Origin of the sequence: Actinacidiphila sp. DG2A-62 (assembly GCF_035825295.1) — a bacterium.
GTDB lineage: Bacteria > Actinomycetota > Actinomycetes > Streptomycetales > Streptomycetaceae > Actinacidiphila.
Map to the genome: position 1 here is coordinate 1,590,001 of NZ_JAYMGI010000002.1, position 55,412 is coordinate 1,645,412.

The 55,412-nt window shown below is 74.2% G+C and carries 52 protein-coding genes, 6 pseudogenes and 1 riboswitch (2 of these 59 only partly in view); of the genes and pseudogenes, 26 read left to right on the forward strand and 32 right to left on the reverse strand.

Annotation, left to right across the window (positions count from 1 at the left end; translation table 11 throughout):
• Together tyrS and VSR01_RS07080 are read right to left on the reverse strand one after the other, a co-directional pair.
• Window positions 1-748, reverse strand: partial view of a tyrosine--tRNA ligase gene (gene tyrS, locus VSR01_RS07075; RefSeq protein WP_326448417.1) — the 5' portion only. It extends 527 nt beyond the left edge of the window; the window shows 748 of its 1,275 coding nt (coding positions 1-748); the start codon lies at window positions 746-748; the stop codon falls past the left edge of the window.
• Window positions 749-802: 54 nt separating this feature from the next.
• On the reverse strand, window positions 803-1,462 hold the full coding sequence (locus VSR01_RS07080) for a DNA-3-methyladenine glycosylase (protein ID WP_326448418.1): 660 nt from the start codon (window positions 1,460-1,462) through the stop codon (window positions 803-805).
• 164 nt (window positions 1,463-1,626) lie between these two features.
• Here VSR01_RS07080 and VSR01_RS07085 point away from each other — a divergent pair, with 164 nt between their 5' ends.
• The 3 genes from VSR01_RS07085 (at window position 1,627) to VSR01_RS07095 (ending at window position 3,739) form a co-directional block, all read left to right on the forward strand.
• Window positions 1,627-2,424: a sporulation protein gene (locus tag VSR01_RS07085; protein WP_326448419.1), complete on the forward strand. Its 798-nt coding sequence runs from the start codon at window positions 1,627-1,629 to the stop codon at window positions 2,422-2,424.
• A gap of 77 nt (window positions 2,425-2,501) precedes the next feature.
• On the forward strand, window positions 2,502-3,041 hold the full coding sequence (locus VSR01_RS07090) for a YbhB/YbcL family Raf kinase inhibitor-like protein (protein WP_326448420.1): 540 nt from the start codon (window positions 2,502-2,504) through the stop codon (window positions 3,039-3,041).
• A 194-nt stretch (window positions 3,042-3,235) separates the two neighbouring features.
• Complete coding sequence (locus VSR01_RS07095; protein WP_326448421.1) at window positions 3,236-3,739, forward strand: HNH endonuclease; 504 nt, start codon at window positions 3,236-3,238, stop codon at window positions 3,737-3,739.
• A gap of 3 nt (window positions 3,740-3,742) precedes the next feature.
• Here the strand turns inward: VSR01_RS07095 and VSR01_RS07100 are convergent, their stop codons facing one another.
• From VSR01_RS07100 to VSR01_RS07115, 4 genes are all read right to left on the reverse strand, one after another.
• The gene (locus VSR01_RS07100) at window positions 3,743-4,510 is read right to left on the reverse strand and encodes a sulfite exporter TauE/SafE family protein (protein ID WP_326448422.1); all 768 of its coding nucleotides are present in this window, start codon (window positions 4,508-4,510) and stop codon (window positions 3,743-3,745) included.
• A 103-nt stretch (window positions 4,511-4,613) separates the two neighbouring features.
• Window positions 4,614-5,576: an SPFH domain-containing protein gene (locus tag VSR01_RS07105; protein WP_326448423.1), complete on the reverse strand. Its 963-nt coding sequence runs from the start codon at window positions 5,574-5,576 to the stop codon at window positions 4,614-4,616.
• Window positions 5,577-5,703: 127 nt separating this feature from the next.
• The gene (locus tag VSR01_RS07110) at window positions 5,704-6,126 is read right to left on the reverse strand and encodes an NfeD family protein (RefSeq protein ID WP_326448424.1); all 423 of its coding nucleotides are present in this window, start codon (window positions 6,124-6,126) and stop codon (window positions 5,704-5,706) included.
• 136 nt (window positions 6,127-6,262) lie between these two features.
• The gene (locus VSR01_RS07115; protein WP_326448425.1) at window positions 6,263-7,054 is read right to left on the reverse strand and encodes an ABC transporter ATP-binding protein; all 792 of its coding nucleotides are present in this window, start codon (window positions 7,052-7,054) and stop codon (window positions 6,263-6,265) included.
• Window positions 7,055-7,169: 115 nt separating this feature from the next.
• Between VSR01_RS07115 and VSR01_RS07120 the strand changes: the two genes are divergently transcribed.
• Window positions 7,170-7,958, forward strand: a complete 789-nt coding sequence (locus VSR01_RS07120; protein ID WP_326448426.1) for a hypothetical protein — start codon at window positions 7,170-7,172, stop codon at window positions 7,956-7,958.
• A 63-nt stretch (window positions 7,959-8,021) separates the two neighbouring features.
• Here the strand turns inward: VSR01_RS07120 and VSR01_RS07125 are convergent, their stop codons facing one another.
• A complete protein-coding gene (locus VSR01_RS07125; RefSeq protein ID WP_326448427.1) occupies window positions 8,022-8,669 on the reverse strand; it encodes a response regulator transcription factor in 648 nt (215 codons plus the stop codon).
• The gene (locus VSR01_RS07130; protein WP_326448428.1) at window positions 8,662-9,867 is read right to left on the reverse strand and encodes a GAF domain-containing sensor histidine kinase; all 1,206 of its coding nucleotides are present in this window, start codon (window positions 9,865-9,867) and stop codon (window positions 8,662-8,664) included. Before VSR01_RS07130 ends, VSR01_RS07125 begins: the two co-directional genes overlap by 8 nt.
• Before the next feature lie 225 nt (window positions 9,868-10,092).
• Here VSR01_RS07130 and VSR01_RS07135 point away from each other — a divergent pair, with 225 nt between their 5' ends.
• The 3 genes and pseudogenes from VSR01_RS07135 (at window position 10,093) to VSR01_RS07150 (ending at window position 13,198) form a co-directional block, all read left to right on the forward strand.
• A complete protein-coding gene (locus tag VSR01_RS07135; RefSeq protein WP_326453530.1) occupies window positions 10,093-10,803 on the forward strand; it encodes an SDR family NAD(P)-dependent oxidoreductase in 711 nt (236 codons plus the stop codon).
• Between the two features lie 31 nt (window positions 10,804-10,834).
• Window positions 10,835-12,042, forward strand: a pseudogene (locus VSR01_RS07145) (S-adenosylmethionine:tRNA ribosyltransferase-isomerase).
• Window positions 12,043-12,352: 310 nt separating this feature from the next.
• Entirely contained in the window at window positions 12,353-13,198 is an 846-nt protein-coding gene (locus VSR01_RS07150) for a transglycosylase SLT domain-containing protein (RefSeq protein ID WP_326448429.1), read from the forward strand.
• A 95-nt stretch (window positions 13,199-13,293) separates the two neighbouring features.
• On the opposite strand, the gene VSR01_RS07155 is transcribed toward VSR01_RS07150, so the two are convergent.
• Window positions 13,294-15,972, reverse strand: coding sequence for an FHA domain-containing protein (locus VSR01_RS07155; protein WP_326448430.1), 2,679 nt, complete (start codon window positions 15,970-15,972; stop codon window positions 13,294-13,296).
• A gap of 226 nt (window positions 15,973-16,198) precedes the next feature.
• Between VSR01_RS07155 and serB the strand changes: the two genes are divergently transcribed.
• The gene (serB, locus tag VSR01_RS07160; protein WP_326448431.1) at window positions 16,199-17,464 is read left to right on the forward strand and encodes a phosphoserine phosphatase SerB; all 1,266 of its coding nucleotides are present in this window, start codon (window positions 16,199-16,201) and stop codon (window positions 17,462-17,464) included.
• A gap of 124 nt (window positions 17,465-17,588) precedes the next feature.
• Here the strand turns inward: serB and VSR01_RS07165 are convergent, their stop codons facing one another.
• From VSR01_RS07165 to VSR01_RS07180, 4 genes are all read right to left on the reverse strand, one after another.
• Window positions 17,589-18,110: a SixA phosphatase family protein gene (locus VSR01_RS07165; RefSeq protein ID WP_326448432.1), complete on the reverse strand. Its 522-nt coding sequence runs from the start codon at window positions 18,108-18,110 to the stop codon at window positions 17,589-17,591.
• A gap of 155 nt (window positions 18,111-18,265) precedes the next feature.
• Window positions 18,266-18,520: a hypothetical protein gene (locus VSR01_RS07170; protein ID WP_326448433.1), complete on the reverse strand. Its 255-nt coding sequence runs from the start codon at window positions 18,518-18,520 to the stop codon at window positions 18,266-18,268.
• A gap of 238 nt (window positions 18,521-18,758) precedes the next feature.
• Window positions 18,759-18,881 carry an SGM_5486 family transporter-associated protein gene (locus VSR01_RS07175; protein WP_326448434.1) on the reverse strand — a complete coding sequence of 41 codons (123 nt, stop codon included), beginning with the start codon at window positions 18,879-18,881 and terminating at the stop codon, window positions 18,759-18,761.
• Window positions 18,882-18,938: 57 nt separating this feature from the next.
• Window positions 18,939-20,333 carry a CynX/NimT family MFS transporter gene (locus tag VSR01_RS07180; RefSeq protein ID WP_326448435.1) on the reverse strand — a complete coding sequence of 465 codons (1,395 nt, stop codon included), beginning with the start codon at window positions 20,331-20,333 and terminating at the stop codon, window positions 18,939-18,941.
• 28 nt (window positions 20,334-20,361) lie between these two features.
• Here VSR01_RS07180 and VSR01_RS07185 point away from each other — a divergent pair, with 28 nt between their 5' ends.
• On the forward strand, window positions 20,362-21,042 hold the full coding sequence (locus tag VSR01_RS07185) for a FadR/GntR family transcriptional regulator (protein WP_326453531.1): 681 nt from the start codon (window positions 20,362-20,364) through the stop codon (window positions 21,040-21,042).
• 142 nt (window positions 21,043-21,184) lie between these two features.
• Here the strand turns inward: VSR01_RS07185 and fabI are convergent.
• The 3 genes and pseudogenes from fabI to VSR01_RS07200 form a co-directional block, all read right to left on the reverse strand.
• A pseudogene (fabI, locus tag VSR01_RS07190) lies at window positions 21,185-21,953 on the reverse strand (enoyl-ACP reductase FabI).
• A gap of 5 nt (window positions 21,954-21,958) precedes the next feature.
• Window positions 21,959-22,678, reverse strand: coding sequence for a 3-oxoacyl-[acyl-carrier-protein] reductase (gene fabG / locus VSR01_RS07195; protein WP_326448436.1), 720 nt, complete (start codon window positions 22,676-22,678; stop codon window positions 21,959-21,961).
• A gap of 155 nt (window positions 22,679-22,833) precedes the next feature.
• Entirely contained in the window at window positions 22,834-23,727 is an 894-nt protein-coding gene (locus VSR01_RS07200; protein ID WP_326448437.1) for a lytic polysaccharide monooxygenase auxiliary activity family 9 protein, read from the reverse strand.
• Window positions 23,728-23,943: 216 nt separating this feature from the next.
• Here VSR01_RS07200 and VSR01_RS07205 point away from each other — a divergent pair, with 216 nt between their 5' ends.
• Window positions 23,944-25,488: a TldD/PmbA family protein gene (locus VSR01_RS07205; protein WP_326448438.1), complete on the forward strand. Its 1,545-nt coding sequence runs from the start codon at window positions 23,944-23,946 to the stop codon at window positions 25,486-25,488.
• 76 nt (window positions 25,489-25,564) lie between these two features.
• Here VSR01_RS07205 and VSR01_RS07210 read toward each other — a convergent pair whose 3' ends face one another.
• Entirely contained in the window at window positions 25,565-26,224 is a 660-nt protein-coding gene (locus tag VSR01_RS07210; RefSeq protein WP_326448439.1) for a hypothetical protein, read from the reverse strand.
• A gap of 81 nt (window positions 26,225-26,305) precedes the next feature.
• Between VSR01_RS07210 and VSR01_RS07215 the strand changes: the two genes are divergently transcribed.
• The 3 genes from VSR01_RS07215 to VSR01_RS07225 all read left to right on the forward strand — a co-directional run bounded on the left by VSR01_RS07215 (window position 26,306) and on the right by VSR01_RS07225 (window position 28,648).
• Window positions 26,306-26,467 carry a hypothetical protein gene (locus VSR01_RS07215; RefSeq protein WP_326448440.1) on the forward strand — a complete coding sequence of 54 codons (162 nt, stop codon included), beginning with the start codon at window positions 26,306-26,308 and terminating at the stop codon, window positions 26,465-26,467.
• A gap of 119 nt (window positions 26,468-26,586) precedes the next feature.
• Complete coding sequence (locus tag VSR01_RS07220) at window positions 26,587-27,978, forward strand: metallopeptidase TldD-related protein (protein ID WP_326448441.1); 1,392 nt, start codon at window positions 26,587-26,589, stop codon at window positions 27,976-27,978.
• A gap of 112 nt (window positions 27,979-28,090) precedes the next feature.
• A complete protein-coding gene (locus tag VSR01_RS07225) occupies window positions 28,091-28,648 on the forward strand; it encodes an RNA 2'-phosphotransferase (RefSeq protein WP_326453532.1) in 558 nt (185 codons plus the stop codon).
• 9 nt (window positions 28,649-28,657) lie between these two features.
• Here VSR01_RS07225 and VSR01_RS07230 read toward each other — a convergent pair whose 3' ends face one another.
• Complete coding sequence (locus tag VSR01_RS07230; RefSeq protein ID WP_326448442.1) at window positions 28,658-28,969, reverse strand: GlsB/YeaQ/YmgE family stress response membrane protein; 312 nt, start codon at window positions 28,967-28,969, stop codon at window positions 28,658-28,660.
• Window positions 28,970-29,274: 305 nt separating this feature from the next.
• Here VSR01_RS07230 and VSR01_RS07235 point away from each other — a divergent pair, with 305 nt between their 5' ends.
• Together VSR01_RS07235 and VSR01_RS07240 are read left to right on the forward strand one after the other, a co-directional pair.
• Window positions 29,275-29,631 (forward strand): DUF3099 domain-containing protein, encoded by a 357-nt coding sequence (locus VSR01_RS07235; RefSeq protein ID WP_326448443.1) that lies wholly within the window; start codon window positions 29,275-29,277, stop codon window positions 29,629-29,631.
• A 197-nt stretch (window positions 29,632-29,828) separates the two neighbouring features.
• Window positions 29,829-30,044, forward strand: a pseudogene (locus VSR01_RS07240) (hypothetical protein); the annotation flags it as partial.
• 117 nt (window positions 30,045-30,161) lie between these two features.
• Here VSR01_RS07240 and moaA read toward each other — a convergent pair.
• Window positions 30,162-31,160, reverse strand: coding sequence for a GTP 3',8-cyclase MoaA (gene moaA / locus VSR01_RS07245; RefSeq protein ID WP_326448444.1), 999 nt, complete (start codon window positions 31,158-31,160; stop codon window positions 30,162-30,164).
• A 270-nt stretch (window positions 31,161-31,430) separates the two neighbouring features.
• Window positions 31,431-31,523, reverse strand: a pseudogene (locus VSR01_RS37670) (sterol desaturase family protein); the annotation flags it as partial.
• A gap of 142 nt (window positions 31,524-31,665) precedes the next feature.
• On the opposite strand from VSR01_RS37670, the gene VSR01_RS07250 reads away from it, so the two are divergent.
• The 4 genes from VSR01_RS07250 to VSR01_RS07265 all read left to right on the forward strand — a co-directional run bounded on the left by VSR01_RS07250 (window position 31,666) and on the right by VSR01_RS07265 (window position 36,111).
• Entirely contained in the window at window positions 31,666-32,700 is a 1,035-nt protein-coding gene (locus VSR01_RS07250; RefSeq protein WP_326448445.1) for a DEDDh family exonuclease, read from the forward strand.
• A gap of 168 nt (window positions 32,701-32,868) precedes the next feature.
• Entirely contained in the window at window positions 32,869-33,120 is a 252-nt protein-coding gene (locus VSR01_RS07255) for a hypothetical protein (RefSeq protein ID WP_326448446.1), read from the forward strand.
• A 174-nt stretch (window positions 33,121-33,294) separates the two neighbouring features.
• Window positions 33,295-34,206, forward strand: a complete 912-nt coding sequence (locus VSR01_RS07260; protein ID WP_326448447.1) for an SURF1 family cytochrome oxidase biogenesis protein — start codon at window positions 33,295-33,297, stop codon at window positions 34,204-34,206.
• 108 nt (window positions 34,207-34,314) lie between these two features.
• On the forward strand, window positions 34,315-36,111 hold the full coding sequence (locus VSR01_RS07265; protein ID WP_326448448.1) for a glycoside hydrolase family 15 protein: 1,797 nt from the start codon (window positions 34,315-34,317) through the stop codon (window positions 36,109-36,111).
• A gap of 67 nt (window positions 36,112-36,178) precedes the next feature.
• Here VSR01_RS07265 and amaP read toward each other — a convergent pair whose 3' ends face one another.
• From amaP to VSR01_RS07290, 5 genes are read right to left on the reverse strand one after another with little or no spacing between them, the layout of a single operon-like run.
• On the reverse strand, window positions 36,179-36,775 hold the full coding sequence (amaP, locus tag VSR01_RS07270) for an alkaline shock response membrane anchor protein AmaP (protein WP_326448449.1): 597 nt from the start codon (window positions 36,773-36,775) through the stop codon (window positions 36,179-36,181).
• 10 nt (window positions 36,776-36,785) lie between these two features.
• Window positions 36,786-37,424 (reverse strand): DUF6286 domain-containing protein, encoded by a 639-nt coding sequence (locus VSR01_RS07275; protein ID WP_442785409.1) that lies wholly within the window; start codon window positions 37,422-37,424, stop codon window positions 36,786-36,788.
• Window positions 37,421-37,798: an Asp23/Gls24 family envelope stress response protein gene (locus tag VSR01_RS07280; RefSeq protein ID WP_326448450.1), complete on the reverse strand. Its 378-nt coding sequence runs from the start codon at window positions 37,796-37,798 to the stop codon at window positions 37,421-37,423. Before VSR01_RS07280 ends, VSR01_RS07275 begins: the two co-directional genes overlap by 4 nt.
• Entirely contained in the window at window positions 37,798-37,992 is a 195-nt protein-coding gene (locus VSR01_RS07285) for a hypothetical protein (RefSeq protein ID WP_326448451.1), read from the reverse strand. Before VSR01_RS07285 ends, VSR01_RS07280 begins: the two co-directional genes overlap by 1 nt.
• 43 nt (window positions 37,993-38,035) lie before the next feature.
• Window positions 38,036-38,539 (reverse strand): Asp23/Gls24 family envelope stress response protein, encoded by a 504-nt coding sequence (locus VSR01_RS07290; protein ID WP_326448452.1) that lies wholly within the window; start codon window positions 38,537-38,539, stop codon window positions 38,036-38,038.
• Window positions 38,540-38,678: 139 nt separating this feature from the next.
• Between VSR01_RS07290 and VSR01_RS07295 the strand changes: the two genes are divergently transcribed.
• Both VSR01_RS07295 and VSR01_RS07300 read left to right on the forward strand, forming a co-directional pair.
• Window positions 38,679-39,134 (forward strand): hypothetical protein, encoded by a 456-nt coding sequence (locus tag VSR01_RS07295; RefSeq protein WP_326448453.1) that lies wholly within the window; start codon window positions 38,679-38,681, stop codon window positions 39,132-39,134.
• A gap of 37 nt (window positions 39,135-39,171) precedes the next feature.
• Window positions 39,172-39,417 carry a hypothetical protein gene (locus VSR01_RS07300; RefSeq protein ID WP_326448454.1) on the forward strand — a complete coding sequence of 82 codons (246 nt, stop codon included), beginning with the start codon at window positions 39,172-39,174 and terminating at the stop codon, window positions 39,415-39,417.
• A 405-nt stretch (window positions 39,418-39,822) separates the two neighbouring features.
• Here the strand turns inward: VSR01_RS07300 and VSR01_RS07305 are convergent, their stop codons facing one another.
• The 7 genes and pseudogenes from VSR01_RS07305 to VSR01_RS07335 all read right to left on the reverse strand — a co-directional run.
• Window positions 39,823-40,617, reverse strand: coding sequence for an enoyl-CoA hydratase/isomerase family protein (locus VSR01_RS07305; RefSeq protein ID WP_326448455.1), 795 nt, complete (start codon window positions 40,615-40,617; stop codon window positions 39,823-39,825).
• Between the two features lie 79 nt (window positions 40,618-40,696).
• Window positions 40,697-40,918: a helix-turn-helix domain-containing protein gene (locus VSR01_RS07310; RefSeq protein WP_326448456.1), complete on the reverse strand. Its 222-nt coding sequence runs from the start codon at window positions 40,916-40,918 to the stop codon at window positions 40,697-40,699.
• A 450-nt stretch (window positions 40,919-41,368) separates the two neighbouring features.
• A complete protein-coding gene (locus VSR01_RS07315) occupies window positions 41,369-42,967 on the reverse strand; it encodes an ABC-F family ATP-binding cassette domain-containing protein (protein ID WP_326448457.1) in 1,599 nt (532 codons plus the stop codon).
• A gap of 744 nt (window positions 42,968-43,711) precedes the next feature.
• A complete protein-coding gene (locus VSR01_RS07320) occupies window positions 43,712-44,065 on the reverse strand; it encodes a hypothetical protein (RefSeq protein WP_326448458.1) in 354 nt (117 codons plus the stop codon).
• Window positions 43,966-45,207 (reverse strand): hypothetical protein, encoded by a 1,242-nt coding sequence (locus VSR01_RS07325; RefSeq protein ID WP_326448459.1) that lies wholly within the window; start codon window positions 45,205-45,207, stop codon window positions 43,966-43,968. Before VSR01_RS07325 ends, VSR01_RS07320 begins: the two co-directional genes overlap by 100 nt.
• A gap of 65 nt (window positions 45,208-45,272) precedes the next feature.
• Complete coding sequence (locus tag VSR01_RS07330; RefSeq protein WP_326448460.1) at window positions 45,273-46,394, reverse strand: alpha/beta hydrolase family protein; 1,122 nt, start codon at window positions 46,392-46,394, stop codon at window positions 45,273-45,275.
• Between the two features lie 365 nt (window positions 46,395-46,759).
• Window positions 46,760-47,425 (reverse strand): annotated as a pseudogene (locus tag VSR01_RS07335) (class II aldolase/adducin family protein); the annotation flags it as partial.
• A 99-nt stretch (window positions 47,426-47,524) separates the two neighbouring features.
• Here VSR01_RS07335 and VSR01_RS07340 point away from each other — a divergent pair.
• From VSR01_RS07340 to cobN, 5 genes and pseudogenes are all read left to right on the forward strand, one after another.
• Window positions 47,525-48,721 (forward strand): inorganic phosphate transporter, encoded by a 1,197-nt coding sequence (locus VSR01_RS07340; protein WP_326448461.1) that lies wholly within the window; start codon window positions 47,525-47,527, stop codon window positions 48,719-48,721.
• Window positions 48,722-48,737: 16 nt separating this feature from the next.
• Entirely contained in the window at window positions 48,738-48,941 is a 204-nt protein-coding gene (locus tag VSR01_RS07345; RefSeq protein ID WP_326448462.1) for a hypothetical protein, read from the forward strand.
• Window positions 48,942-49,178: 237 nt separating this feature from the next.
• Window positions 49,179-49,307, forward strand: a riboswitch (cobalamin riboswitch).
• Window positions 49,308-49,472: 165 nt separating this feature from the next.
• Entirely contained in the window at window positions 49,473-50,429 is a 957-nt protein-coding gene (locus VSR01_RS07350) for a cobalamin biosynthesis protein (protein ID WP_326448463.1), read from the forward strand.
• 86 nt (window positions 50,430-50,515) lie between these two features.
• Entirely contained in the window at window positions 50,516-52,045 is a 1,530-nt protein-coding gene (locus VSR01_RS07355) for a cobyric acid synthase (protein WP_326453534.1), read from the forward strand.
• A pseudogene (cobN, locus tag VSR01_RS07360) lies at window positions 52,042-55,412 on the forward strand (cobaltochelatase subunit CobN) (it continues 404 nt past the right edge of the window). The gene VSR01_RS07355 and the pseudogene cobN overlap by 4 nt, the downstream one beginning before the upstream one ends.

Genomic DNA, 55,412 nt, shown 5'->3' on the forward strand with positions numbered 1-55,412 from the left:
GCTCGGGGTCGAGCCAGACCGCGCCGCCCTCGGTCTTGCCGAACTTGGTGCCGTCGGCCTTGGTGAGCAGGTTCTGCGTCAGGGCGTGGGCGGGCCCGTGCGGCTGGTTGCCGGCGATCCGGCGGATCAGGTCCAGGCCGGCGGTGATGTTGCCCCACTGGTCGCTGCCGCCGATCTGCAGGGTGCAGCCGTAGGCGCGGTACAGCTCCAGGAAGTCCAGCGACTGGAGGATCACGTAGCTGAACTCGGTGTAGCTCATGCCCTCGCCGTCGAGGCGGCTCTTGACCGTCTCGCGGGCCAGCATGGTGTTGACGCTGAAGTGCTTGCCGTAGTCGCGCAGCAGTGCGAGGGCGGACAGCCCCTCGGTCCACTCGTAGTTGTTGGCCATCACCGCCTGGGTGGGGCCGGGGGTGTCGAAGTCGAGGAAGGCGGCGAGCTGGCCGCGCAGCGCGGCGACCCAGGACCGGACGGTCTCGACGTCGTTGAGCACCCGCTCGGCGCTGGGCTTCGGGTCGCCGATGAGTCCGGTGGCGCCGCCGACGAGGGCGATCGGCCGGTGGCCGGCGAGCTGGAAGCGGCGGAGCGCCAGGATCTGGGTGAGGTGGCCGACGTGGAGGCTCTGCGCGGTCGGGTCGAAGCCGCAATAAAGGGTGAGGGGACCGTCCGCGAGCGCCTTGCGCAGGGCTTGCTCGTCGGTGGTCTGGGCGAGTACGCCCCGCCACCGCAGCTCGTCGACGATGTCCGTCACGGTGTCCGTGTCTCCTTGGATCGGCTCTCTGCCTGTGGTCAAGCGTGTCCGAGACTACGGGGTCGGGCCAGTCCTTTTCACCGCGCGCTTGCGCGGGGCGTGCGCGCGGTAGGGGCTGACGGTGGGGTCGCCGTCGATCCAGTAGCGCCAGGGGTGGGTGGCGCCGTCGCCGCCGACGCCGGTCCTGGGTCCGGTGCGGATCAGGGCGGGCGGGGGCGGGGTGCCGGTGAGGACGCGGAAGGGGCCGTCGCCGGAGCAGGCGTCGGAGCCGTTGAGGTCCCGTCCGACGGACAGGGCGGTGGCCAGGCGGGCGGGGCCCTGGGCCAGGTCGCTGTCCTTGCGGGAGGTGGGGCGGTGGGCGCGGGCCAGTTCGGCGCCCTGGACGATCTCGCCGGCCCGCAGCAGGATTCCGGCGGCGCGGCCTTCGGGGCCGCAGACCAGGTTGAGGCAGTGCCACATGCCGTAGGTGAAGTAGACGTAGGCGTGGCCGGGTGGGCCGAACATGACGGCGTTGCGGTCGGTGCGGCCGCGGTAGGCGTGTGAGCCGGGGTCGTTGGGGCCGTCGTACGCCTCGACCTCGGTCAGGCGCAGTTCGATCGGGCCGTGCGGGGTGCTGCGGACCAGGACGCGGCCGAGCAGGTCGGGGGCGATCTCCAGGACGGGCCGGTCGAAGAAGGCGCGGGCGAGCGGGGTCCGTTCTGATGTGCTGATCACGTCGCAGGAGCGTAGCCCAGCCGGCGGGGGCGGGGCGGGGCCGGTGGAACCGTTCGGCGGCCGACGGCGTTCGTAGTCTTCAACGTCGTCGATGTGGTCGGCGTCGTCCGAGACGTCGTCCGAGTGGTCGACGTCGTCGACCGACTGCTGCGGAGGGTGGACGGATGGGGTTCAAGAAGCTGCTGGCAAGCCTGGGCGCCGGCGGGGCTTCGGTGGAGACCGAGCTGCTGGCGGCCGATGTGGTGCCGGGCGGCACGGTGCAGGGGTCGGTGCGGGTCCAGGGCGGCTCGGTCGAGCAGCGGATCGAGGGGCTGTCCGTGGGCCTGCAGGCGCGGGTCGAGGTGGACCGCACGGACGCGCAGGGCAGGGAGACGGAGTACCACCAGAACATCGAGTTCCACCGGGAGCGGATCGGCGGGGAGTTCGTGATCGCTCCGGGGGCGGTGCACGACGTGCCGTTCACGATGGAGGTGCCGTGGGAGACTCCGGTGACGATGTTCATGGGCCGCACGCTGACCGGGATGCGGGTGGGGGTGACGACGGAGCTGGCCATCGCCCGTGCGGTGGACAAGGGCGACCTCGATCCGGTGAACGTGCACCCGCTGCCGGCACAGGAGGCGCTGCTGGACGCGTTCGGGCAGTTGGGCTTCGCGTTCAAGAGCGCGGACCTGGAGAAGGGGCGGCTGCACCACACGCGTCAGCGGCTGCCGTTCTACCAGGAGATCGAGTTCCGGCCGCCGAGCCGGTACCGCGGGCTGTCGGAGGTGGAGCTGACCTTCGTGGCGGACGGCCGGGAGATGGACGTGGTGCTGGAGATGGACAAGAAGCCGGGGCTGTTCAGCGCGGGCAGCGACACCCACCGCTCGTTCACGATGGACCTGGACGCGTTCGAGCAGACCGACTGGGCGCAGTACCTCCACCAGTGGCTGGCCGAGGTGGGGGCCAAGCGGAACTGGTTCTAGGGTCCTAGGCTCGGCTGTGTCAGTTCAGTGCAGCGTCAGTGCAGCGTCAGTGCAGCGATCAGGATCGAGGTACCGAGGTGTCCGAGCAAGCGCGGCGGCCGCTCCCCCATGACTTCCATCCGCCGGTGGCGGCGTTCACGGTGGTCAGCGACGACGTGTCGGAAGGTGCGCCGCTGAAGGAGGACCAGGTGTTCGACGGGGGGAATCTCTCGCCGCATCTGCGGTGGGAGGGGTTCCCGGAGGGCACGAAGAGTTTCGCGGTGTCGTGCTACGACCCGGACGCGCCGACCGGCAGCGGGTTCTGGCACTGGACCGTGTTCGACATCCCTGCGTCGGTGACCGAGCTGCCGCGCGGCGCGGGGTCCGGGGACTTCGCCGGGCTGCCGCAGGGCGCGGTGCAGGTGCGCAACGACTACGGGACGCGGGAGTTCGGCGGGGCCGCGCCGCCGCCCGGGGACGGACCGCACCGCTACGTGTTCACGGTGTACGCGGTGGACCAGGAGAAGCTGGAGGCCGACGCGGACTCCTCGCCTGCGGTGGTCGGCTTCAACCTGCGCTTCCACGCGATCGGGCGGGCCCAGCTGATCGGCACGTACGAGAACCCCGCGGCGGGCTGAGCCCCGCCTTCTTCCACCCGCCCGCCCGTCCGTCCGTCCGCCCCACCGTCCGTCCGCCCGTCCCTCCGCTCCGCTTCCCTGTTCCCCCGCGCCCCTTCCACGGGTGAAATTGCGTTGTCGGCCGAAAGTGGCCGGGGGCACAGTGGTGCTGCTTCGCCCGAGGGGGGCGGACCGGGCTCGGGAGGTGGGCGGACGTGCGGGACACGCTGGTGTTGAATGCGAGTTTCGAGCCACTGTCGACGGTGTCGCTGCGGCGTGCGGTGGTCCTGGTGATGCAGGACAAGGCCGTGGTCGAACAGGCGCACCCCGGGCTGCGGGTGCGCGCGGCCGATGTGGACGTCCCGCTGCCGCAGGTGATCAGGCTGTGCCGGTACGTGCGGGTGCCGTTCCGACAACGGGCGCCGTGGTCGCGGCGCGGGGTGCTGGTCCGTGACCGGCACCGGTGCGCCTACTGCGGGCGCCGGGCGACGACCGTGGACCATGTGCAGCCGCGGTCGCGCGGCGGCGGCGACACCTGGCTGAACACGGTGGCCGCGTGCGCGGAGGACAACCAGCGCAAGGCGGACCGTACGCCGGAGCAGGCGGGGATGCGGCTGCTGGTGCGGCCGTTCGAGCCGACGCCGGCGGACGCGCTGCTGCTGGCGCTGGGCGTGCGGGACCGGGAGGCGCTGCCGGAGTGGCTGGCGCTGCCCGCGTGATCCTCAGCGCAGGATCAGCTGCACGATGGCGACGACGCCGACCACCACGATGAGCGCGCGCAGCGCGGTGGGCGGCAGGCGGCGGCCGACCCGGGCTCCGATGACGCCGCCGAGGGTGGCGCCGGCGGCGATGAGCCCGACGGCCGCCCAGTCCATGTGGGCGACGATGATGAAGAGCACCGCGGCGACGCCGTTGACGAGGGCGGCCAGTACGTTCTTCAGGCCGTTGAGGCGTTGCAGGGTGTCGTCGAGCAGCAGGCCCATCAGGGACAGGTAGATGACGCCCTGGGCCGCGCCGAAGTAGCCGCCGTAGACGCTGGCGAGGGCGAGGCCGGCGGTCAGGAGGGCGCCGCCGTGCAGGGGCGCGGTGGTGCCCTCGCGTTCCCTGCGGGCCTGGAGGGCGCGGGACAGGCGGGGTTGGAGCACGACCAGGACGAGGGCGACGGCGACCAGGGCGGGCACGATCGCGTCGAAGGCCTTGGACGGCAGGGTGACCAGCAGGATCGCGCCGGTCGCGCCGCCGGCCAGGCAGGCCGCGCCGAACCGGAGCACCCGGGGCCGCTGTCCGGCGAGTTCCCGGCGGTAGCCGATCGCGCCGGTCACCGAGCCGGGGACCAGGCCGAGGGTGTTGGAGACGTTGGCGGTGACGGGCGGCAGGCCGACGGCGAGCAGGACCGGGAACGTGATCAGCGTTCCCGAGCCCACGATCGTGTTGATGGTGCCCGCGCCGGCGCTGGCCGCGAAGACGGCCAGGGCTTGTGCTGGGGACATAGCGCTGGATCATGTCACAGCCGCGCGGGCGGCTGGGCGGCGGTCCTCGGCGAACCGGACTCCGCTGCTCGCCGCACCGGAGTCGGTCCGTGTCGCTGGGGCGTCAGTCCTTGTCGAAGTGCGGGGACTCGCGCCGCGGCGCCGGGGTAGTCGCGGGGGCCGCGCCGCCGTTGCCGCCGCCACCGCCGCCGGGCATGCCCGGTATGTTCACGATGCCGCCGAGGCCCTTGAGTGCGTCGTTCAGCTCGCTGGGAATGATCCACAGCTTGTTGGCGTCGCCCTCGGCGATCTTGGGGAGCATCTGCAGATACTGGTAGGCGAGCAGCTTCTGGTCCGGGTCGCCGGCGTGGATGGACTCGAAGACCGTGCGGATCGCCTGGGCCTCGCCCTCGGCGCGCAGCGCGGCGGCCTTGGCCTCGCCCTCGGCACGCAGGATCTGGGACTGCTTCTCGCCCTCGGCGGTGAGGATCTGGGACTGCCGGACGCCTTCGGCGGTGAGGATCGCGGCGCGCTTGTCGCGGTCGGCGCGCATCTGCTTCTCCATCGAGTCCTGGATGGAGGTGGGCGGCTCGATGGCCTTCAGCTCGACGCGGTTGACGCGGATGCCCCACTTGCCGGTGGCCTCGTCGAGGACGCCGCGCAGCGCCGCGTTGATCTCCTCGCGGGAGGTCAGGGTGCGTTCCAGGTCCATGCCGCCGATGATGTTGCGCAGTGTGGTGACGGTGAGCTGCTCGATCGCCTGGATGTAGGAGGCGACTTCGTACGTGGCGGCGCGGGCGTCGGTCACCTGGTAGTAGATGACGGTGTCGATGTTGACGACCAGGTTGTCCTGGGTGATGACCGGCTGCGGCGGGAACGGCACGACCTGTTCGCGCAGGTCGATGCGGTTGCGGATGGTGTCGATGAACGGGACGACGATGTTGAGCCCTGCGCTGAGGGTCCGGGTGTAGCGGCCGAAGCGCTCCACGATGGCGGCGCTGGCCTGGGGGATCACCTGGACCGTCTTGATCAGCGCGATGAAGACGAGCACCACCAGGATGATCAGGACGATGATGATGGGCTGCATGGCCGCTCCCGCGCCGGTTGGTTCCGGAAGTGTCACGTACTACGACATGATCAATTGTCGCAGACAGTAGGCGCGCCGCGGGCGGGTTCGGCGAATTCCCCGCTCCGGGCGGCCGGTTGGCTGCGCCCTACATCACCACGGCGGTGGCTCCGTCGATCTCCACCACGTCCACCTGCTGTCCGGGGTCGAAGGTCCGGTCGCTGTCCAGGGACCGCGCCGACCACACCTCGCCGCCCAGCTTGATCCGGCCGCCCGAGCCGCCGTCGACCCGTTCCAGCACCACGGCCTGCTTGCCCTTGAGGGCTTCGACGCCGCTGCGCTGCTCGGGACGCTGGCGGTTGCGGTACGCCAGGGGGCGCACGAAGACCAGCAGTGCGACCGAGACCACCACGAAGGTGACGACCTGCGCGACGATGCCGCCGCCCATGCCGGCCGCGGCCGCCCCGGCCACGGCGCCGACGGCGAACATCCCGAATTCGGGCATCGCCGTGATCACCAGGGGTATCCCGAGTCCCACCGCCGCCACCAGCCACCACACCCATGCGTCCACGGGGTCAATCGTAGGGCTGCGGAGGGCAGTTGTGGCAGTACGCAGGTGATTTCCCGCCCGGAACCGGCGCGGAAACGACCCGGAGCCGACCCGGGACCCGCCCGGAACCGGCGCGGAACCGGCCCGGCACCGGCGCTCAGGACAGCGGCAGGCCCGCGGCCGTCCAGCGGTCGCCGCGGCGCTCGACGACCAGCGGCAGGCCGAAGCACACGGACAGGTTGCGGGAGGTCAGTTCGAGGTCGATGGGGCCGGCGGCGACGACCTTGCCCTGGCGGATCATCAGGACGTGGGTGAAGCCGGGGGCGATCTCCTCGACGTGGTGGGTGACCATGATCATCGAGGGGGCGATCGGGTCGCGGGCGAGCCGGCCCAGGCGCCGCACCAGGTCCTCGCGTCCGCCCAGGTCCAGGCCGGCCGCGGGCTCGTCCAGCAGCAGCAGTTCGGGGTCGGACATCATCGCGCGGGCGATCAGGGTCCGCTTGCGCTCGCCCTCGGAGAGGGTGCCGAACTTGCGGTCGAGGAACTCGTTCATGCCGAGCCGGTCCAGGAAGGCCCGCGCGCGGTCCTCGTCGACCTTCTCGTAGTCCTCGCGCCAGGTGGCGGTCATGCCGTACGCGGCGGTGAGCACGGTCTGCAGGACGGTCTGGCGGCGCGGCATCTTGTCGGCCATCGCGGCGCCGGCCATGCCGATCCGCGGGCGCAGGTCGAAGACGTCGACGCCGCCGAGCTTCTCGCCCAGGATCTGCACGGTGCCGGTGGTCGGGAAGAGGTAGCTGGAGGCGACGTTGAGCAGGGTGGTCTTGCCGGCGCCGTTCGGGCCGAGGATGACCCACCGCTCCCCCTCGGCCACCGACCACGAGACCTGCTCGACCAGAGCCCGTCCGTCGCGGACCACCGATACGTCCACCAGCTCCAGTACATCGCTCATGAGCGCGTTGTCTCCCCTTGCAGTCGTGTCGCGGTGTCGCGCGTCTCGGTCGGTGGCAGTCCCCGGGGAAAACTTACGCCACCGCGCGACCGGTCCAGTCCATAGGCTGGGGGGCATGCTTGATGAACCACGCTCAGGACGGCTGACGGCATGGGGAAATGCCCTGCTTGCCGGACTTGCCGCACCGGACGACGTCGCGCAGCGGATCACGGCCGAGGACGCCGTGCACCGGATCTCCGGCCTGCCGGGCGAGCACGCCCCGGTCGGGCTGACGCTGGGTCTCGGACGACTGCGGGCGCTGGGGGCGACCGGCCTGCGGCTGGCGCTGCCGGTGGCCGGGCACCCGCTGGGGCTGAGCGGTCCGCCGGAGTTCAACGAGCGGGCGATGGCCGCCGGCGAGGCGGTGGTCGCCGTGGGCGGCGTGGCGCTGGGGCTGGTGCCCGAGGTGCACGAGGCCGGGCCGGCCGGGGACCTGCACGTGGACGTGGAGTGGCAGTGCCTGCCGGTGCGGGACGCGCCGCCGGCCGATGTGCCGTCGCTGGGCGAGGCGGAGCGCGAGCTGGCCGAGGCGCTGCGCGACGCGACGGAGGCGCTGTCGCGGCTGGACGTGGCGGGCGCGGGCCCGACCGCGCAGGCGGCGCTGGAGGCGTACCGGGCGCGGGCCGAGCGGGGCCGCGAGGTGCTCGCGCCGGGCTATCCGCCGCGCGCGGTGCGGGTGCTGGAGCTGGCCCAGCGGGTGGCGGCGCTGGTCGGCATCGCGGGCGACGGCCACGGCGGCGCGGTCAGCGCGTCGCAGATCGCCGCGCGCGCCGAGCTGCTGCGCCCGGTCGAGCGCACCGCGCGCCGCGCGCAGGTGGCCGCGTACAACGCGTACGTGGAGGAGGCGGAGCGGCGACGGCCGTAGCGACCGCCCGGGGGCCGTACGGAGCGGCGGGCGCGCCGAGCGGCGGGCGCCGGGGTGTCGTGCTCAGCCCGCCGCGTCGTGGCGGACCGCCCAGAGCGCGGCCTGGGTGCGGTCGGCGAGGTCGAGCTTCATGAGGATGTTGGAGACGTGGGTCTTGACCGTCTTCTCCGAGAGCACCAGCGCCCGCGCGATCTCGCGGTTGGAGCGGCCGTCGGCGATGAGCGCGAGCACCTCCCGCTCGCGCTCGGTCAGCGAGCCCGCCCTGCCGCCGGGCGACGGCGCGCCCTGGTCCTGGGAGAGCAGCGCCCCGGCGACCTCGGGCTGGAGCAGCACATGGCCGGCGTGCACGGAGCGGATCGCGTCGGCGAGGGCGACGGGGTCGACGTCCTTGTAGACGTCGCCGGCCGCGCCGGCGCGCAGTGCGGGCACGACGGTGCGCTGCTCGGTGAAGCTGGTCACGATGAGCACGCGGGCCGGGTTCTGCGCGTCGCGCAGCAGCCGCAGCGCCTCGATGCCGTCGGTGCCGGGCATCTTGACGTCCATCAGGATCACGTCGGGGCGCAGCTCCTGCGCGCGCTCGACGCCCTCCGCGCCGTCCGCCGCCTCGCCGACGACCTCGATGTCGCCCTGCACCTCTAGGAAGGTGCGCAGGCCCCGGCGCACCACCTGGTGGTCGTCGACCAGCAGCACGCGGATCACGTGGTCAGCCACCGGGCACCTCCAGCTCGATGACGGCGCCCTTGCCGGGCTCCGATTGGACGGTCAGCGTGCCGCCGACGCCGGCGGCGCGGTCCCGCATGGAGACCAGTCCGAGGTGCCGTCCGGCCTGGCGCACGGCGTCGGGGTCGAAGCCGCGGCCGTCGTCGCGGACCCGCAGCAGTACGCCCTTGCCGGTGCCGTCGCCGCTGTCCCGGCCGCCCTCCAGGGTGACCGCGACGGTGGCCGCGTGGGCGTGGCGCAGCGCGTTGTGCATGGCCTCCTGGGCGACCCGCAGCACCGCCTCCTCCTGGGCGGCGGGCAGGGCGCGCACCCGGGAGGCGCGGAAGGTGACGCTGGCGGAGTGCACCCGGTCGAGCACGTCGGCCTGGGTGCGCAGCGCGGCGACCAGGCCGTCCTCGTCCAGGGCGGCGGGTCGCAGCTCGACCACGACGGCGCGCAGCTCGTCCGCGGCCTCCGCGGCGAGCGCGGCGACCTGCCGGATCTCCTCCTTGGCGCGGCCCGACGCGTGGTCGACCAGCGCGGCGGCGGCCTGGGCGGTCAGCCGCAGCGAGAAGAGCTTCTGCGAGACGGCGTCGTGCAGTTCGTGGGCGATCCGGGCGCGCTCGCCGGCCAGCGTCAGCTCGCGGCTGCGCTCGTACAGGCGGGCGTTGGTGAGGGCGATCGCGGCGTGGTCGGCGAGGATGCGCAGCAGGCGCTCGTCCTCCTGGGTGAAGCCGCAGCCCTTGCGGGCGTCCTCGCCGACGTCCTCGCCGGGGTCCTGCCGTGGGCCTGCGCACTCCTTGTTCGCGAGGAAGACCGCGCCGAGGATCTCCTCGCCGTCCATGACGGGCATGCCGATGAAGTCCGTCATCACCGGGTGGGCGCGCGGCCAGCCGGCGAAGCTCTCGAAGTCGCGGACGTCGGCGAGCCGGACCGGCTCGGCCTCGCGCAGCATCGCGGCGAGCACGCCGTGCTGGCGGGGCAGCGGTCCGATGGCCTTCCACTGCTCGTCGCTGACGCCGTCCACCACGAACTGCGCGAAGCCGCCGTGGTCGTCCGGCACGCCGAGCGCGGCGTACTGCGCGCCGAGCAGCTCGCGGGCGGAGGACACGATGGTCTGCAGGACCTCGCGCACCTCCAGCCGGCGGTTCATCGCCAGCAGCGCGGCGCTGACCGCTTCGATTCCGCCTCCGGGCGGCCGGGTGGACATGCTCCTTACGGTACCCGCCGCAGGTGACAGGCCGTATGCGGCGGCGGACGTACCGTCCTGGTCCGTACGGCCTAGGCCGGGCGCGGCGGCGGGACCGGCCCCGGACGTAGGGCCAAGTGCCCGCGCGGGCTGCGGCGAGCGGCCGAGGCGGCGGCCACGGCGCCGTTCCTACGGTGGGCCCAGGTGGTCCGGTACCGAACCGGGCCGGTCGAGGAGGGCCTGATCATGACGGTGGCGATCATCACCGGGGCGTCGCGGGGGCTCGGCCGGGCGCTGGCCGCCGCGCTCGCCGGGCGCGGCTGGGACCTGGTGCTCGACGCACGCGACGCGGCGGCGCTGCGGGCGGCGGTGGCCGGGCTGGAGCGCGGTGCGCCGGGCGTCCGTGTGAAAGGGGTGCCGGGCAGCGTGACCGACGCCGCGCACCGGGAGGCGCTGCTGGCCGCCGCGCGGGCGCTGGGCGGGGTGGACCTGCTGGTGAACAACGCCAGCGCGCTGGGCGCGGAGCCGCTGGTCCCGCTGGCCGAGCTGCCGGTGGAGGGCCTGCGCGCGGCGCTGGAGACGAATGTGACCGCGCCCTTCGCGCTGCTGCGCGCGGCCCTGCCGGAGCTGCGGGCGGCCGGCGGCGCGGTGCTGAACATCAGCTCGGACGCGGCGGTGGAGGCGTACCCCACGTGGGGAGGGTACGGCGCGAGCAAGGCCGCGCTCGACCACCTGTCGGCGGTGCTGGCCGAGGAGGAGCCGGGCGTACGGGTGTGGTGGGTGGACCCGGGCGACCTGCGCACCGAGCTGTACGCGGCGGCGGTCCCGGACGACGCGGACTTCGACGACCGCGCGGCGCCGGAGGACGTCGCGCCGGCGTTCCTGCGGCTGCTGGACGAGCACACGCCGAGCGGGCGCTACGTCGCGCAGACGCTGACGCGGGCGGGTGCGCGGTGAGCGCGGCGACGGCGCAGGTGGTGTGCCCGACGTGCGACGAGGAGGCGGGCCGGCTGGAGGCCCGGGGGCGGGACGCGCCCGGCGGCGGCCTGGACGACCTGCGGCTGCCGCCCGAGCTGCTGGCGGCGGCGCCCGCCCCGCGCCGGGACGCGGTACGGCTGCTGGTCGGCCGGCAGGGCGGAGACGGCGGGGGCCGCGGCGGACGGCGCGGCATCGGGGACGGCGGGGCCGGCGCGGCGGGGGCGAGGGGGCGGCGGTCTCCCACCACTCCTTCACCGAGCTGCCCGCGCTGCTGCGCGCCGGGGACGTCCTGGTGGTGAACACCTCGCGGACGCTGCCCGCCGCGGTGGACGGGCGGCTGGCCGGCGAGGAGGTGGTGCTGCACTTCTCCACCCGGGTGCCGCCGTCCGCGGGGGAACGGCGACCGACGGCCGGTGGGTGGTCGAGGTCAGGACGCCCGACGGGCGCGGCACGACGCTGCGCAGGCCCGGCGGCCCGGCCGGCGGCGCCGTCGAGGTGCCGGGCGGCGCGCTGGTGCTGGAGCGCCCGCTGGACCGGCGCGGCGACCGGCTGTGGGTGGCCCGGCCCGAGGGCGTGGACCCGTATGCGCTGATGGCCGCGCACGGCCGGCCGATCCGCTACGACTACACCGCGGGCGACCAGCCGCTGGCGGCGTACCAGACGGTGTTCGCCGAGGCCGCCCGGACCGCCGCGGGGGCGGAACCGGGCGCGGGCGCGGGTCACGGGCCCGGTTCCGCCGAGATGCCGAGCGCCAGGCCGTTCACCGCGGCCATGGTGGCGGCGCTGGTCAGCCGGGGCGTGCAGATCGCGCCGATCACCCTGCACACCGGCGTCGCCTCGGCCGAGGCGCACGAGCCGCCGTACCCCGAGCCGTACGAGGTGCCGGCGGCGACGGCCTGGCAGGTGAACGCGGTCAGGGCGGCCGGGGGCCGGGTGATCGCGGTGGGCACCACCGCCGTACGGGCCCTGGAGTCGGCCGTCGACGGGGGCGGCGCGGTGCGGGCGGCGCGCGGCTGGACGGAGCTGGTGGTCACCCCGGAGCGCGGGGTGCGCGTCGTGGACGGGCTGCTGACCGGGCTGCACGAGCCCCGGGCGTCCCATCTGCTGATGCTGCGGGCGCTGTCGGGCGACCGGCTGCTGCGCGAGGTGTACGTCGAGGCGCTGCGCCGGCGCTACCTCTGGCACGAGTTCGGCGACGTGAATCTGCTGTTGCCCTGAAAAGCCCTAGAAAACAGGGCAATCGGGACACAGTGATATCTGAATAAGCATCACATAAAGCACCCCTTCCGTCACCATCGGCGATGGAAGGGGTGCTCTCGGATGCCCTCGCGTGTGACCTCACCTATAGGACGCAGGTCACATACTAAGCAGCTTAGTGAATTCGCCGCCCGCACCCCTCGGCGAAAACAGCGGATATCCCGGCGACCTGCGGCCGAACTACGAGGAAAGGTCGTAGGGGAGCTCGTTGACCCCCGATTTCGGACCCTCTAAGAATTCTCCAGTCCGCAATCGGAAGAGGTAAATCCGCATGCAGCTCCCCACGATCCCCAAGATCGGCCGACTGTCCAAGAAGCACAAGATCACGGCGGCCGGAGCCGCCGCCGCGGCCGCTGTTGTTCTGACGGTCACCGGTCTGCAGGCGACCGGTGGAGGGTCCTCCGCGGCCGCCGTCGGCGACCCGACCGGCTACTCGGCGGCCACCGGCGACAAGGTGAAGAACGGCGACGGCGGCGCGAAGTCCGACTCGGGCTCGCAGCACGTGATCGCCGACCAGGCCGCCGCCCAGAAGAAGGCCGCGGCCCAGAAGGCGGCCGCCGACGCCGCCGCGAAGAAGAAGGCCGCGGCCGAGGCCGCCAGGAAGAAGGCCGCCGCGGACGCCGCGGCGCGCAAGAAGGCGGCCGAGCGGGCCGCGGCGAGGAAGCGGGCCGCGGCCGAGGCCGCCCGGCGCGCCGCCGCGAAGGCCGCCGCCAACCGCTCCGAGCAGCGGGCCGCGCTCAAGGCCAAGCAGGCCGCCGCGAAGCCGGCCGCCGCCCCGGCCCCGGCCGTCACCTACCCGGACAACCTCGACGGCTGGATCCGCCAGGCGCTGTCCATCATGGGCCAGCACGGCATTCCGGGCACCTACGACGGCATTTACCGCAACGTCATGCGCGAGTCGAGCGGCAATCCCAACGCCATCAACCTGTGGGACTCCAACGCCGCCGCCGGCATTCCGTCCAAGGGCCTTCTGCAGACCATCGACCCGACGTTCCAGGCGTACCACGTCGACGGCACCTCGTGGAACGTCTACGACCCGGTCGCGAACATCGTCGCCGCGTGCAACTACGCGTACCACGTGTACGGTTCGATCGACAACGTGTACTCCGCGTACTGATCGGCCCGGCCGCGCGGCGGTAATTCACGCGCAGCAAAAGGGCGGTGGGACTCGCGAGTCCCACCGCCCTTTTCGCACGATGCCGTTCGCGCGGACTACTTGCGCATGACCTCCGGCTCGTGCCGGCGCAGCAGCCGCGCCACCACGAACGCGCACAGGACGCCCATCGCCAGCAGCACCACCATGTCCAGCGTCCAGGCGCCCGCGCTGTGCTTCCACAGCGCGTCCACCGAGCGGTGCGTGGGGTCCCACGGCAAGAGCGTGTTGAGGTCGGCCGTGGTGCCGGCCCCCGCCACCGCCCAGCGCGAGGGCATCAGCCAGGCGAGCTGCTCGACGCCGGGCTTGTCGAAGAGCTGGAAGAGCACGCCGGTGAACACGACCTGCACGATGGCGAACATGACCAGCAGCGGCATGGTCTTCTCCGCGGTCTTCACCAGCGCGGAGATGATCAGTCCGAACATCATCGAGGTGAACCCGAGCGCCATGATGACCAGCGCCATCTCGAAGCCCGGGTGGGCCCTGATGATCACGCCCGCCGGGGGCATCTTGCGCGGCGCGAAGCCGATGCCGCTGATGATCGCGCCCTGGAGGGCGGTGATCACGCCCAGCACGATGATCTTGGACATCAGGTACGCGGACCGGGACAGGCCCACCGCGCGTTCGCGCTCGTAGATCACCCGCTCCTTGATCAGCTCGCGGACCGAGTTGGCGGCGCCGGCGAAGCACGCGCCGACCGCGAGGATCAGCAGGATGGTGCCCGCGTCCTTGTTCTGCAGATGGGACCTGGGCGGGCCGTAGCCCAGCCCGCTGTCGGCCGGGATCAGCACCGAGACGATGCCGAGCACCGCCGGCAGGACGACCATCAGCCCGATGAAGCCCTTGTCGGAGATGATCACCGACAGGTAGCGGCGGACCAGTGTGAACAGCTGGGAGCCCCAGCTCTGCGGCTTGGCCGGCCGGGCCGCCTGCTGCGGTATGTAGTGCGCCTGCTGCGGCGCGGCGGCGTCGAGGTCCGCGGCGTAGGTCTGGTAGTGCTGCGAACCGCGCCAGCGTCCCGACCAGTCGTAGTCGCGGTAGTTCTCGAAGGCGGAGAAGACGTCGGCCCAGGTCTCGTAGCCGAAGAAGGCCAGCGCCTCGTCCGGCGGGCCGAAGTAGGCCACCGAGCCGCCCGGCGCCATGACCAGCAGCTTGTCGCACAGCGCGAGTTCGGCCACGGAGTGGGTGACGACCAGGACGGTGCGTCCGTCGTCGGCGAGGCCCCGCAGCAGCTTCATCACGTCGCGGTCCATGCCCGGGTCCAGGCCGGAGGTCGGCTCGTCCAGGAAGATCAGCGACGGCTTGGTGAGCAGTTCCAGCGCCACCGAGACGCGCTTGCGCTGGCCGCCGGAGAGCGAGGTGATCCGCTTGTCCGCGTGGATGTCGAGCTTCAGCTCGCGCAGCACCTCGTTGATCCGCGCCTCGCGCTCGGCGGTCGCGGTGTCGCCGGGGAACCGGAGCTTGGCGGCGTACCGCAGCGCGGTCCTGACCTGCAGCTCCTTGTGCAGGATGTCGTCCTGCGGGACCAGGCCGATGCGCTGCCGCAGCTCGGCGAACTGCTTGTACAGGTTCCGGTTGTCGTAGAGCACCTCGCCCTGGTCGGCCGGCCGGTAGCCGGTCAGCGCGCGCAGCAGGGTGGACTTGCCGGAGCCGGACGGGCCGATCACGCCGATCAGCGACTTCTCCGGGACGCCGAAGGAGACGTCCTTGAGGATCTGCTTGGTGGTCTTGCCGTGCGGCACGGTGACCGACAGCCGGCGCGCGGAGAAGGAGACGTCGCCGGTGTCGACGAACTCCTCCAGCCGGTCGCCGACCAGCCGGAAGGTGGAGTGGCCGACGCCGACGATGTCGTTCGGGCCGAGCAGGTGGCGCTGGATCGGCTGGCCGTTGACGTATGTGCCGTTGTGGCTGCCGAGGTCGACGATCTCGTAGCGGCCGTCGGGGTGTGCCTTGAACTCCGCGTGGTAGCGGGAGACCTGGAGGTCGGAGACGACCAGCTCGTTCTCCAGCGCGCGGCCGATGCGCATCACCCGGCCCAGCGCGAGCTGGTGGAAGGTGGTCGGGCTGCGGTCGCCGTAGCCCGGCGTGGGGCCGCCGGGGGCGGGCTGCCGCGCCGCGGCCGGCGGCTGCTGCGGGGGTCGGCCCCAGCCGCCGGGCTGCTGTCCGGGCACCGGGGCGGGCGGCTGCTGCCCCCAGCCGGCCGGCATGGGCGCCTGGACCGGCGCGGCCGGGGCCTGCGCCGCCGGGGCCTGCGCCGCCGGGGCCTGCGCCGCCGGGGCCGCCTGGGCGTAGGCCTGCTGCTGGTAGGCGGGGGCCTGCGCGTACGCCTGCGGCTGGGGCTGCGCGTGCGGCGCCTGCGGCGGCCGCTGGTACGCGGGCTGCTGCGGAGCGGCCTGCGGGGCCGCCGCGGGCGCGGCAGGCGCGGCGGCCGTCCGCGGCGCGGTGAAGAGCAGCCGCGGGCCGTCGGTGGCGTTGCCGAGGTACACCGCGGAGCCGGGGCCCACCTCGGTCTGCTGCACCCGCCGCCCCTGCACGAAGGTGCCGTTGGTGCTGCCGAGGTCCTCGATCACCCAACCGCGTTCGGCCCGGCGGATGGTGGCGTGCCGCCACGACACCCGCGCGTCGTTCAGGACGAGGTCGCCCTGCGGGTCCCGCCCCAGTGCGTACGACCGCGATCCGTCCAGCGGCCAGGTCTGTCCGTTTATCTCAAGTACGAGTTCAGGCACCCCATGCCCCATTGGTTGTCCCCCGATTGATCCCCCATGCAGGGGAGTGTAGGGATAGCTGACATCGGGAGGAACTATTGCAGGCCCCGGTCTCGTAACAGAACGCACCCTCATGTGCGGATTACGTGCCGACCCGGCGACACCGGATGCGCACCGGCCGGTCGGCGGGGCGGCCCGCGGAGCTGTCCGCAGGGCGGGACGGATGTGATCGCGGGCGGTCCGGTACCGTGGGGGGACCATGGAAGACGCCCGGCACGACGCCCCGCAGCGCACGAGCACCCCCGAGGCCGCGCCCGACGCGCCCGACGCGCCCACGCTCCTGGTCAAGATCTTCGGCCGGGACCGGCCCGGCATCACCGCGGGGCTCTTCGACGTGCTGGCCGGCTACGGCGTGGACGTCGTGGACATCGAGCAGGTGGTGACCCGCGGCCGGATAGTCCTGTGCGCGCTGGTGACCGCGCCGCCGGCGCGCGGCGCCGAGGGCGAGCTGCGGTCCACCGTGCACGGCTGGGCCGAGGCCATGAAGCTGCAGGCCGAGATCATCTCCGGCATCGGCGACAACCGGCCGCGCGGCGAGGGCCGCTCGCACGTCACCGTGCTGGGCCGGCCGCTGACCGCGCAGTCCACGGCGGCCATAGCGTCCCTGATCACCGGCGTCGGCGGCAACATCGACCGGATCTTCCGGCTGGCCAAGTACCCGGTCACCGCGGTGGAGTTCGCGGTGTCGGGCGCCGAGCCGGCCGCGCTGCGCTCGGCGCTCGCGGTGGAGGCGTCGGCGCGCGGGGTGGACATCGCGGTGGTGCCGGCCGGGCTGCAGCGCAGGGCGCAGCGCCTGGTGGTGATGGACGTGGACTCCACGGTGATCCAGGACGAGGTGATCGAGCTGTTCGCGGCGCACGCCGGCTGCGAGGAGCAGGTCGCCGAGGTGACCGCGGCGGCGATGCGCGGCGAGCTGGACTTCGAGCAGTCGCTGCACGCGCGGGTGGCGCTGCTGGCCGGGCTCGACGCGTCGGTGGTGGACAAGGTCCGCGCCGAGGTACGGCTGACCTCCGGCGCCCGCACCCTGGTGCGCACCCTCAAGCGGCTGGGCTACCAGGTGGGGGTGGTCTCCGGCGGCTTCACCCAGGTCACCGACGACCTGCGGGAGCGCCTGGGGCTGGACTTCGCCGCCGCGAACACCCTGGAGGTGGTCGACGGGCGGCTGACCGGCAGGGTCGTCGGGCCGATCGTGGACCGGGCGGGCAAGGCCCGGCTGCTGCGCGAGTTCGCCGCGCAGGCCGGGGTGCCGCTGAGCCAGACCGTGGCGATCGGCGACGGCGCCAACGACCTGGACATGCTCAACGCGGCCGGGCTCGGGGTCGCCTTCAACGCCAAGCCGCTGGTCCGGGAGGCCGCGGACACCGCGGTGAACGTGCCGTTCCTGGACACGGTGCTCTACCTGCTGGGGATCACCCGCGAGGAGATCGAGGCGGCCGACGCGGTGGACGACGGACCGGCGGCCTGACCCGCGCCACCGCGCCGGACCGGCCGCCCGACCTGCGGCGCCGGGACCGGACCGGCCGCCCGACCCGCGGCGCCGGGACCGTATCCGCCGCCCGGCCTGCCGCGCGGACCCCCGCGCCCTGCGGTCAGCCCTCGTGCGGGGCCCAGAAGCCGGTCAGCCGGCCGACGCCGTGCTCGACGGTCTTCCACGACCCGGAGAAGGTGATCACCGCGAACGCGGCGGTGGGGAAGCCGGCGCGCTTGAGCCGGGACAGCGCGTCCCCCTCGGCGGAGCCGGCCAGTGCGTCGGCCAGGGCGTGCATGCCGGGGTTGTGGCCGACGACCAGCAGCGAGCCGATCTCGTCCGGCGTCTCGTTGAGGAGGGCGAGCAGATCGCCGAGGGAGGCTTCGTAGAGCCGCTCCTCGTAGACGGTCTTCGGGCGGTGCGGCAGCTCGTGGGCGGCGAGCTTCCAGGTCTCCCGGGTGCGGGCGGCGGTGGAGCAGAGGGCGAGGTCGGGGCTGATGCCGTCGTCGGCGAAGCGGCGTCCGACGGCCGGCGCGTCCTGGCGGCCGCGGTCGGCCAGCGGCCGCTCGTGGTCGGGAACCTCGGGCCAGTCGGCCTTGGCGTGCCTCAGCAGGACGATGGTGCGGGTCGAGTCGACGGTCATGCCCTTCAGCTTTCCAGAAAACCGGCGGTCAGGCGCGGGATGACCGTGAGCCCTGTGGACGAAGCCCCGCGGACGCGCCGTGCGGCGGGCTCGCGGCGGCTCGCGGGCTCGCCGGGAGCCGCGCGGGGGCCGTCACGGGGAGCGGCGCGGGAGCCTCACAGGAAGTGGTGCAGGAACGAACCGAGCGCGGAGGCGATCCGGGCGAAGGTGTCCGCGTTGCCCGAGGGCGCGGACGCGCCGGCCGAGCCCGCCGAGAGCAGGGTGAGCAGCGTGGCGAAGGCGATCGCGGGCAGCGCGACCGCCCACCAGGGCAGCCGGGTCTGCGCGCCGTCGCCCTTCGTCCGCTCCGGCCGCTCGGGGCCGTGCTTCCCGGGCTGCCGGGTGTAGAGGTGCGGGGACTGCGTGGTCACGGTGACCGCCTCCGTGAGGACCGTCGGACTGCTTCGGCTGCGTGGCCCCTGGAGGAAGTCCTGCTCGTCCAGGTGCAGTTCGACGCTACGGGGGCGGCGGGCGGCGACCCATCCGGTCGTCCACCCACTTGACCCTGACCCTGGCCCCCTAGGGATGGTGGGGTTGTCCCCACCCCTGCCTCGGGGTCGCCGGGGGCGAGGTGGGCCGGGGCGGTGCGAAGGGCGGTCGGTGCGGGCGTCAGCCCATGCGGGCGGCGATGGTGGCCACCACCGCGACGATCGCGGGCACCCCCATCATCAGGCCGAAGACGATCAGCAGGCGCCGCTGGCTCTGCGGGGGGTTCGGTTCGAGTACGGGCATGGACTCAGTCTGGCACCGGGCCCCGGACCGTCCGCACCGGGGTCGCAGTTCCCGGGGTCACAGTTCGTCCTCGATGTGCCGGTTGCGGCCGGCCAGCACGCCGCACAGCAGCTGGGGCGCGGCGAGCGCGATCATCAGGGCGAGCGGCACGCCCCAGCCCCCGGTGGCCTGGTTGAGGGCGCCGACCAGGATCGGCCCGGGGATGGAGATCAGATACCCGGTGCTCTGCGCGAACGCCGACAGCCGCACCACGCCGGGACCGGACCGCGACCGCATCCCGATCATCGTCAGCACCAGCGGGAAGGCGCAGTTGCCCACGCCGAGCAGCAGCGCCCACAGCAGCGGCGCGCCGGCCGGCGCGGCCCACAGCCCGGCGAACCCGGCCACCTGGAAGACGACCAGCACCACGGCGATCGGTCCCTGGGCGTGCATCCGCGCGGCCAGCGGCGGCAGCAGGAACGACACCGGCACGCCCAGCGCCATGGTCACCGCGAGCATCACGCCGGCCTCCCCCGCGGAGATCCCGGCGTCCCGCAGGATCTGCGGCATCCAGCCCATGGTGACGTAGGCGCTGGTGCTCTGCAGGCCGAAGTAGCAGGCCAGCATCCACGCGGTGCGGCTGCGGACGATCCGCCCTGAGCCGCCCGCCTCGACGGCGCCGGCGCCGGTCGCGGCGCCCTGCGGCGTACGGGAGCGGTCGGCACCCTCCTCCGGCGTACGGGACCGGGCGGTATGTCCGCCGGCCGCGGGCGCCTGCGAGCGGTCGCGTATCAGCGGGGCCCAGGGCGCGATGGCGATGGCGGCGAGCAGCGCCCACACGCCCAGGCCGAGCCGCCAGCTGCCGCCCATGGCGTCGGTGAGCGGGACGGCGACCGCGGCGGCGACGGCCGTGCCCAGCGACAGCGCCATCGAGTAGACGCCGGTGACGGTGCCGACCCGGTCGGGGAAGTACCGCTTGACGATCACCGGCATGAGCACGTTGGACACGGCGATGCCGGCGAGCGCCAGGGCGCTCGCGGCCAGGAAGAGCGGCGTGCCGCCGGCCAGCGGGCGCAGCGCGAGGCCGAGGGTGATGGCGACCATCCCCGCGAACACCACCGCGCCGGGGCCGCGTCGGCGGGCCAGCCGGGGCGCCGCGAAGCCGAACAGCGCGAAGCACGCCGCCGGCACCGAGGTGAGCAGTCCGGCCATGGTGCCGCTCATGCCCAGGCCGTCGCGCACCTCCTTCAGCAGTGCGCCGAGGCTGGTGATCGCCGGGCGGAGGTTGAGGGCGGCGAGGACGAGGGCGGCGAGGACGAGCCGGCGCACCCAGGGCGCGGGGTGCGGCGCCTGCGCGGGGGCGCCCGGTCGCGCGGCGCCCGACTCGTCGGCGCCGGGTGCCGCCGGGCCGGCGTCGGTGCTGGTCAGGTGGATGTCGGCGGGGCCGAGTGCCAGTGGTTCGTCGTCGCGCATCCACCCATCATAGAATGATGGGATGAATATGGACCGAGTGTCCCGTCCGGAGCCGCTCGCGGACCGGGTGATCACCAGGCTGCGCGCCGAGATCACCTCCGGCGCGTGGCCGGTGGGCAGCCGTATCCCCACCGAGCCCGAACTGGTCGAGCAGCTGGGTGTGGCCCGCAACACCGTCAGGGAGGCGGTCCGGGCGCTCGCGCACAACGGGCTGCTGGACATCCGGCAGGGCTCGGGCACCTACGTGGTGGCCACCAGCGAACTGGCCGGGGTGATGCAGCGCAGGTTCGCCGACGCCGAGCCGCTGCACGTCGCGGAGCTGCGCGGCTCGCTGGAGACGACCGCCGCGACGCTGGCCGCCCAGCGCCGTACCGCCGCCGAACTCGACCGGCTGGACGCGCTGCTGGAGCGGCGCGAGCGGGCCTGGGACTCCGGCGACGCGGAGTCGTTCGTGGAGGCCGACGCGACCTTGCACCTGGCGGTCGTCGCGGCCTCGCACAACGAGGTCCTCACCGCGCTCTACGCGGACCTCGGCCATGTGCTGCGCGACTACCTGCGCGCGGACGTCGGGGCCGAGCTGCGGCCCGAGGACCACCTCGACCACGCGCGCCTGGTCGCCGCGATCCGGGCGGCGGACCGCGACGCGGCCGCGGCCGAGGCGCGCGAGCACGCGTTCCACTGCCGTTTCCGGGCCGCGCGGCTGATCTGAGGGCAGCCGCCGGCGCATCGCCGCGGGGCGCGGCCGTGCCACGGCGCAGGCCTACCACCGCGCGGCCGTACCGCCTGGCGGCCTGCGCGAGAGGCCCGGCGCACCGGCGCCGGGCCTCTCGGGACGCGTGGGCGCCGGCGCGTCACGCGCCGATCGCGTGCACCCCGCCGTCGACGTGGATGATCTCGCCGGTGGTCTTGGGGAACCAGTCCGAGAGCAGGGCGACGACGCCGCGGCCGGCCTGCGGGGTCGGCCATGTCCCACTCCAGCGGCGAGCGGTGGTTCCACACGTCGGCCAGCTCGCTGAAGCCCGGGATGGACTTGGCAGCCATGGAGCCGATCGGACCCGCGGAGACCAGGTTGAAGCGGATGTTCTGCTTGCCGAGGTCCCTGGCCAGGTAGCGGTTGGTCGCCTCCAGCGCGGCCTTGGCCGGGCCCATCCAGTCGTACTGCGGCCAGGCGACCTGGGCGTCGAAGGTGAGGCCGACGACCGAGCCGCCCACGCCGTCCATCAGCGGCAGGCAGGCCATGGTGAGCGCCTTGAGCGAGTACGCCGAGACGTGCATCGCGGTGGCGACGGACTCGAACGGGGTGTTGAGGAAGTTGCCGCCCAGGGCGTCCGGCGGCGCGAAGCCGATGGAGTGGACGACGCCGTCGAGGCCGCCCAGCTCCGCCCGGACGGTCTCCTCCAGGCCCGCCAGGTGCTCGGCGTCGGTGACGTCCAGCTCGATCACCTTGACGGGCTTGGGCAGCTTCTTGGCGATGCGCTCGGTCAAAGTGGGCCGGGGGAAGGCGGTCAGGATGATCTCGGCGCCCTGCTCCTGCGCCAGCTTGGCGGTGTGGAAGGCGATCGAGGACTCCATCAGCACGCCCGTGATCAGGACGCGCTTGCCGTCGAGGATTCCGCTCATGGTGATCAGTGACCCATGCCCAATCCGCCGTCAACGGGGATGACGGCTCCAGTGATGTACGAGGCGTCGTCGGAGGCGAGGAAGCGCACGGCCGCGGCGATCTCCTCGGGCCGGGCGTAACGGCCCAGCGGCACCTGGGAGACGATGCCGGCGCGCTGCTCGTCGCTGAGCACGCGCGTCATGTCGGTGTCCACGAAGCCGGGCGCGACGACGTTGAAGGTGATGTTGCGGGAGCCCAGCTCGCGCGCGAGGGAGCGGGCGAAGCCGATCAGGCCGGCCTTGGAGGCGGCGTAGTTGGCCTGTCCCGCCGAGCCCAGCAGGCCGACCACGGACGAGATCAGCACGACGCGGCCCTTCTTGGCGCGCAGCATGCCGCGGTTGGCCCGCTTCACCACCCGGAAGGTGCCGGTGAGGTTGGTGTCGAGGACGGCGGTGAAGTCCTCCTCGCCCATCCGCATCAGGAGCTGGTCGCGGGTGATGCCGGCGTTGGCGACGAGGACCTCGACGGCGCCGTGCGCGGCCTCGATCTCCTTGTACGCCTGCTCCACCTGCTCGGCGTCGGTGATGTCGCAGCGCACGGCGAGCACGCCCAGCGCGACGAGGTCGGCCGGGGGCTCGCCCGAGCGGTAGGTGACGGCGACCTTGTCGCCCGCGTCGGCGAACGCACGGGCGATGGCGAGGCCGATGCCACGGTTTCCTCCGGTGACGAGAACCGAGCGGCTCAACGGATCACCCTTTCCTAGACGGTCGTGACCTAGGAAAAGCTATCGGTCCCGGTCTCTCCGCGGGGAATCGGCATCGACAGGGCGACCGGTGGGTCCCTGTCGGTTTCCTACAGGAACCCACTGGTCGCGGGGCCCGCGCGCGGCGCGGGGCGGTGTCAGCCGCGGCTGCGGGTGGTGGTCCTGCGGCGGCTCCAGAGCAGCAGGCCGACGGCGCCGGAGGCGAGCACCGCGCTGCCGGACAGCGCTTCGGTCAGCGTGCCCGACGGGCTGCTGTCCGCGACCGGCGCGGCGGCGATCGGCTCGGTGCCGCCGTGGCCGTGGTGGCTGACGGTGGACCTGGCCGCTCCCGCCTCGATCTGCGCGTCGGTGGGCGCCTCGGCGATGTCGGCGGTGGCCGCGCGCGCGGCCTGCGCGCTCTGGCCGTAGACGACGTCGGCGCAGCCGTAGAACGCCTCGGGGCTGTCGGTGCGCTGCCACACCTGGTAGATGAGCTGCCGGCCGGTCCTGGCGGGCAGGGTCGCGTCGAAGGTGTAGTAGCCGGGCGAACTGGCGGCGGTGGTGTAGGTGGCGATCGGGGTGTCGTCCAGGTCGGACCACTTCAGCGGCTTGGTGGGGTCGTACCCCTGCTTGGTGATGTAGAGCGTCATGACGCCGCGGTGCGGTGCGGTGACCTTGAACTGCACGGTGGTCTGGCCCGCGGTGACCGGGGTGGCGGGCCAGTCGGTGCGCGCCCAGTCCAGCGCCCGGTACTTGTCGCGGTTGGCCGAGCAGAGGTGGCCGTCGGGGATGATCTGGCGGCTCTGGCCGTTGGCGTCGGGGATGTTGACCTCGTTCCAGTCGTACAGCGGCTGGGTGCCGCTGTCGGCGACGAGGTCCTTGCACACCTGCGACACCGGGTGCTCGGGGCCTTCTGCGAAGCAGGCGGAGATCCTGCTGACCGGGGTGTCGAGGGCTCCGTGGGCGCTGGCCGGGACGGCGGTGAGCGCACCGGCGGCGAACGCGGCGGCGCCCGCCGCCCCGATGGCGGCGGCCTTGCGACGTGCTGACATGTGGGGGGCTCCTTGTCGCTTGCGTGAGTGGGCGATGCTGACAGGAGAGGGCGGTTGTCATGAGCATAGAATTGGTCTGGACCAGGCTCAAGGGGCGCGGACGTATCCCGGAAACAGGTTCGGGACGGGTTGTCCACAGGCACGGGCAAATGACCGGGCGGACGGTCGGCGGGACGTGATTCACTGCGAAGCACGGAGAGCGAAGGGGAGTTCGTCGTGGGTCACGAGGTCGATCAGTCATTCCTGGCGTTGCCGCTGCGGGCGCTCGCCGATGCCGCGCTGGCCAGGGCCCGGGCGCTGGGGGCCGAGCACGCCGACTTCCGCCTGGAGCGGGTGCGCAGCGCGTCCTGGCGGCTGCGGGACGCCCGCCCGGCCGGCAGTTCCGACACCACCGACCTGGGCTTCGCGGTGCGCGTGGTGCACGGCGGCGCCTGGGGCTTCGCCTCCGGCGTCGATCTGACGATGGACGCGGCGGCGAAGGTCGCGGCGCGGGCGGTGGCGATGGCCAAGCTGTCGGCGACGGTGGCCGCGGCTGCCGGACCGGACGGCCCGGGGCCGGTCGAGCTGGCTCCCGAGCCCGTGCACGCCGACCGCACATGGGTCTCGTCGTACGAGATCAACCCCTTCGACGTGCCGGACGCGGAGAAGACCGGGTTGCTCGCCGAGTGGAGCGCCGGGCTGCTGGCCGCCGAGGGCGTCTCGCACGCGGACGCCTCGCTGATGACCGTGCAGGAGAACAAGTTCTACGCCGACACCGCCGGCACCTCGACCACACAGCAGCGGGTCCGGCTGCAGTCCCAGCTGACCGCGGTCTCGGTGGACCCCGAGACCGGCGAGTTCGACTCGATGCGCACGCTGGCCCCGCCGGTCGGCCGCGGCTGGGAGTATCTGGCGCCCACCGGCTCCCCCGGCCGCTGGGACTGGGAGCGCGAACTGGCCGAGCTGCCGGCCCTGCTCGCCGAGAAGCTGCGCGCCCCTTCGGTGGAGCCGGGGGCGTACGACCTGGTGGTCGACCCGTCCAACCTGTGGCTGACCATCCACGAGTCGATCGGCCACGCCACCGAGCTGGACCGCGCGCTGGGCTACGAAGCCGCTTACGCCGGCACCTCGTTCGCCACCTTCGACCAGCTCGGCACGCTGCGCTACGGCTCCCCGCTGATGAACGTCACCGGCGACCGCACCGCCGAACACGGCCTGTCCACCGTGGGCTTCGACGACGAGGGGGTGGCCGGCCAGTCCTGGGACCTGATCAAGGACGGCGTCCTGGTCGGCTACCAGCTCGACCGCAGGATGGCCCGCCTCACCGGCTTCGACCGCTCCAACGGTTGCGCCTTCGCCGACTCCCCCGGCAACGTCCCGGTCCAGCGCATGGCCAACGTCTCGCTGCAGCCCGCCCCCGACGGCCCCGGCACGGACGAGCTGATCGCGGGCGTCGACCGCGGCATCTACATCGTCGGCGACCGCTCCTGGTCCATCGACATGCAGCGCTACAACTTCCAGTTCACCGGACAGCGGGCCTACGCCATCCGCGGCGGCAAGCTCGCCGGCCAGCTCAAGGACTTCGCGTACCAGGCCACCACCACCGACTTCTGGGGCTCCATGGAAGCGGTCGGCGGCCCCGACACCTACGTCCTCGGAGGCGCCTTCAACTGCGGCAAAGCCCAACCCGGCCAGGTCGCCGCCGTCTCCCACGGCTGCCCCGCCGCCCTCTTCCGCGACGTCAACATCCTCAACACCACATCAGAATCCGGCCGCGCCTGACACCTTCTTCGATCATGTCGCCCGTCCCCGGAAGCCCGCAGGAGGTCGGCACGGCGTACCCGCGGTGAGTGCCGGGCTATGACGGTGAGGGACGTGCCGGCTTGCCCCAGCTGGGCTTCCACGTGGCGGTCTCGCAGCGTATGGCGGTCGGCTTGGAGTAGCCGGTCTCGGTGCGGAACTCGGTGTAGAAGCAGTAGCGCTGGCCCGGCCACAGCTCGTCGACGCTCAGCCGGACGATCCGGGGCTGGGCGTCGTCGCGGGGACCGAAGTGGTACCAGTTCCAGCACTCTCCCGTGGCGGCCGCGGGCTGGGTGTGGTCGATGAAGTCGTCGTTGGGGTCGGCCTGGCCGTACACGCCCTCCATCGCGATGGCGCTCTGGTGGATGGGTATCGGGTTGATCCAGGTCAGGGTGAGGTCGACCCGGCCCGGAAGGTCGCGGCTCGGGGTGAACGCGAAGTCCGCGAGGGGCGGTGCGGCCAGCGGCGACTCCCGCTCCAGTACGCCGTGGGCCTTGTCGAAGACCCGGGCGCACGCGAGCGGCGCGATCGTCTGCGACCCGCCGCCCGTACGGTCCTTCAACACCGTGATCAGCACGGTGGCCCCGACGGCGAGACAGACCAGGGCGATGACGACGTTCCTGGCCATGTTCGCGGGCGGACTCAGCCAGCCGATGAAGGTGCTGGCGGCGAGCCCGAAGAGGAGCAGGCCTATGTCGAGCCAGGCGGACGACGTCACTCGGCCATCATCCCCCACGCCATGCGCCGGAAAGGCCCGGACGACCCGACAGACCCCGGCCGCCCGTCGGGCAGAACGCCGATGCGTGAGCACGTCCGCCACACGGACGTCTTCAGCGCTTCGCCGGTGCGCCCGGCGGCGGTCCGCAGGGGCGCGCTCACCGTCGAGGAGCACCTCGCCGCGCTCGTGTCCCCGCCCCGGCTGCTGCGCGGTGCGACCGGCCCGGCTCCCGCGCGCGAATAATCGGCTCGCCGGCGTCCGGGCGATCGGTAGGCTCGGCTTCGGCCAGGGGCGGCGGCCGGGGCGACCGGTGCGGCCCGTCCGGGCCCGGGCAGTTCCCACACCACGCAGGAGGCGCGTCGATGAGCAGCCGGTCCAAGCCGCACGAGATCGTCGAGCGCGCGCTGGCGCTGTCCCGGGCGGACGGCTGCGTGGTGATCGCCGACGAGAACTCCAGCGCGAACCTGCGCTGGGCGGGGAACGCGCTGACCACCAACGGCGTGACCCGCGGCCGCAACCTCACCGTCGTGGCCACGGTGGACGGCGCGCAGGGGACCGCCTCCGGCGTGGTGTCGCGGGCCGCGGTGACCGAGGACGACCTGGAGCCGCTGGTGCGCGCCGCCGAGGCCGCCGCACGCGAGGCCGGGCCCGCCGAGGACGCGCAGCCGCTGGTGGCGGCGCGGCCGGCCGACGCGGCGTTCACCGAACCGCCGGCCGAGACCGGGCCCGAGGTCTTCGCCGACTTCGCCCCCGCGCTGGGCGAGGCGTTCGGCGCCGCCCGGGCCGGCGGACGCGAGCTGTACGGCTTCGCCTACCACGCGCTGACCTCCACCTACCTGGGCACCTCGACCGGGCTGCGGCTGCGCCACGACCAGCCGACCGGCACCCTTGAGGTCAACGCGAAGTCCCCGGACCGGACCAAGTCCGCCTGGGCCGGGGCCTCCACCCGGGACTTCCGGGACGTCGACCCGCTGGCGATGGACGCCGACCTGGCCCGCCGGCTGGCCTGGGCCGAGCGGAAGGTCGAGCTGCCCGCGGGACGGTACGAGACGCTGCTGCCGCCCAGCGCGGTCGCGGACCTGATGGTCTACCAGCTGTGGTCGTCCGGCGCCCGGGACGCCGCCGAGGGCCGTACGGTCTTCAGCCGGCCCGGCGGCAGGACCAGGGTCGGCGAGAAGCTGGCGTCCCTGCCGCTGACGCTGCGCAGCGACCCGGCCGAGCCCGGTCTGGAGTCGGCGCCGTTCGCCCTCGCGCACTCCTCGGGCGACGACACGTCGGTGTTCGACAACGGTCTGCCGGTCGGCCCAGTCGACTGGCTGTGCGACGGCGTGCTCACGAGCCTGGTGACCAGCCGGCACACCGCCGCGCTCACCGGGCTGCCGGTCGCGCCGAGCGGCGGCAACCTGGTCTTGGAGGGCGGCGGCGAGCAGTCGCTGGACGAGATGGTCGCCGGCACCGGCCGCGGGCTGCTGCTGACCTGCCTGTGGTACATCCGCGAGGTCGACCCGGCCACGCTGCTGCTCACCGGCCTGACCAGGGACGGCGTGTACCTGGTGGAGGACGGCGAGGTGACCGGCGAGGTCAACAACTTCCGGTTCAACGAGTCGCCGGTCGACCTGCTGGGCCGCGCCGCCGAGGCCGGCCGCACCGAGCGGACGCTGCCGCGGGAGTGGAGCGACTGGTTCACCCGGGCTGCGGCGCCGGCGCTGCGCATCCCGGACTTCAACATGAGTTCGGTCAGCCGAGGAGTCTGACCGGCAGCACGATGTGGCCGGCGCCATGATCGACCGGCAGCACGATCAGCCGGCAGCACGATCAGCCAGCAGCAGATCAGCCGGCAGCACGGTCGACCGGAAGCGGGGGGACATGCTCGACGAGAAGGCCGCGGTCAGGATCTCGAGGTTCCTGTCGCTCGTGCTGCGGCACCAGCCGGAGGCGGTCGGCCTGGTGCTGGACGAGGGCGGCTGGGTGGACGTGGACCGGCTGATCGCCGCGTGCGCCGCCAAGGGCCGCCGGTTCTCGCGGGCCGACCTCGACCACGTGGTGGCGACGAACAGCAAGAAGCGGTTCGCCTACTCGGCCGACGGCCGCCGCATCCGCGCCAGCCAGGGCCACTCGGTCGCGGTCGAACTCGGCCTCGAACCGGCCGCACCGCCGGACGTGCTCTACCACGGCACCGCGGCGGCCACGCTGCCGCTGATCCTGCGCGACGGGCTGCGCCCGATGGCGCGGCAGCACGTGCACCTGTCGGTGGACGTGGCGACGGCCGTGCGCGTGGGCTCGCGGCACGGCCGTCCGGTGGTCCTCGCGGTGGACGCGGCGGGGCTGGCCGCCGCCGGCCACGTCTTCCGGGTCAGCGCCAACGGGGTCTGGCTGACCGACGCCGTCCCGCCGGACCGGCTGCGCCCGCTCCCCCGCGACTGACGCGCGGGATCAGACGCGGCTGGACCGTCCGGCCGTGGGCGTGGCGCTGCCGCCGGACTTCCGCCCCTTGTACGCCCGCCACAGGGCGTCGCAGATGGCGACCAGCACGATGGCGCCGATGAGTTGGAGTACGTGCCGGGTCCAGTCGAAGCCCCTGGTGTCGCGCACGCCGAGCCAGCTGGACACGCCGTTGCCGAGGGCGCCGCCGCCCATACCGGCCAGGACGGTCAGCCACAGCGGGAGGGTCTGCTTGCCCGGCAGGATCGCCTTGGCGATCAGACCCAGCACGAGACCGACGATGATCGCCCACAACCAACCCATGTCTCTCGCCTCCTCGTGACCGGTGCGAGCACGCCCGGTCGTCGTCCCGCCAGTCTGTGGCCGGTCGGGTGACCCCGCACGCCGGGAGCGGACGGGCCGAGAAGCGGGGCACGGGGAGGGCCCGGGCGCGGGAGACGCGCTCCGGCGGCGCGGACACGGCGGAATCCGCACGGACGGCGCACCCTGCCCTGCTCCCGCGGGCCCGGGCGGCGTACCGTGGGAGGCATCCGGGCCGCAGGCGCCGCGACCGGTGACCGGCGGGCTCCGGCGGGTTCCGGCGAGGCGATCGGGCGGTGGGAAACGGGATGCGTAGGCAGGGCGGTCCAGAGGTCTTCCAGATCACGGGAGCGCGGACCGGGCTGAAGGAGGACGTCCGCGGTCGGCAACGCCGCTACATCATCTCGATGTCCATCCGCACACTCTCGGTGATCCTGACCGTGGTGCTGTGGAACGTGGAGCGCCCGCTCGCCTGGGCCATGCTGGTGCTCGGCGCACTGCTGCCGTACGTCGCGGTGGTCTACGCCAACGCAGGTCGGGAGAACACCCCCAGGCCGCCGACCTCCACCTACGTGCCGCCGCCCTCGCGTCCTGCACTGGAGCCCTCGTCGATCGAGTCGGCGGCGGACAGGGCGCCCGTACAGGAGCCCAAGGCAACATCATAGGTATAGACCTGTGAAAGCGGAGTGCGAAACCTCAAGAAAAGCTCAGATCAATCATGGAATTCCCCCTCCACGGGGCCCTGGGCGCGTGACATACTTCGTGTGCGCTCCGCATCCCCCGTCGGAGCGACGGACCGACGCCGGGCGGCTCCCCCGTGGCTGCCCGGCGTCGCCATGTGCGCGTTCGGTTTACTGGGACCGTGAACGACGAGACGCCGATCTGCTCGGCCAAGCTGTGCCGCGCCCCCGCCCAGTGGGTGCTGGCCTGGAACAACCCCAAGCTGCACACGCCGGACCGGCGCAAGACCTGGCTGGCCTGCGAGGAGCACCGCGAGCACCTGTCGCAGTTCCTGGGGATCCGCGGCTTCCTCAAGGACGTGGTGCCGCTGGCTCAGTGGCGGGCGTCGGAGGCGGCGGGACACTCCCCCGGATCGGCCGCCGGACCGGCCGCCGGCACGGCCCCCGGCACACACGCCGGTACGGACTCCGGTACGGACCGGGGCGCGGATCGCGGGACGGACTCCGGCGCGGGCTCAGCCGCCGATCGCTGACATCGGCCGCTGCGGCTGGAGGAACGCCGGGTCGTCCAGCCCCGAGCCGGCCTTCTTGCCCCACATGGCCGCCCGCCACAGCTCGGCGATCCGCGCGTCCGGCGCACCGGAGCGCAGCGCGCCGCGCAGGTCGGACTCCTCGCGTGCGAACAGGCAGTTGCGCACCTGGCCGTCGGCGGTCAGCCGGGTACGGTCGCAGGCCCGGCAGAACGGCCGGGTCACCGAGGCGATCACCCCGACGCGGGCGGGGCCGCCGTCCACCAGCCAGCGTTCGGCCGGTGCGGAGCCGCGGGCGCCGTCCTCTTCCGGTGTCAGGGAGTAGCGGGCGGACAGCGCGGCGAGGATCTCCTCGGCGGTCACCATGTCGGCGCGCTGCCAGCCGTGCTGGGCGTCCAGCGGCATCTGCTCGATGAAGCGCAGTTCGTAGCCGTGCTCCAGGGCCCAGGCGAGCAGGTCGGGGGCCTCGTCGTCGTTGAGGCCGCGCATCAGGACGGTGTTGACCTTGACCGGGGCCAGGCCGGCCGCCGAGGCCGCGGCCAGGCCCTCGACGACGTCGTGGTGGCGGTTGCGCCGGGTCAGCCGGTGGAAGACGTCGGGGCGCAGCGTGTCCAGCGAGACGTTGACGCGGTCCAGGCCGGCGGCGCGCAGCGCGTCGGCGGTCCTGCCGAGGCCGATGCCGTTGGTGGTGAGGGAGATCCTCGGGCGCGGGTCGAGCGCGGCGCAGCGCTCGACGATGCCGACGAGGCCGGGGCGCAGCAGCGGCTCGCCGCCGGTGAAGCGCACGTCGCGGACCCCGAGTTCGGTGACCGCGATCCGCACCAGGCGGACGATCTCGTCGTCGTCGAGCAGGTCGGGCCGGGCCAGCCACTGCAGGCCCTCCTCGGGCATGCAGTACGTGCAGCGCAGGTTGCACCGGTCGGTGAGGGAGACGCGCAGGTCGGTGGCCACGCGGCCGTACGAGTCGATGAGCGCGGACGTCATCGGGGTGGGCTCCCTCCTGGCGCCGGTGGGCGCCTCCGCCTTCCACACTAGGCGCTGCGCCGGCGAGCGGGGGTGGGGCGGTGTTCGCCGCAGCGTACGCGATCTGGGGCGATCGCAACAGTTTGTTGAAGGGTGTGGGTTCGCGCTGCAAGGGGCGGGGATGCGCCGTAGGCCCGCGGGCTTCGCTCCGGTCGGCCGCCCGGTGGGTGGCTTGTCGCGCGCACGCGGCGCCAGCCGCATATCCGGCGCAGCCCCGCGCCCCTGTCAGGGCTCGGCGCGCAGGCGGTAGCTGACCATCTCGACCACGGTGAGCAGCACGAAGGCGGGGACCGACCACAGCACGACATCGGGGAGTTCTGGCACGTCCGCACCATAGGGGCCGCAACCGGTCGTCGAACAGACGGTGTTACCGACAAGTAAGGAACACTGTCCGGCCACCTCCACGCATGTCCGGCCGAGCGGGACGGCGATGGGCTGTCGGCCGCGCCCCGTATCCTCAATGACCATGCCGGACAACGTGACCGAGTTCCCGCCCGCGGCCCCGTGGCCGTCGGGGTACCCCGAGGGCTACGCCGTGGTCGACGTGGAGACCACGGGACTCGGCAGGGACGACCGGATAGTGTCCGCGGCCGTCTACCGGCTGGACGCGCGCGGCGAGGTCCAGGACCACTGGTACTCGCCGGTGAATCCCGAGCGCGACCCCGGCCCGGTCTGGATCCACGGTTTGACGTCGGCTCAGCTCGCCGACGCCCCGCTGTTCGCCGACATCGCCCCCGCGCTGGCCGAGCGCCTCGCCGGCCGCGTGCTGGTCGCGCACAACGCGGTCTTCGACTGGTCGATGCTGGCCCGCGAGTACGCCAGGGCCCGGTCCGCCGCCCCGGTCGAGCAGCGGCTGTGCACGATCGTGCTGGCCAAGACGCTGCGGCTGCCGCTGGCCAACCACAAGCTGGAGACGCTCGCCGCGCACTACGGGGTGGTGCAGCGCCGGGCGCACCACGCGCTGGACGACGCGCGGGTGCTCGCCGAGACCTTCCGGCCGAGCCTGCACCTGGCAGCGCGCGAGGAACTGCCGCTGCCGCTGCACGCCTGCCGCCCGCTCACCGAGTGGCCCGACGCGCCCGCCGCCGCGGCGGCCTCCCCCGCCGGCTCCGGGCCGTCCGTCCCCGCGCCCCGCTACGGGCGGCTGTACGGCTCGGGCTACGGCTCGGGAGGCTGGCGGCCGGCCCGCAAGCGACCGCCGTGCCCGTACCCCAACCCGGGGCGGCTGGCGCCGGGCGGGCCGCTGGTGCAGGGCATGCGGGTGGCGTTCTCCGGCGACACCGGCATCGACCGGGAGCTGCTGGAGGACCGGGCCACCGACGCGGGGCTGCACGTCGCGTCCTCGGTGAGCCGGCTGACCAGCCTGCTCGTCACCAACGACCCGGACGCGTACACCACCAAGGCCGCCAAGGCGCGCGAGGTGGGCACGCCGGTGGTCGACGAGCGGACCTTCGCGGAGCTGCTGAAGGCCGTGGTGCCCGCGGCGGGCGTGCACGGCTGAGCCCCGCGGGTCCGCCGGCCACGCCCGCCGGTCGACGCCTGCTCGGCCCCGGTCGGCGTCCACCGGGCCCGCCGCCGACCGCCGCGGGTCCGGCCATTCGGGTGGCAGCCGGGCGTCCGCCAGGGCGGCGCGTTGCTCCGCGCCGCCGCGGCCCGCAGCCTGTGCCTCATGGCGCGATGCGAAGTGTGCGGAAACGACTATGCGATGAGCTTCGAAGTCCACGCCCAGGGGGCGGTGCACGTCTTCGACAGCTTCGAGTGCGCGATCCACCGGATGGCTCCGATCTGCGAGCACTGCCGGGTGCAGATCGTCGGGCACGGCGTCCAGGTGGACGGCCGCTTCTACTGCTGCGCGCACTGCGCGTCGGCGGAGGGCCACCGCGGCATCGTGGACCGCGTGGACTCGACCGTCGGGGCGTAGCGCGCGACGAGGGCCCCGGGCCCGTGGGACGCGACGCGGGCCCCGGGCCCGTGGGGCGCGACGCGGGCCCCGGGCCCGTGGGGCGCGACGCGGGCGCCGGCCGGTAGCCGCGGGTCCGCCGGGCGGCGCACCCCCTGCCGTCGACGCCCGGCGGACGAGTTGTACCGTCGTGGGGTGTACCGCTTCCTGTTGTCCCGCCAGTGGGTGTTCCTCACCCTGCTCGGGCTGGTGATGATCCCGGTCATGATTCGGCTGGGCTACTGGCAGCTCCATCGCCACGAGCACAAGGTGGCGAACAACAGGATCATCGCCGCCGCGCTCAAGGCCCCGCCGGTCCCGGTGGAGTCCGTGACGCACCCGGGCTTCGACGTACCGCACAAGGACCTGTACAAGTCCGTGTCGGCGCGCGGCCACTTCGACACCGCCCACGAGGTCGTCGCCCGGCACCGCACCGCGGGCAACGGCGGCACCGAGGACGACGCGGGCGGCCAGCAGATCGGCTACCACGTCATCACGCCGTTCGTGATGGACGACGGCCGGGCGGTGCTGGTGAACCGCGGCTGGATCGAGGGGCCCGACGACCCGACGGCGTTCCCGAAGATCCCCAAGCCGCCCTCCGGCGAGGTGACCGTGATCGGGCGGCTGCGCCCGGACGAGACCACCTCGGCGACCGGCATCCGCGACCGCAAGGGCCTGCCGCCGCGGCAGATCATGCTGATCAACAGCACCATGCTGGGCAAGGACATGCCCGAGCCGCTGGTCGGCGGCTACATGGAGATGGTCTCGCTCTCCCCCGGCGGCACGCCGTCCTCGCCCGCGCTGGTGCCCGAGCCCAACCACACCGACATCGGCCCGCACCTCGCCTACGCCATCCAGTGGTGGCTGTTCTCGGCGATGGTCCCGGTCGGCTGGGTGGTGCTGCTGCGCCGCGAGCGCGCCGACATCCTGGCCAAGCGCGCGGCGGCGGCGCAGGCCGCCGCGGACGGCGGCGGTGACGGCGGTGACGGCGACGGGGACGGCAGTGACGAGGGCGACGGCGGCGACCGCCCCCGCCCGGCCGAGGGAAACGCTACGGTCGCGGTCTGAGGACCGCGCCGCCCGGGGCGCCTTCGTCGAGCCGCCCCCAACACCAGCCGAGACACCGAGCGGCCCGCGCCGAGCGCGCGCGGCGACCGCGGACGGGGGGACGGGAACGTGCCAGGACTGATCGAGGACTACGCGCTGATCGGCGACCTGCAGACCGCGGCGCTGGTGGGCAGGGACGGCTCCATCGACTGGCTGTGCCTGCCCCGCTTCGACTCCGCGGCGGTCTTCGCCGCGCTGCTCGGCGACCGCGACAACGGCCGCTGGCGGCTGGCCCCGGTCGACTCCGCCGAGTGCGGCAGCCGCGCCTACCGCGGTGACACGCTGGTCCTGGACACCGTCTGGGAGACGCCGACCGGCACCGTGAAGGTCACCGACTTCATGCCGCAGCGCGACAAGGCGCCCGACGTGATCCGCATCGTCGAGGGCGTCTCCGGCGAGGTCGCGATGCGCAGCGAGCTGACGCTGCGGTTCGACTACGGCACGGTGGTGCCGTGGGTGCGCCGCACCGACCACCACCGGGTGGCCGTCGCCGGGCCCGACTCGGTGTGGCTGCGCAGCGAGCCGCCGCTGCCGATGTACGGCAAGGACATGCGCACCTACGGCGACTTCACCGTCGCCGCGGGCGAGCGGATCGCCTTCGTGCTGACCTGGCACCCCTCGCACGAGCGGCAGCCGCGCCGGGTCGAGCCGTTCCGGGCGCTGGAGCAGAGCCTCGCGGACTGGTCGCAGTGGTCGGACCGGTGCCGGTACGACGGGCCGTGGCGGGGCGCGGTGCTGCGCTCGCTGATCACCCTGAAGGCCCTCACCTACGCGCCCAGCGGCGGCATCGCGGCCGCCGCGACGACCTCACTGCCCGAGGAGATCGGCGGGGTGCGCAACTGGGACTACCGCTACTGCTGGCTGCGGGACGCGGCGCTCACCCTCAACGCCCTCGTCTCCGGCGGCTATCTGGACGAGGCGAAGGCGTGGCGCGACTGGCTGCTGCGGGCGGTCGCGGGCGACCCGGCGGATCTGCAGATCATGTACGGCATCGCGGGTGAGCGGCGGCTGCCGGAGTACGAGGTGCCGTGGCTGAAGGGCTACGAGGGCTCGGCCCCGGTGCGGGTCGGCAACGCGGCGGCCGGCCAGCTCCAGCTGGACGTCTACGGCGAGGTGCTCGACTCCCTGTTCCTCGCCAGGGAGCGCGGCCTGGACGACGAGACGCACGCCTGGAACCTCCAGCGGGCGCTGATGGACTTCCTGGAGTCCAAGTGGCACGAGCCGGACGAGGGGCTGTGGGAGGTGCGCGGGCCGCGCCGGCACTTCGTGCACTCCAAGGTGATGGCGTGGGTCGCGGCCGACCGCGCGGTGCGCACCGTGGAGGCGCGGCCGCGGCTGAAGGGCGACGCGGCCCGCTGGCGCTCGATGCGCGCCCAGGTGCACGCCGAGGTGTGCGAGAAGGGCTACGACCCGCACCGCAACACCTTCACCCAGTCCTACGGCTCCGCGGAACTGGACGCGGCGACGCTGCTGATACCGCAGGTGGGCTTCCTGCCGCCGACCGACAAGCGGGTGGTCGGCACGGTGGAGGCGGTGCGCCGGGAGCTGGACCACGGCGGCTTCGTGCGCCGCTACACCCCCGACTCCGGGTCGGTGGACGGCCTGCCCGGCAGCGAAGGCGCCTTCCTGGCCTGCTCGTTCTGGCTGGCCGACGCCCTGCACACCACCGGGCGGACCGAGGAGGCGGCCACGCTGTTCGAGAAGCTGCTGGGGCTGCGCAACGACGTCGGTCTGCTGGCCGAGGAGTGGGACCCGGTGGCCGGGCGGCTGCTGGGCAACTTCCCGCAGGCGTTCAGCCACATCGGACTGGTCAACACGGCGCTCACGCTGTCCGGGGCGCAGCACGGCCTGGGCGGCGCCGGCTGACGCCCGCGTCCGGCCCCGGCGGCGTCAGCCCGGCGACGTCAAGACCTGCGGCGTCAACCCGGCGGCGTCAGCTGACCCGGCGGGCGCGGTGGCGGACCGCGCGCAGCCGCGCCTCGGCGGGGAGTTCGGCCAGGCCCGCGGAGGTGCGGGCGCGTTCCAGCACCGAGGCGTCGAGGGCCGCGACCACGTCGACGGGGGTGGCGTGCGGGGCCAGACCCAGCACCATCCGGGCCTGGGGGCCGCCGCGCCGCCCGACCAGCGAGGCGTTCGCCCATTCGACGCCCTCGAACGCCTCGGACTCCGCGCCCAGCACGTGCTCGACGGCCCGGCCGCGGACCAGCGCGCCCTGCGCGTCGCCGCTGTCGATCCGCAGCTGCCGGAGCCTGCGGGTGCGGGCCTGGGCCAGCAGCCACCACAGCGCGGCCACGAACAGCACGCCGAGGGCGGCGATCACCACCGGCCACCACCAGCCGTCGCCGCGGTAGCGGGTCCTGTCGTGCTTCGTGAGCAGCACGTCCTTGGGCCCGTCGAAGGGCCACGACGAGGGCATGGTGAAGTTCCAGTGGCGTTGCAGGTCCAGCCCGCCGATCAGCACCGACACGCCGAGGGCGAGCAGCACCAGGCCGGTGAGGGCGAGCAGGACGCGGTTGACGGTGGTACGCATGACGCTCCCCTCACGCCTTCTTCTCGGCGCGCCGGACATGGACGTGCAGGGACGGCGGCCGGGCCAGCCCGAGCTGCCGCACCGCGTCGTCCAGCGCGGCCGTCAGGTCGCTGCGCACGTCGGTGAGTTCGCGGAAGTGCGAGGCGGCGCGGGCCTTGATCCTGCGGCGGCCGACGCTGACCCGGGCCCAGCGCACGCCGGCGACCTCCATCGCCCGGTCGCGCAGCGTCAGCGCCGCCGCGTGCCGGTCCAGGCCCGCCCGCACGCCGTCGGCGCCGCGGCGGGCCATCGGCAGCACCGCGCGCTCGCCGGGGGTCAGCGCGAGCACGAGCAGCCACAGCCCGAGCGCGGCGCACACGGCCGCGCCGAGGATGACCCACACGTCGTCCAGATGGCGGGTGGCGAGTTCGTCGGCGAGCTTCTTGCGCCAGCGCATCGCCTTCCGGCCGCTGCGCACGGACGCGACGTCGTAGAGGAACAGCCCGCTCAGGCCGAGGACGACCGCGGCGGTCAGCGCGGAGGGCACCCGGCGGCAGGCCCAGAAGCGCTTGGCGCGCACCGCGCCGGGCTCTCCCGCGGCGGGGGCGTAGCGCAGCGCGCCGGAGGGCTCGCCGGGGGGCGTGGGGGCGGGGCGGTCGTCGTCGCTCACTGGACCCTTCCCTCGTCCTTGCGCCGGCCGGACGCCGCGGCGTGGAGGCGCTCGACCTCGACGGCGACCTCGGGTACGTCCATGCCGGTCAGCGCCTCGACCTTCGCGGTGACATGGCGGCGCACCCGGCCGCACACCGCGCCGATGTCGGTCGGGTAACCCAGTTCCAGGGTCAGCCGCAGGCGCGCGGAGTTCTTGCGGACCGACACCGTGGCGTGCGGGGTCGCGTCACGCGGCACCAGGTCCGCGCCGGGCGCGTCGCCCAGCACCTCGCCGGCCGCCTGCGCGGCGATCTTCGCGATCACCCGGTCGGCGATCCGCAGGCTGCCGCGCTCGGCGGCGGGCAGCGGCTGCGCCGGCACCGCCGCCCCCATCAGCGCCGCCGGTCGCGGTCACGGTCGCGCGAGCGGAAGAACTCGCCCGGCTCGATGTCCCCGTCGAGGAACTTGCCCGCCACGAAACCGACCGCGCCGAGCGCCGCGACCAGCAGGAAGGCCCCGAAGCCGCCGAAATAACCGGCGAACCCGAGCGCCATCCCGACGACCAGTCCGATCACCGCCATGCTCATCCCGCGCACTGTGTCCCCTCACCTGGGCCTGACCGCCGCCGACTTATTGAACCCGCTGCTCGCGCTCGTCGTCGTCCTCCTCGTCGGGCAGCTTCACATCGCCCACCGCGACGTTGACCTCGACGACCTCGAGACCGGTCATCCGCTCCACGGCCGCGATGACGTTCTCCCGCACGGCGCGGGCGACGTCGACGATGGACACGCCGTAGTCGACCACGATGTCCAGGTCCAGGGCCGTCTGCACCTCGCCGACCTCGGCCTTGACGCCGCGGCTGACCGAGCCGCGGCCACCGGGCACGCGGTCGCGGACCGCGCCGAAGGTACGGGACAGGCCGGTGCCCATGGCGTGCACGCCGACCACGTCGCGCGCCGCCAGACCGGCGATCTTCTCCACCACGCCGTCGGCGATGGTGGTGCGGCCGCGGCTCGCCGGGTCGCCCAGGGCCTTGCGGCCGGAACCGCCCGCGCTGCCCTTGTCCAGCGTCCTGCCCTCCGTCGAGCCGACGCCCTCCGGCTCGGGCCTGCCCTGCTGTGCGGTCTCGGTCATCGCGAGTCGTCCCTTCGTCTGGGCTGCTCCGTGCCCCAGACTATGTGCGCATGCCCGGTGGCGCTGCGCGGATGCGGCCACAGGGCTTCACCGACCCCCCGAACGAGTGGTCGGTACGGACGGAAGGCGGTGCGCGGGCATGGACCGGTTGGCCAGGACGGTACGGCAGCAGGTGGCTCTCGGGCGACTCCTTCCGCTGGGCGGCGCGGGCGATCCGGCCTGGATCGCGGAGAGCGCGGCGGTGCGGCTGTTGCGGGGCGCGGCGGCGGGGGTCGTGGGGGTGCGGGTCGGGCGGGTGGCGGTCGCGCCGGCGGACGAGGAGGCGGCGGCGCCCGGGGCTGCTCCGGCGGGGGCGCCGCTGGGCGCGTTGCCGCATCTGCCGCTGCGGGTCGACGCGGCGTTCGAGGCCGCGGCCGGGGAGCCGGTGCAGGTCGCCGCGGAGCGGCTGCGGGAGGCGCTCTGGGCGGCGGCGCGGGACGCGGTCGGGCTCGACGTGGTGGTGGTCGACCTGCGGGTCACCGGGCTCATCGAGGACGGCGACGGGCCCGGCGCGGAGCCGGGTCCCGAGGCGGCTGAGCCGGCTGGAGCCGGCTGAGGCTTCCGAGGCTTCCGAGGAGGTGGGGCCGGGGATCGTGCGGACCGAGGCGGAGGCCGCGGCGGCGGCGGTGCGGGCGGTGCCGGGGGTTGCCCGGCTGTCCGGGCGACTGGTGGGCCTCGGGCCCGGGGTGCGGGTCGTCGCGGGGCCCGGCGGGGCGACGGCGGTCCAGGTCCAGATCGAGGTCGCGCCCGGTCACGTCCCCCTCCGCGTGGCCCGCGACGCGGCGGGCGCTGCCCGCTCCGCGACGAACGCCGCGACGGCGGCGGTCGTCGTCACCTGACCCCGCTCCCGGCTGCGCGTGCGGTTCGGGGTCGCGCCGGATTCCCGTCTGCCCCGCGGGGGGTCCGTTGCCGGCTGCCCCGCCGTAAGTGGTTGCTCGCGCAGTTCCCCGCGCCCCTTTCGGGGTCCCGTCTGCCCGGCCGGCTCGCTGCCGTCTGTCACGCCGCGGGTGGCTGGTCGCGCAGTTCCCCGCGCCCCTGTTGTGGTTGCCCGCCGCGGGCACGGTGCTGTCCCCCTGCGGGCGTGGAGTCGGCGCCCGACGCGGACCGACAGGGGCGCGGGGAACTGCGCCAGCAACCCGCCACCGACGGCGCAGCCGGCAACGAACGCCGCGGGGCAGACGGGAATCCGGCGCGGCCCCGAAACCGCACGCGCAGCCCCCCGCGGCGCACGCCAGACCGCGGGATCAGTCGGCGGCGAGGCCGGCCAGATCGCGGAGCCTGCGGGCCTGGGCCGCGCGCTCCGCGGCGTACTGCTCGGCCTCAGCCGCGGACGCGGCGCTCCGCAACAGCGCCTTGGTCTCGTTGACAGCCCCCCGCGGAGCCGCCAGCAGCGCCGCGGTGAGATCGGCCACCGCCCCGTCGAGCTCCCCCGCGGGAACGACCAGGTTCGCGAGCCCGAGCCGCTCCGCCTCGGCCCCCCGTACGAACCGCCCGGTGACACAGATCTCCAGCGCCCGCCCGTACCCGACCAGGTCCACCAGCGGCTTGGTGCCGGTGAGGTCCGGCACCAGGCCGAGACCGGTCTCGCGCATGGCGAACTGGACGTCGTCCGCGCACACCCGCAGATCGCAGGCGAGCGCGAGCTGGAACCCCGCACCGATCGCATGGCCCTGGACGGCCGCGACGGTGATCAGGTCGGTGCGCCGCCACCAGGTGAACGCCTCCTGGTACCCGGCGATGGCGGCGTCCAGCTCCTTGTCGGAGCCGCGCGCGAGATCGAGGAACGACGGCTCGCCGTCGAAACCCTCGGGCGTGAACGCCTGCCGGTCGAGTCCGGCCGAGAACGAGACGCCCTCGGCCCGCAGCACCACGACCCGTACATTCCCCGGCAGCAGCCGGCCCGCCTCGGCGAGCGCCCGCCACACCGCGGGCGACTGCGCGTTGCGCTTGGCCGGATTGCACAGGGTGACGTGGGCGACGGCGTCGTCCAGCGTGAGCCGGACACCGTCGCGTTCGAGCAACGTGTTGGCTTCGGGCATCGGGGCACCTCCGTGCGGACCGCGGGCTGATTACCGAAGGGTAACCATTCGCGGCCGGCGGGTGTGTCCCGGCCCCGGATCAGGCCGCGGCGGCCTTCTTGCCCCGCGTGGCGCCGCCGCGACCGCGCAGGGTCACGCCGGACTCGCTGAGCATCCGGTGCACGAACCCGTACGAGCGGCCGGTCTCCTCGGCCAGCGCGCGGATGCTCGCACCGGAGTCGTACTTCTTCTTCAGGTCTGCCGCGAGCTTCTCGCGCGCCGGGCCGGTCACCCGGCTGCCCTTCTTCAGAGTCTCGGCCACCCGTGCCTCCTCCAGGGAAGTGCGCTATGGAACTCTCATGATCACCCCTCGACGCGTTCCTGACCACCCATTCGACAAGGTCCATCACCGGACATTCGCAGTGTGAATGCGGCGATAGCCCGGCCCGGGAAGGCCGCGCGCCGGGGATTTCCGGTCCCGCTTTTCCCCCACGGGAACCGACCTCGGCGAATACCGGCAGGTCAGATGCGGTCGGTAAGGAGTTTGCCGACGTCACACGGCTGATCGCGGGCCGGCCGGGCCCGCGCGAGTGCCGACGGGCCGCGGTACCAGCCGGACTCACGCAGATGAAGGATCAACGATGGGCCGAATGATCCATTCGGGTTCCACCGCGGCGCCGTCCGGGGCCTCCGGCCGGGGCGCGCGCCTGCCCGACCGGGCCGGATGCGTGCCCGGTCGGGGCGCGAACCCCGGCCGGGCCGCCCGCCGCGGTCAGGCGAGGGCGACCAGGTCCGCGTACTCCTTGCCCCACAGGTCCTCGACGCCGTCCGGGAGCAGGATGATCCGCTCCGGCTGCAGCGCCTCCACCGCGCCCTCGTCGTGGGTCACCAGCACGACCGCGCCGGTGAAGGTGTGCAGCGCGCCGAGGATCTCCTCGCGGCTGGCCGGGTCCAGGTTGTTGGTGGGCTCGTCCAGCAGCAGGACGTTGGCGCTGGAGACCACCAGCGCGGCGAGCGCCAGCCGGGTCTTCTCGCCGCCGGAGAGCACCCCGGCCGGCTTGTCGACGTCGTCGCCGGAGAAGAGGAACGAGCCGAGGATCTTGCGGATCTCCGCCAGGTCGGTGTCCGGCGCGGCGGAGCGCATGTTCTCCAGGACCGTACGGTCGGGGTCGAGCGTCTCGTGCTCCTGGGCGTAGTAACCCAGCTTCAGCCCGTGCCCGGGGGTGACCTCGCCGGTGTCGGGCTGCTCCACGCCGGCCAGCAGCCGCAGCAGCGTGGTCTTGCCGGCGCCGTTCAGCCCGAGGATGACCACCCGGGAGCCGCGGTCGACGGCCAGGTCGACGTCGGTGAAGATCTCCAGCGAGCCGTAGGACTTGGACAGGCCGCTGGCCATCAGCGGCGTCTTGCCGCAGGGCGCAGGCTCGGGGAAGCGCAGCTTGGCTACCTTGTCGGACTGCCGGACCTCTTCCAGACCGGACAGCAGCTTCTCCGCGCGGCGCGCCATGTTCTGCGCGGCGACCGTCTTGGTGGCCTTGGCGCGCATCTTGTCGGCCTGGGAATTGAGCGCGGCGGCTTTCTTCTCGGCATTCGCCCGCTCGCGCCTGCGGCGTTTCTCGTCGGCCTCGCGCTGCTGCTGGTAGAGCTTCCAGCCCATGTTGTAGACGTCGATGCGGGAACGGTTCGCGTCGAGGTAGAAGACCTTGTTCACGACCGTCTCGATGAGGTTCACGTCGTGGGAGATGACGATGAATCCGCCGCGGTACGTCTTGAGGTAATCGCGCAGCCAGGCGATCGAGTCGGCGTCGAGGTGGTTCGTCGGCTCGTCGAGCAGCAGGGTGTCGGCGTCGGAGAAGAGAATCCTGGCCAGTTCCACCCGGCGGCGCTGGCCGCCGGAGAGGGTGTGCAGGGGCTGGCCGAGCACGCGGTCGGGCAGGCCGAGCGCGGCGGCGATGGTGGCGGCCTCGGCTTCGGCGGCATAACCGCCCTTGGTGAGGAATTCGGTTTCCAGCCGGGCGTACTTCTTCATCGCGTTGTCGCGGGTGGCGCCCTTTCCGTTGGCCATCCGCTCTTCGTTCTCACGCATTTTGCGGAGCACGGTGTCCAGGCCGCGGGCGGAGAGCACGCGGTCGCGCGCGAGGGTGTCGAGGTCGCCGGTGCGGGGGTCCTGCGGGAGGTAGCCGACCTGGCCGGAGACGGCGACGCTGCCGGCGGCGGGCTGGCCCTCGCCGGCCAGCACCTTGGTCAGGGTGGTCTTGCCCGCGCCGTTGCGGCCGACCAGGCCGATGCGGTCGCCCTTGGCGACGCGGAACGAGGCGGACTCGATGAGGATGCGGGCGCCGGCGCGCAGTTCGATGCCGGTGGCAGTGATCACGGGAGGAAGCTCCAGGTTGTGCGGGGCGCTGCGCTGGCTTTCGGGGCCTTGGCTGAGCTTCGGCTCGGCCGTGCGGTTGTGCTCGGCGGTGGTCGGCCGTGCTCGGCGTGTGCGCGGGCGTCCCTGGCGGGCGGCGGGGTGGGTGCGGGGTGCGCCTGGGGCTCAATCGAGGAGGAAGACTGCCATGCGGCCATTCTACGGTGCGGGCGCAACCGGTTTGCGTCACCGGTCCGCGCGGGGCTGCGCGGGCGTCCAAGGTTGCGCCGGATTCGCGTCTGCCCCACGGGGGTCCGCTGCCGGCTGCGCCGCCGTGCCGGGCTGGTCGCGCAGTTCCCCGCGCCCCTGTCGGTCCGCGTCGGGCGCCGACTCCACGCCCGCAGGGGGACAGCACCGTGCCCGCGGCGCGCAACCACAACAGGGGCGCGGGGAACTGCGCGACCAGCCACCTGCGGCGTGACAGACGGCAGCGAGCCGGCCGGGCAGACGTGGCCCCGAAGGGGCGCGGGGAACTGCGCGAGCAACCACCTACGGCGGGGCAGACGGCAGCGGACCGGCTGGGGCAGACGTGGCCCCGAAGGGGCGCGGGGAACTGCGCGAGCAACCACCTACGGCGGGGCAGCCGGCAACGGACGCCCGCCCGGCAGACGGGAATCCGGCGCGACCCACACCGCACGCGCAGCTGGGAGCGGCCGGGCGGGGCAGACGGGAAACCGGCGGGACGCCGAACCGCACGCGCAGCCGGACTCAGAGTTCGCCGGTGTGGACCTGGAACGCGGCGCGGCGCATGGCCTTGGCCAGGGCCGGGTCGGGGTGCGCCGCGGCGAGGGCCACGAGGACCTGGACGGTCCGCGGATGCCCGACGTCCCGCACCTCCTGCAGCAGCCCCCGCACCGACCCCTGGACAGCCGTCTCCAAATGGCTGACCAGCAAGTGGTCCTCCCCGTGGTCCACGACGGCCGCCGCCGTGTCGACCCACAGCCACGTCGCCTCCTCGCGGGTCAGCAGCGACGTCGCCGTATCGGGGTCGGCGCCCTCGGACTCCGCGAGCCAGAGCACCGCGTAGGGCCGCAGCACCGCCTCGTCGAGGACCGCCCGCACCGCGGGCTCCGCCGCCGCGCCGACCACCCGCAGCGCCTCGAACGCCAGGCCGCGCAGCAGCGCGTCGTCGCCGCGGGCGGTCTCCAGCAGCTCGGCGACGGCCGGGCCCACCGGTCGGGCCGCCAGCCACGCCTGGTACTCGGCGCGGGCCGGGCCGGGCGACAGCCGGGCGCAGCCGCGCAGCATGGTGGCCGCGGACTGCTCCATGTGCCCGGCCGGCCCTGCGCGGCGACGCAGATCTGCTCCAGCTTGACCCACACCGCCCAGCTGCCGAGCGCGGTCAGCGTGACCTCGTCGGGCCGCTGCGGGTCGCGCGGGCGCAGCGCGCCGACCAGGACCGCGGCGTCCAGCGTCCAGTCGAGCAGCGCGGGCAGCGGGTCGCCGGCGCCGCCGGCCGGCGGCTCGTGGCGCTCCGAGCGCAGCTCCGCGACCCGCTGGCGCAGCAGATCCAGCAGCGTGTCGATCGGCACCGGCCCGTTGGACAGGTGCAGGAAGGAGAGCAACTGCGGTGCGGCCTCGATGACTTCGGCGACCAGCGCCGGATCGGGCCCGGTCGCGGCAGAGCCGTTCGCCGATCCGGCGACGTCCCCCTGCGCGGCCCCGCCCAGGCCGCCGCCCCCGCCGCCCCCGCCGCCCCCGCCGCCCCCGCCGCCCCCGTCGATCCCGTCCGGCCCGCCGGGCAGGAACGGGTGCGCGAGCGACCACGCGTCGAAGAGCGCGACCCAGCCGCGCAGCACCGCCGTGTCGTCGGTGTCCCAGGCCCGCAGCCGCCAGCCGGGCCGCGCCGTGCCGTCGTGCAGCTCGATCAGTCCGGACAGTCGCGCGCGGTCCCAGGCGGTACGGATCTGGCCGGGCGTCAACTCCAGGTCCGCCGCGGCGGCGGCGACGGCGGGGCCGGGCAGTATGCCGGTGGGTCCCGCGGTTCCCGCGCCTGCGCCGGGTCCGGCGCCCGCCCAGCGGGCCACCCGCGCGGCGTCGGCGAGTTCGACCCGTGCGAGACGCGCGAGTTCGGAGACCGAGGGGGTGCCCTCGGGGGGGCGCGGAGGCCGGGACCTGCGCGTCGTGGCGGTCCTGCGGGCGGCGGTGAGCGGCCGGCGGGGGACGAGTCGGAGCGGAGTGTCTCGCGGGATACGGGACGTCACCGGATCAGTCTCGCCGCTAGGGGCCCGGATTCCCAAACGCGGCGTCCCCACGGGCCGGTGGGCGCTCACATGAGCGGGGTCAGGAAGCGCCGCAGCGTCTCCTCGTACGCAGTGGGGTCCGCGTTCCACATCGCCGCGTGGGGGGCGTCCTGCACCGGGTACAGGTGGACCGTCTCGGGCCGCAGCCCGACCAGCGCGCGGGTGGCGTCCCACGAGGCGAACGCGTCGCCGGGCCCGTGCGCGATCATCGTCGGCACGCTCGGCGACCGCAGCGGCGGTGCGTCCCTGCCGGGGTGCCGGCGCATTCCGGTTCTGCCCTCGACGGCGCGGACCGCGAGGGGGGCGAGCGCTGCGGGAAGGTGCCGGGCGCGGACCGCGGCGCGGACCGTCGCCGGCCAGTCCAGCACCGGCGAGTCCAGCACCAGGCCGGTGATCCGGTCGCGGACCGCCGAGCGCTCCGCGGCGTACAGCGCCATCGTGGCGCCGGTCCCCCAGCCGAGCAGGACCAGCCGCTCGGCGCCCTGCCCGACGGCGTACCGCAGGGCGGCGTCCAGGTCGTGCCACTCGGTGGCGCCCATGTGCCCGATGCGGTCGGGCGAGGCGGGGGCGCCGGGGTCGTTGCGGTAGGAGACGGCGAGTTGCGGCATGCGGAAGCGGTGCAGCGCGGGCATCAGCGAGAGCGCCTGCTCGCGGGTGGCGCCGACGCCGTGCACGAGGACGACCCAGGTCAGCCGGTCGCCGGGCAGCTGCCAGGCGGGGAGCGGGCCGAGGTCGCCCGGGACGTCGACGTCGCGGTGGTCCAGGCCGAGGGCGCCGCGCGGGTCGCCGCGGTGGACCAGCAGGGTCGGCCGGACCATGGCGCCGGGCAGCAGGGAGCCGCGGGTGACGCGCAGCAGGCTCCTGGTCACCGTGGGGCCGTCCGCGCCGGGGTCGGCGACCTGGCCGACCACGGCGTGCACGCCGGGCGCGGTGAGTCCGTAGACGCCGGGTCTGGCGGAGGCGGCGGTGCGGGTCAGCACCACCTGGCCGTCGGTGACGGAGCGGACCCGCACCAGTCGCTCGGGGGCGGGCCCGGCGACCGTGGGCTTGAGGGCGTAGGCGGAGCCGTACCGACCGGCCGCCAGTGCGGCCGTGCCGGCACCCACCACTCCGGTGGCCGCCACGGCCACCGCTGTTCGAAGGCGCATCGCCTCCCAGTGTGGGCGGCCCGCGGCGGCCCTGCCAGGGGGCCGCGGCGGTTGGGTGACGCGGCCGGATCCCGGGCAGGAGACCCCGGAGCCGTGCCCGCGCGAGGGCCCCTGGCGACCGCCGGGACGGCCAGCGACCGCCGGGACGGTCAGCGGCCGTCCGGCACGGCGTCGTCGCGATCGCCGCCGTACGGACCGCCCCCGCTGGAGTGGCCGCCCCCGTCGTACGGACCGCCTTCGCTGGAGTGGCCGCCCCCGTCGTACGGACCGCCTTCGCCGGAGTGGCCGCCCCCGCCGTAGGACCCGTCCGCCGCGTACGGCCCCCACTCCTCGGACCCGTCGCCGCCCTGCCCGGCCCGCTCCCCCTGCCCGTAGCCCCTGAGCTTCTCGGCGACGCGGGTCATCTCGCGGTTGCCGAGGGTGCGCGGGGTGCCGGCGTCGACCGCGGACCTGGCCAGCAGCCACAGGCGGCACATCCACTCCAGCTGGGCGGTGTGGTCGAAGGCGCGGTCGAGGGTGTCGGCGTACGCGAGGGTGCCGTGGTTGCGCATCAGGCAGGCGGTGCGGCCGTCGCGCAGGGCCCGCAGCACCTCGCGGCCCAGCTCCGGGGTGCCGTACAGCTCGTAGCGGGCGACCAGGACCGGGAAGCCGGTGGCCGCGGCCATGTAGTGGACGTTCGGCAGCTTGTCGACCAGGGTCGAGACGGCGGTGGCGTGCAGGGCGTGGGTGTGCACGATCGCGCGGGCCGAGGTCTCCCGGTAGACCGCGAGGTGCGTCGGCAGCTCACTGGTCGGCCGCAGCGTGCCGAGCACCTGGCGGCCGTCCGCGACGTGGACGCCGACCGCGTGCCCCGGGCCCAGCCGGTCGTACGGGACGCCGGTCGGGGTCACCAGCACGATGTCGCCGACCCGGGCCGAGACGTTGCCCGAGGTGCCCACCACCAGTCCCTCGGCCACCGTCCTGCGGGCGGTGCGCACCACGTCCCACCAGACCCGCTCAAGACTCGCGTCCACCTGGCGTTCTCCTTCGATTCATGTCGGCACCCCGAGTCCGCCGCCAGTTCATCTTCCGTTCACCAATGATCCGTACGGTCGGCTCGCCACTGTCCGATCAAACGATTGCCTGGGTCCATGGAACACATGACGCTCCTGATCGGAATCGTCATCGTCACCGCCCTCGTGTTCGACTTCACGAACGGTTTCCACGACACCGCCAACGCGATGGCCACCACCATCTCGACCGGAGCCCTGGGTCCCAGGACGGCGGTGGCCATGTCCGCGGTCCTCAACCTGGCCGGCGCCTTCCTGTCCGTCGAGGTGGCCAAGACGATCTCCGGCGGCATCGTGGACGAGTCCGCGGGCATCAGACCGGAAGTGATCTTCGCCGGACTGGTCGGCGCGATCCTCTGGAACATGCTGAGCTGGCTCGCGGGCCTGCCGTCCAGCTCCTCCCACGCCCTCTTCGGCGGCCTGATCGGCGCCACCCTCGCCTCCGTCGGCCGGCACGGTGTGCACGGCGACGCGGTCGTCATGAAGGTGCTGATCCCCGCGGTGGCCGCGCCGCTCGTGGCGGGCGTCGCCGCGACCCTGGCCACCCGGCTGACCTACCGGATCGGCCGGCACGCCGACCCGGCGGCCACCGGGCGCGGCTACCGCGCCGGGCAGATCGCCTCCGCCGGCCTGGTCTCGCTGGCGCACGGCACCAACGACGCGCAGAAGACGATGGGCGTCATCACCCTCGCGCTGATCACCGGCAACGTGATCGCGCCCGGCTCCAACCCTCCGCTGTGGGTGATCGTCTCGGCCGGCACCGCGATCGCGCTGGGCACCTACCTCGGCGGCTGGCGGATCATCCGCACCCTCGGGCGCGGGCTGACCGACATCGAGCCGCAGCAGGGCTTCGCCGCCCAGACCGGCGCGGCGGCCACCATCCTGGCCTCCTCCCACCTCGGCTTCGCGCTGTCCACCACGCACGTCTGCTCCGGCTCCGTGCTCGGCGCGGGCCTCGGCCGCCGCGGCGCGGTGGTCCGCTGGGGCACCGCGGGCCGGATGGTCGCCGCGTGGGTCCTGACCCTCCCGGCGGCCGGGCTGGTCGCCGCGGGAGCGGCCGTCCTGGCCGACCAGGGCAGCGCGGGCGTCGCCTCGGTCGCGGTCCTCGGCGTCGGCGCGTGCGGCGCGATGTGGGCGGCGGCCCGACGCCGCCCGGTCACCGCGGACAACGTCAACGACCCCGCCGAGCCCCAGGGCGCCGTGACCGCCGCACTGGCCGCGGTCGCCCCGCCGTCGGCCACCACCCAGCCCCCGGCCCCCGCCGCCCCCGCCGCCTGAGAAACGGGTCCCCCTGATGACCATCGACTGGCACGCCCTCGCCTCGGTCGCCGCCGCGGCCCTGATCTCGACGGTCGCCCTGGTAGGAATCTTCACCCTGGGCGTCGTCGGCCTCTCCCCCACCGCATCGACCCCCCTGCGCCGGGGCGCCGCCTACCTCTGCTTCGCCGCGTGCGCGGCGGCGGTGGCGTACGGGATCCACCTGATCGTGGCGAAGTAGCCCCGCGCCCGCGCACGACGCGGGCGCGGGGCCACGCGGGGTTACCCGGACGGCGCGGCGCACCCGACCGGCGCGGCGCCGAGCGTCACGCCGACGCCGCGCCGAGGCGGCGCCCCGCCCAAGCACCCCCCGGCAGCACCGATGTGGACATCGCCACACTCCGTCCCCGCAGGTCAGCGCGAGGTTGACGCACCACCCCCCGCGTGGTGAACTGCCCGGAGCCATACGGCGGCAGGAGAGGAAGTCCGGTGCGAATCCGGCGCGGTCCCGCCACTGTCACCGGGGAGTGCGCTCCCAACCCGTACGTCACGGCCGGTCTCCGGCTGGAAGACCCGGGAGCGCGCAGATCCGGGAGCCAGGAGACTCTCACCGCCGGTCACGTCGAACCAGGGCGCGGACCCTGAGTGAGGACTTCTGCCATGCGCGGCATCGCAGTTCGCAGGCCCGGCCCCCGGCCCGTCTCCCGGCCCGTCCCGCACCCCTGCCCCGATCCCGCCACCCCCGCGCGGAGCGCAACGGCCGGCTGACCCGATGCGTGCCGACCGCGTTTACGCGTACGGCGCCGCACTCGGCTTCCTCGGCGACCTCGCCGCGGGCGATCCCCGCCGCGGCCATCCCGTCGCGGCCTTCGGCCGTGCCGCGAGCGCCCTGGAACGCCGGATGTGGCGCGACGACCGCGCCGTGGGCGCGGCCTACACCGCGCTCTGCGCCGGGGGCGTCGCCGCGGCGGCCGTGCTGGTCCGGCGGGCGGTACGGGGCTGCGCGCCGCTGTCGGTGGCGCTGACGGGCCTGGCCGCGTGGTCGGTGCTGGGCGGCGCGTCGCTGGCCCGGGAGGCCGGCGTCATCGCGGCCGCGCTGGAGGCCGGGGATCTGGCGGCGGCCCGGGCCCGGCTGCCGCACCTGTGCGGGCGCGATCCCGAGCACCTCGACGCGGAGGGGATCGCCCGCGCGGTGGTCGAGTCGGTCGCGGAGAACACCTCGGACGCGGTGGTGGGCGCGCTGGTGTGGGGAGCGCTGGCCGGGGTGCCGGGGCTGGCCGGGTTCCGCGCGGTGAACACGCTGGACGCGATGGTGGGCCACCGCTCGCCGCGGCACCTGCGGTTCGGGTGGGCGTCGGCCCGGCTGGACGACGTGGCGGGCTGGCCGGGCGCGCGGCTGACGGCGGCGCTCGCGGTGCTCGCCGGGCCGCGTCCGGCCGACGCGCTGCGCACGTGGCGGCGCGACGCGGCGGCGCACCCGAGCCCCAACGCGGGCCCGGTGGAAGCCGCGTTCGCGGGCGCGCTGCGGCTGCGGCTGGGCGGCCCGCTGTCCTACGCGGGCCGCGCCGAGCAACGGCCGGTGCTGGGCGCGCAGTTCGCGCCGCCGGGCGCGGCGGACATCGCGCGGGCGGTCCGGCTGTCGCGCCGGGTGGGCGCGTGGGCGCTGGCGGCGTCGGTGGCTCTGTCGACGGCACGGGTCCGGCTGATGCACGGAAGGAGGGCAGCGTGAACGCGGGAGCCACGACCGCGACACCCGGCACGCACGCGGCGTCCGGCGCCCACGCGGTGTCCGGGCCCGCTCGCGTCAGGGGCCTGATGATCGCCGGCACGGGCTCGGACGTCGGCAAGAGCGTGGTGGTCGCCGGGCTGTGCCGCTGGCTGGCCCGGCAGGGGCTGAGCGTCGCGCCGTTCAAGGGCCAGAACATGTCCTTGAACAGCTATGTGACCCGCGACGGCGCCGAGATCGGCCGGGCGCAGGCGATGCAGGCGCAGGCCGCCGGGGTCGAGCCGTCGGCTCTGATGAACCCGGTGCTGCTGAAGCCGGGGAGCGACCGCAGCAGCCAGGTCGTGGTGCTGGGCCGGCCGGTCGGCGAGCTGAGCGCACGCGGCTACCACGGCGGCCGGCAGGCGGAGTTGCTCGGCACGGTCGTGGACTGCCTGACCGAGCTGGGGCGTTCGCACGACGTCGTGGTCTGCGAGGGGGCGGGCAGCCCCGCCGAGATCAACCTGCGGCGTACCGACATCGTCAACATGGCGGTGGCGCGCCGCGCCGCGCTGCCGGTGCTGGTTCTCGGCGACATCGACCGCGGCGGCGTCTTCGCGTCGTTCTACGGCACCACCGCGCTGCTGGACGCGGCCGACCAGGCCCTGATCAGCGGCTATCTGGTCAACAAGTTCCGCGGGGACGTCACACTGCTGCGGCCGGGCCTGGACATGCTGGCCGAGCTCACCGGGCGGCCCACGCTCGGCGTGCTGCCGTACGAGCGGGGCCTGGGCATCGACGAGGAGGACGGGCTGCGGGCCCGCGACCTGGCGCCGGCCGGGCCGCCGCTGGGCCGTGACGTGCTGCGCGTCGCGGTGGCCGCGGTGCCGCTGATGTCCAACTTCACCGATCTGGACGCGCTGGCCGCCGAGCCGGGCGTCGTGGTGCGGTTCACCGACCGCCCCGAGGAGGTCGAGGACGCGGACCTGGCGGTGCTGCCGGGCACCCGCGGGACGGTACGGGCGCTGGAGTGGCTGCGGGAGCGCGGCATCGCGGCGGCGGTGGCGCGGCGGGCCCGCGAGGGCCGCCCGGTGCTGGGCGTCTGCGGCGGCTATCAGATGCTCGGCGAGCGCATCGAGGACGACGTGGAGTCGCGCGCGGGCGCGGTCGCCGGCCTCGGGCTGCTGCCGGTGCGGGTCGTCTTCGCCGCCGCCAAGACCCTCGCCCGGCCGTCCGGCACGGCCTACGGGCATCCGGTGGAGGGCTACGAGATCCACCACGGGGTGGCCGAGTTCACCGGCGCGGCCCGGTCGGCCGGGGACGCGCCGGGTGCGCCCGCCGCTCCCCCGGGCTTCGACGAGGCGTTCCTCGACGGCGGCCGGCTCGGCGCGGTGTGGGGGACGCACTGGCACGGCTCGCTGGAGAGCGACGCGTTCCGGCGGGAGTTCCTGCGCCGGGTCGCCGCCGCGGCGGGCCGCCGTTTCGTACCGGCGCCCGACACCTGCTTCGGCGCGCTGCGCGAGGCCCAGCTCGACCGGCTGGCCGACCTGGTCGACCGGCACATCGACACCGCGGCGGTGCTGCGGCTCATCGAGGGCGGCGCACCCGCCGGCCTCCCCTTCCTCGCCCCGGGGGCGCCATGACCACCGTTCTGCTGCTGTCCACCGCCGACACCGACCTGCTCGCGGCGCGGGCCGTCGACGCCTCGCACGGCGCGCCCGCGTACCGCATCGGCAATCCCGCCCGGGTGGACCCCGACGAGGACCTGCCGGCGCTGCTGGACGGCGCGGACCTGGCGGTGGTGCGGCTGCTGGGCGGGCGGCGCGCCTGGGAGCGCGGGCTTGACGTGCTGGCCGCCTCCGGGGTGCCGACGGTGCTGCTGGGCGGCGAGTCGGTGCCGGACGCGGAGCTGATGGCGCTGTCGTCGGCGCCGGCGGGCGTGGTCGCGCAGGCGCTGCGCTATCTGGTCGAGGGCGGCCCCGGCAACCTCGCGCAGCTCGCGAGGTTCCTGTCCGACACCGTGCTGATGAGCGGCGAGGGCTTCGAACCGCCGCGCGCCATGCCCGAGTTCGGGCTGCACGGCGACTTCGCGCGGCGGCACGAGCCGGGCCGGCCGACGGTCGCGGTGCTCTTCTACCGGGCCCACGAGCTGTCCGGGAACACCGCCTTCGTCGACACGCTGTGCGAGGCGGTCGAGGCCAGGGGCGCCAACGCGCTCGCGGTCTACTGCGGTTCGCTGCGCGGCGCCGACCCGGAGCTGTACGGGCTGCTGCGCCGCGCCGACGCGATCGTGACCACCGTGCTGGCCGCGGGCGGCACGGTGGCGTCGCAGGCGAGCGCGGGCGGCGAGGACGAGACGTGGGACGTGGGGGCGCTCGCCGAGCTGGACGTGCCGGTGCTGCAGGGCCTGTGCCTGACCACGTCGCGCACCGCGTGGCAGGAGTCGGACGCGGCGCTGTCGCCGATGGACGCGGCGATGCAGGTGGCGATCCCGGAGTTCGACGGGCGGCTGGTGACCGTGCCGTTCTCGTTCAAGGAGAGCGGCGAGGGCGACGTGCCGGTGTACGTCGCCGATCCGGAGCGGGCGGCGCGGATCGCCGGGATCGCGGTGCGGCACGCGGCGCTGCGGCACAAGCCGAACGCGGACAAGCGGATCGCGCTGGTCTTCACCGCGTACCCGACCAAGCACTCGCGGGTCGGCAACGCGGTCGGGCTGGACACCCCGGCCTCCGCGGTGGAGCTGCTGCGGGCGCTGCGGGACGCCGGCTGACGTCACCGGTGACTTCCCCGAGGACGGGGACGAGTTGATCCACCGGCTGATCGCGGCGGGCGGGCACGACGTGGAGTGGCTGACCGAGGAGCAGCTCGCGGCGGCGCCCGCGCGGGTGCCGCTGGCGGACTACCGGCGCTGGTTCGCCGCGCTGGACGAGGAGTTGCGCTCCGGCATGCTGCGGCACTGGGGCGAGCCGCCGGGCACGCTCTACGTGGACGGCGAGGGCGACGGCGCGGACATCGTGCTGGCGTCGCTGCGGTTCGGCAACGTGGTGATCATGATCCAGCCGCCGCGCGGCTTCGGCGAGAACCCGATCGCGATCTACCACGACCCGGACATGCCGCCCTCGCACCACTATCTGGCGGCCTACCGCTGGCTGGAGAGCGCCCCGGAGGAGGGCGGTTTCGGCGCGGACGCGATCGTGCACCTGGGCAAGCACGGCACGATGGAGTGGCTGCCGGGCAAGGGGCTGGGGCTGTCCGCGGGCTGCGCGCCCGACGCGGTGCTCGGCGAACTCCCCCTGGTCTACCCGTTCATCGTCAACGACCCGGGCGAGGGCACGCAGGCCAAGCGGCGCGGCCACGCCACGGTGGTGGACCACCTGGTGCCGCCGATGGCCCGCGCCGACTCCTACGGCGAGCTGGCGAAGCTGGAGCAACTCCTCGACGAGTACGCCCTGGTGAACGACCTCGACCCGGCGAAGGCCCCGGCGGTCCGCGGGCAGATCTGGACGCTGGTGCGGGCCGCGGAGCTGCACCACGACCTGCACGTGGACGAACAGCCCGACGAGGACGGCTTCGACGATTTCGTGCTGCACGTCGACGGCTGGCTGTGCGAGATCAAGGACGTCCAGATCAGGGACGGCCTGCACGTCCTGGGCGGCGGCCCGGTCGGCGAGGCGCGGGTCAACCTGCTGCTGGCGGTGCTGCGTTCGGCGCAGGTGTGGGGCGGTGTGGGCGGCGCGCTGCCGGGGCTGCGGGCCGCGCTCGCGCGGTCCTTCGGGCTGACCGAGAAGACGCTGCTGGCCGAGCCGGGCGCGCCCGCGGACGTGCCGCCCGGACTGACCGCGCTGGCCGCCCCCGAGGGCGCCCCCGCGCGCACCGGCTCCGACGCGGTCGACCTGCTGGAGCGGCTGGCCCGGCGGCTGGCGGAGGCGATGGAGGCGCGCGGCTGGGCGCCGGACGCGGCCGGCGAGGTGGCCCGCGAGGTGCTCGGCGGCCGTGACGTCCCGGACGCGGTGCGCGTGCTGGAGTTCGCCGCGGCCGAGGTGGCGCCGCGCCTGGCGCGCACCGGCGACGAGATCGCGCACATCCTGCGGGCGCTGCGCGGCGGTTACGTGCCGGCCGGGCCCTCGGGGTCGCCGACCCGCGGCCTGGTCAACGTGCTGCCGACCGGCCGCAACTTCTACTCGGTGGACCCCAAGGCGATCCCGTCCCGGCTGTCGTGGGACGTGGGCGCCGCGCTGGCGGACTCGCTGCTGGCCCGCCACCTCGCCGACACCGGCGCCTACCCGGCGTCGGTCGGGCTGACGGTGTGGGGCACCTCCTGCATGCGCACGCAGGGCGACGACATCGCGGAGATCCTGGCGCTGCTGGGCTGCCGGCCGGTGTGGGACGACGCGTCGCGCCGGGTGACCGGCTTCGAGGTGGTGCCGGCCGAGGAGCTGGGCCGGCCCCGGATCGACGTGACGGTCCGCATCTCCGGCTTCTTCCGCGACGCGTTCCCGCACGTGGTGGCGCTGGTGGACGACGCGGTGCGGGCGGTGGCCGAGCTGGACGAGCCGCCGGAGGTCAACTACGTGCGGGCGCACGCCGACGAGGACACCGCGCTGCACGGCGACCGGCGACGGGCCACCGCGCGGGTCTTCGGGTCCAAGCCGGGCGCGTACGGCGCCGGTCTGCTGCCGCTGATCGACGCGCGCAACTGGCGCTCGGACGCCGACCTGGCCGAGGTGTACGCGGTGTGGGGCGGCTACGCCTACGGCCGCGGCCTGGACGGGCGGGCCGCGCGCGGCGACATGGAGGCGGCGTTCCGCCGGATCCAGGTGGCGGCGAAGAACGTCGACACGCGCGAGCACGACCTGGTCGACGCCGACGACTACTTCCAGTACCACGGCGGCATGGTGGCCATGGTCCGCCACCTCACCGGCGCCTCCCCCGAGGCGTACGTCGGCGACAGCGCGGCCACCGACCAGGTGCGCACCCGCACCCTGGGCGAGGAGACGCACCGCGTCTTCC

Bases quoted from the DNA above. Each gene is read 5' to 3' on its own strand.
- VSR01_RS07280 (WP_326448450.1), bottom strand. From the start codon at position 37,798: ATGGGGGCGGCGGTGCCGGCGCAGCCGCTGCCCGCCGCCGAGCGCGGC.
- VSR01_RS07105 (WP_326448423.1), bottom strand. From the start codon at position 5,576: ATGCAGCCCATCATCATCGTCCTGATCATCCTGGTGGTGCTCGTCTTC.
- VSR01_RS07355 (WP_326453534.1), top strand. From the start codon at position 50,516: ATGATCGCCGGCACGGGCTCGGACGTCGGCAAGAGCGTGGTGGTCGCC.
- VSR01_RS07155 (WP_326448430.1), bottom strand. From the start codon at position 15,972: ATGGGGCATGGGGTGCCTGAACTCGTACTTGAGATAAACGGACAGACC.
- VSR01_RS07120 (WP_326448426.1), top strand. From the start codon at position 7,170: ATGCTTGATGAACCACGCTCAGGACGGCTGACGGCATGGGGAAATGCC.
- VSR01_RS07185 (WP_326453531.1), top strand. From the start codon at position 20,362: ATGGACCGAGTGTCCCGTCCGGAGCCGCTCGCGGACCGGGTGATCACC.
- amaP (WP_326448449.1), bottom strand. From the start codon at position 36,775: ATGCGTACCACCGTCAACCGCGTCCTGCTCGCCCTCACCGGCCTGGTG.
- VSR01_RS07290 (WP_326448452.1), bottom strand. From the start codon at position 38,539: ATGACCGAGACCGCACAGCAGGGCAGGCCCGAGCCGGAGGGCGTCGGC.
- VSR01_RS07100 (WP_326448422.1), bottom strand. From the start codon at position 4,510: ATGTCCCCAGCACAAGCCCTGGCCGTCTTCGCGGCCAGCGCCGGCGCG.
- VSR01_RS07230 (WP_326448442.1), bottom strand. From the start codon at position 28,969: ATGGGTTGGTTGTGGGCGATCATCGTCGGTCTCGTGCTGGGTCTGATC.
- VSR01_RS07350 (WP_326448463.1), top strand. From the start codon at position 49,473: ATGCGTGCCGACCGCGTTTACGCGTACGGCGCCGCACTCGGCTTCCTC.
- VSR01_RS07215 (WP_326448440.1), top strand. From the start codon at position 26,306: ATGCGTGAGCACGTCCGCCACACGGACGTCTTCAGCGCTTCGCCGGTG.
- VSR01_RS07135 (WP_326453530.1), top strand. From the start codon at position 10,093: ATGACGGTGGCGATCATCACCGGGGCGTCGCGGGGGCTCGGCCGGGCG.
- VSR01_RS07115 (WP_326448425.1), bottom strand. From the start codon at position 7,054: ATGAGCGATGTACTGGAGCTGGTGGACGTATCGGTGGTCCGCGACGGA.
- VSR01_RS07225 (WP_326453532.1), top strand. From the start codon at position 28,091: ATGCTCGACGAGAAGGCCGCGGTCAGGATCTCGAGGTTCCTGTCGCTC.
- VSR01_RS07295 (WP_326448453.1), top strand. From the start codon at position 38,679: ATGGACCGGTTGGCCAGGACGGTACGGCAGCAGGTGGCTCTCGGGCGA.
- VSR01_RS07330 (WP_326448460.1), bottom strand. From the start codon at position 46,394: ATGCGCCTTCGAACAGCGGTGGCCGTGGCGGCCACCGGAGTGGTGGGT.
- moaA (WP_326448444.1), bottom strand. From the start codon at position 31,160: ATGACGTCCGCGCTCATCGACTCGTACGGCCGCGTGGCCACCGACCTG.
- VSR01_RS07345 (WP_326448462.1), top strand. From the start codon at position 48,738: ATGACCATCGACTGGCACGCCCTCGCCTCGGTCGCCGCCGCGGCCCTG.
- VSR01_RS07285 (WP_326448451.1), bottom strand. From the start codon at position 37,992: ATGAGCATGGCGGTGATCGGACTGGTCGTCGGGATGGCGCTCGGGTTC.
- VSR01_RS07085 (WP_326448419.1), top strand. From the start codon at position 1,627: ATGGGGTTCAAGAAGCTGCTGGCAAGCCTGGGCGCCGGCGGGGCTTCG.
- VSR01_RS07165 (WP_326448432.1), bottom strand. From the start codon at position 18,110: ATGACCGTCGACTCGACCCGCACCATCGTCCTGCTGAGGCACGCCAAG.
- VSR01_RS07150 (WP_326448429.1), top strand. From the start codon at position 12,353: ATGCAGCTCCCCACGATCCCCAAGATCGGCCGACTGTCCAAGAAGCAC.
- VSR01_RS07305 (WP_326448455.1), bottom strand. From the start codon at position 40,617: ATGCCCGAAGCCAACACGTTGCTCGAACGCGACGGTGTCCGGCTCACG.
- VSR01_RS07180 (WP_326448435.1), bottom strand. From the start codon at position 20,333: ATGCGCGACGACGAACCACTGGCACTCGGCCCCGCCGACATCCACCTG.
- VSR01_RS07220 (WP_326448441.1), top strand. From the start codon at position 26,587: ATGAGCAGCCGGTCCAAGCCGCACGAGATCGTCGAGCGCGCGCTGGCG.
- VSR01_RS07175 (WP_326448434.1), bottom strand. From the start codon at position 18,881: ATGCCCGTACTCGAACCGAACCCCCCGCAGAGCCAGCGGCGCCTGCTG.
- VSR01_RS07235 (WP_326448443.1), top strand. From the start codon at position 29,275: ATGCGTAGGCAGGGCGGTCCAGAGGTCTTCCAGATCACGGGAGCGCGG.
- VSR01_RS07340 (WP_326448461.1), top strand. From the start codon at position 47,525: ATGGAACACATGACGCTCCTGATCGGAATCGTCATCGTCACCGCCCTC.
- VSR01_RS07250 (WP_326448445.1), top strand. From the start codon at position 31,666: ATGCCGGACAACGTGACCGAGTTCCCGCCCGCGGCCCCGTGGCCGTCG.
- VSR01_RS07130 (WP_326448428.1), bottom strand. From the start codon at position 9,867: ATGTCCACCCGGCCGCCCGGAGGCGGAATCGAAGCGGTCAGCGCCGCG.
- serB (WP_326448431.1), top strand. From the start codon at position 16,199: ATGGAAGACGCCCGGCACGACGCCCCGCAGCGCACGAGCACCCCCGAG.
- VSR01_RS07200 (WP_326448437.1), bottom strand. From the start codon at position 23,727: ATGTCAGCACGTCGCAAGGCCGCCGCCATCGGGGCGGCGGGCGCCGCC.
- VSR01_RS07255 (WP_326448446.1), top strand. From the start codon at position 32,869: ATGGCGCGATGCGAAGTGTGCGGAAACGACTATGCGATGAGCTTCGAA.